The 55,345-nt window shown below is 68.5% G+C and carries 48 protein-coding genes, 1 pseudogene and 1 riboswitch (1 of these 50 cut by a window edge); of the genes and pseudogenes, 23 read left to right on the top strand and 26 right to left on the bottom strand.

Translation table 11 applies throughout. The annotated features are described in order from the left end of the window. From metW to ACXJKJ_RS04515, 3 genes are all read right to left on the bottom strand, one after another. Window positions 1–543, bottom strand: the 5' portion of a protein-coding gene (metW, locus tag ACXJKJ_RS04525; RefSeq protein ID WP_457389250.1) for a methionine biosynthesis protein MetW. 33 nt of this gene lie to the left of the window's left edge; the window shows 543 of its 576 coding nt (coding positions 1–543); it begins with the start codon at window positions 541–543; its stop codon lies off the left edge, out of view. Continuing rightward, window positions 540–1,712, bottom strand: a complete 1,173-nt coding sequence (gene metX / locus ACXJKJ_RS04520; protein ID WP_457350842.1) for a homoserine O-succinyltransferase MetX — start codon at window positions 1,710–1,712, stop codon at window positions 540–542. The genes metW and metX overlap by 4 nt, the downstream gene beginning before the upstream one ends. Before the next feature lie 42 nt (window positions 1,713–1,754). Next, window positions 1,755–1,830, bottom strand: a riboswitch (SAM riboswitch). A gap of 221 nt (window positions 1,831–2,051) precedes the next feature. Then, entirely contained in the window at window positions 2,052–3,611 is a 1,560-nt protein-coding gene (locus tag ACXJKJ_RS04515; protein ID WP_457389249.1) for a methyl-accepting chemotaxis protein, read from the bottom strand. 130 nt (window positions 3,612–3,741) lie between these two features. On the opposite strand from ACXJKJ_RS04515, the gene ACXJKJ_RS04510 reads away from it, so the two are divergent. The 4 genes and pseudogenes from ACXJKJ_RS04510 (at window position 3,742) to ACXJKJ_RS04495 (ending at window position 7,279) form a co-directional block, all read left to right on the top strand. Next, a complete protein-coding gene (locus ACXJKJ_RS04510; protein ID WP_457389248.1) occupies window positions 3,742–4,371 on the top strand; it encodes a TetR/AcrR family transcriptional regulator in 630 nt (209 codons plus the stop codon). A 9-nt stretch (window positions 4,372–4,380) separates the two neighbouring features. Beyond that, on the top strand, window positions 4,381–5,322 hold the full coding sequence (locus ACXJKJ_RS04505) for an HlyD family secretion protein (protein ID WP_457389247.1): 942 nt from the start codon (window positions 4,381–4,383) through the stop codon (window positions 5,320–5,322). Then, window positions 5,319–6,068, top strand: a pseudogene (gene ccmA, locus ACXJKJ_RS04500) (heme ABC exporter ATP-binding protein CcmA); the annotation flags it as partial. The gene ACXJKJ_RS04505 and the pseudogene ccmA, both read left to right, overlap by 4 nt. Window positions 6,069–6,151: 83 nt before the next feature. Continuing rightward, on the top strand, window positions 6,152–7,279 hold the full coding sequence (locus ACXJKJ_RS04495) for an ABC transporter permease (RefSeq protein WP_457389246.1): 1,128 nt from the start codon (window positions 6,152–6,154) through the stop codon (window positions 7,277–7,279). On the opposite strand, the gene ACXJKJ_RS04490 is transcribed toward ACXJKJ_RS04495, so the two are convergent. Then, window positions 7,280–7,906, bottom strand: coding sequence for a glutathione S-transferase family protein (locus ACXJKJ_RS04490; RefSeq protein WP_056200154.1), 627 nt, complete (start codon window positions 7,904–7,906; stop codon window positions 7,280–7,282). A gap of 120 nt (window positions 7,907–8,026) precedes the next feature. Here ACXJKJ_RS04490 and ACXJKJ_RS04485 point away from each other — a divergent pair, with 120 nt between their 5' ends. Beyond that, the gene (locus ACXJKJ_RS04485; protein WP_457389245.1) at window positions 8,027–8,659 is read left to right on the top strand and encodes a DUF6515 family protein; all 633 of its coding nucleotides are present in this window, start codon (window positions 8,027–8,029) and stop codon (window positions 8,657–8,659) included. Between the two features lie 89 nt (window positions 8,660–8,748). Here ACXJKJ_RS04485 and ACXJKJ_RS04480 read toward each other — a convergent pair whose 3' ends face one another. Then, complete coding sequence (locus ACXJKJ_RS04480) at window positions 8,749–9,747, bottom strand: XdhC family protein (RefSeq protein ID WP_457389244.1); 999 nt, start codon at window positions 9,745–9,747, stop codon at window positions 8,749–8,751. 119 nt (window positions 9,748–9,866) lie between these two features. On the opposite strand from ACXJKJ_RS04480, the gene ACXJKJ_RS04475 reads away from it, so the two are divergent. The 4 genes from ACXJKJ_RS04475 to ACXJKJ_RS04460 all read left to right on the top strand — a co-directional run bounded on the left by ACXJKJ_RS04475 (window position 9,867) and on the right by ACXJKJ_RS04460 (window position 14,095). Then, window positions 9,867–10,358, top strand: a complete 492-nt coding sequence (locus tag ACXJKJ_RS04475; protein WP_457389243.1) for a nuclear transport factor 2 family protein — start codon at window positions 9,867–9,869, stop codon at window positions 10,356–10,358. Window positions 10,359–10,474: 116 nt separating this feature from the next. Further along, window positions 10,475–10,951: a (2Fe-2S)-binding protein gene (locus tag ACXJKJ_RS04470; RefSeq protein ID WP_457389242.1), complete on the top strand. Its 477-nt coding sequence runs from the start codon at window positions 10,475–10,477 to the stop codon at window positions 10,949–10,951. Window positions 10,952–10,953: 2 nt separating this feature from the next. Continuing rightward, window positions 10,954–13,311 carry a xanthine dehydrogenase family protein molybdopterin-binding subunit gene (locus tag ACXJKJ_RS04465; RefSeq protein ID WP_457389241.1) on the top strand — a complete coding sequence of 786 codons (2,358 nt, stop codon included), beginning with the start codon at window positions 10,954–10,956 and terminating at the stop codon, window positions 13,309–13,311. A gap of 13 nt (window positions 13,312–13,324) precedes the next feature. Continuing rightward, on the top strand, window positions 13,325–14,095 hold the full coding sequence (locus ACXJKJ_RS04460) for an FAD binding domain-containing protein (RefSeq protein WP_457389240.1): 771 nt from the start codon (window positions 13,325–13,327) through the stop codon (window positions 14,093–14,095). Here the strand turns inward: ACXJKJ_RS04460 and ACXJKJ_RS04455 are convergent. Continuing rightward, window positions 14,092–14,760, bottom strand: coding sequence for an esterase (locus tag ACXJKJ_RS04455; protein ID WP_457320776.1), 669 nt, complete (start codon window positions 14,758–14,760; stop codon window positions 14,092–14,094). The two genes, ACXJKJ_RS04460 and ACXJKJ_RS04455, sit on opposite strands and share 4 nt — an antisense overlap. 72 nt (window positions 14,761–14,832) lie before the next feature. Here ACXJKJ_RS04455 and ACXJKJ_RS04450 point away from each other — a divergent pair, with 72 nt between their 5' ends. From ACXJKJ_RS04450 to ACXJKJ_RS04440, 3 genes are all read left to right on the top strand, one after another. Beyond that, a complete protein-coding gene (locus ACXJKJ_RS04450; protein WP_457389239.1) occupies window positions 14,833–15,303 on the top strand; it encodes a (2Fe-2S)-binding protein in 471 nt (156 codons plus the stop codon). A 166-nt stretch (window positions 15,304–15,469) separates the two neighbouring features. Further along, window positions 15,470–17,797 carry a molybdopterin cofactor-binding domain-containing protein gene (locus ACXJKJ_RS04445; RefSeq protein WP_457389238.1) on the top strand — a complete coding sequence of 776 codons (2,328 nt, stop codon included), beginning with the start codon at window positions 15,470–15,472 and terminating at the stop codon, window positions 17,795–17,797. Between the two features lie 148 nt (window positions 17,798–17,945). Continuing rightward, entirely contained in the window at window positions 17,946–18,647 is a 702-nt protein-coding gene (locus ACXJKJ_RS04440) for a PEP-CTERM sorting domain-containing protein (protein ID WP_056200180.1), read from the top strand. A 241-nt stretch (window positions 18,648–18,888) separates the two neighbouring features. On the opposite strand, the gene ACXJKJ_RS04435 is transcribed toward ACXJKJ_RS04440, so the two are convergent. From ACXJKJ_RS04435 to ACXJKJ_RS04420, 4 genes are read right to left on the bottom strand one after another with little or no spacing between them, the layout of a single operon-like run. Next, the gene (locus ACXJKJ_RS04435) at window positions 18,889–19,602 is read right to left on the bottom strand and encodes a queuosine precursor transporter (RefSeq protein WP_457389237.1); all 714 of its coding nucleotides are present in this window, start codon (window positions 19,600–19,602) and stop codon (window positions 18,889–18,891) included. A 13-nt stretch (window positions 19,603–19,615) separates the two neighbouring features. Beyond that, window positions 19,616–23,029: a PAS domain S-box protein gene (locus ACXJKJ_RS04430; RefSeq protein WP_457389236.1), complete on the bottom strand. Its 3,414-nt coding sequence runs from the start codon at window positions 23,027–23,029 to the stop codon at window positions 19,616–19,618. Between the two features lie 2 nt (window positions 23,030–23,031). Continuing rightward, window positions 23,032–23,835 (bottom strand): orotidine-5'-phosphate decarboxylase, encoded by an 804-nt coding sequence (pyrF, locus tag ACXJKJ_RS04425; RefSeq protein ID WP_457350857.1) that lies wholly within the window; start codon window positions 23,833–23,835, stop codon window positions 23,032–23,034. Further along, the gene (locus ACXJKJ_RS04420) at window positions 23,835–26,060 is read right to left on the bottom strand and encodes a putative bifunctional diguanylate cyclase/phosphodiesterase (RefSeq protein ID WP_056200193.1); all 2,226 of its coding nucleotides are present in this window, start codon (window positions 26,058–26,060) and stop codon (window positions 23,835–23,837) included. Before ACXJKJ_RS04420 ends, pyrF begins: the two co-directional genes overlap by 1 nt. A 73-nt stretch (window positions 26,061–26,133) precedes the next feature. Between ACXJKJ_RS04420 and ACXJKJ_RS04415 the strand changes: the two genes are divergently transcribed. Continuing rightward, a complete protein-coding gene (locus ACXJKJ_RS04415; protein ID WP_056200196.1) occupies window positions 26,134–26,643 on the top strand; it encodes a GNAT family N-acetyltransferase in 510 nt (169 codons plus the stop codon). A 55-nt stretch (window positions 26,644–26,698) separates the two neighbouring features. Here the strand turns inward: ACXJKJ_RS04415 and purB are convergent, their stop codons facing one another. From purB to ACXJKJ_RS04390, 5 genes are all read right to left on the bottom strand, one after another. Then, window positions 26,699–28,075: an adenylosuccinate lyase gene (purB, locus tag ACXJKJ_RS04410; RefSeq protein ID WP_457389235.1), complete on the bottom strand. Its 1,377-nt coding sequence runs from the start codon at window positions 28,073–28,075 to the stop codon at window positions 26,699–26,701. Window positions 28,076–28,108: 33 nt separating this feature from the next. Continuing rightward, window positions 28,109–29,152 (bottom strand): M48 family metallopeptidase, encoded by a 1,044-nt coding sequence (locus tag ACXJKJ_RS04405; protein WP_457389234.1) that lies wholly within the window; start codon window positions 29,150–29,152, stop codon window positions 28,109–28,111. Between the two features lies 1 nt (window position 29,153). Next, window positions 29,154–30,329 carry a YjgN family protein gene (locus ACXJKJ_RS04400; RefSeq protein ID WP_457350863.1) on the bottom strand — a complete coding sequence of 392 codons (1,176 nt, stop codon included), beginning with the start codon at window positions 30,327–30,329 and terminating at the stop codon, window positions 29,154–29,156. Window positions 30,330–30,431: 102 nt separating this feature from the next. Further along, entirely contained in the window at window positions 30,432–31,457 is a 1,026-nt protein-coding gene (locus tag ACXJKJ_RS04395) for a M48 family metallopeptidase (RefSeq protein ID WP_457389233.1), read from the bottom strand. Further along, the gene (locus ACXJKJ_RS04390) at window positions 31,457–32,644 is read right to left on the bottom strand and encodes a YjgN family protein (RefSeq protein WP_056200210.1); all 1,188 of its coding nucleotides are present in this window, start codon (window positions 32,642–32,644) and stop codon (window positions 31,457–31,459) included. Before ACXJKJ_RS04390 ends, ACXJKJ_RS04395 begins: the two co-directional genes overlap by 1 nt. A 426-nt stretch (window positions 32,645–33,070) precedes the next feature. On the opposite strand from ACXJKJ_RS04390, the gene ACXJKJ_RS04385 reads away from it, so the two are divergent. Then, on the top strand, window positions 33,071–33,694 hold the full coding sequence (locus tag ACXJKJ_RS04385; RefSeq protein ID WP_457324626.1) for a glutathione S-transferase family protein: 624 nt from the start codon (window positions 33,071–33,073) through the stop codon (window positions 33,692–33,694). Here ACXJKJ_RS04385 and ACXJKJ_RS04380 read toward each other — a convergent pair. Together ACXJKJ_RS04380 and ACXJKJ_RS04375 are read right to left on the bottom strand one after the other, a co-directional pair. Further along, window positions 33,691–34,338: a response regulator gene (locus ACXJKJ_RS04380; RefSeq protein ID WP_056200213.1), complete on the bottom strand. Its 648-nt coding sequence runs from the start codon at window positions 34,336–34,338 to the stop codon at window positions 33,691–33,693. The two genes, ACXJKJ_RS04385 and ACXJKJ_RS04380, sit on opposite strands and share 4 nt — an antisense overlap. Before the next feature lie 128 nt (window positions 34,339–34,466). Beyond that, a complete protein-coding gene (locus ACXJKJ_RS04375; RefSeq protein WP_457350867.1) occupies window positions 34,467–36,125 on the bottom strand; it encodes an FMN-binding glutamate synthase family protein in 1,659 nt (552 codons plus the stop codon). 344 nt (window positions 36,126–36,469) lie between these two features. Here ACXJKJ_RS04375 and sppA point away from each other — a divergent pair, with 344 nt between their 5' ends. Then, complete coding sequence (gene sppA / locus ACXJKJ_RS04370) at window positions 36,470–38,350, top strand: signal peptide peptidase SppA (RefSeq protein ID WP_457389232.1); 1,881 nt, start codon at window positions 36,470–36,472, stop codon at window positions 38,348–38,350. A gap of 42 nt (window positions 38,351–38,392) precedes the next feature. On the opposite strand, the gene ACXJKJ_RS04365 is transcribed toward sppA, so the two are convergent. Next, entirely contained in the window at window positions 38,393–39,013 is a 621-nt protein-coding gene (locus ACXJKJ_RS04365) for a glutathione S-transferase N-terminal domain-containing protein (protein WP_457389231.1), read from the bottom strand. Between the two features lie 54 nt (window positions 39,014–39,067). Here ACXJKJ_RS04365 and ACXJKJ_RS04360 point away from each other — a divergent pair, with 54 nt between their 5' ends. From ACXJKJ_RS04360 to ACXJKJ_RS04350, 3 genes are all read left to right on the top strand, one after another. After that, window positions 39,068–39,547, top strand: a complete 480-nt coding sequence (locus ACXJKJ_RS04360; RefSeq protein WP_056200222.1) for a hypothetical protein — start codon at window positions 39,068–39,070, stop codon at window positions 39,545–39,547. After that, window positions 39,544–41,016 carry a hypothetical protein gene (locus ACXJKJ_RS04355; protein WP_457389230.1) on the top strand — a complete coding sequence of 491 codons (1,473 nt, stop codon included), beginning with the start codon at window positions 39,544–39,546 and terminating at the stop codon, window positions 41,014–41,016. The genes ACXJKJ_RS04360 and ACXJKJ_RS04355 overlap by 4 nt, the downstream gene beginning before the upstream one ends. 116 nt (window positions 41,017–41,132) lie before the next feature. Further along, window positions 41,133–41,711: a hypothetical protein gene (locus ACXJKJ_RS04350; protein ID WP_457389229.1), complete on the top strand. Its 579-nt coding sequence runs from the start codon at window positions 41,133–41,135 to the stop codon at window positions 41,709–41,711. 35 nt (window positions 41,712–41,746) lie between these two features. Here the strand turns inward: ACXJKJ_RS04350 and ACXJKJ_RS04345 are convergent, their stop codons facing one another. The 3 genes from ACXJKJ_RS04345 to ACXJKJ_RS04335 form a co-directional block, all read right to left on the bottom strand. Next, complete coding sequence (locus tag ACXJKJ_RS04345) at window positions 41,747–42,013, bottom strand: putative quinol monooxygenase (RefSeq protein ID WP_457389228.1); 267 nt, start codon at window positions 42,011–42,013, stop codon at window positions 41,747–41,749. 9 nt (window positions 42,014–42,022) lie between these two features. After that, entirely contained in the window at window positions 42,023–43,417 is a 1,395-nt protein-coding gene (locus ACXJKJ_RS04340; protein WP_457389227.1) for an amidase, read from the bottom strand. A gap of 207 nt (window positions 43,418–43,624) precedes the next feature. Beyond that, window positions 43,625–44,161, bottom strand: a complete 537-nt coding sequence (locus ACXJKJ_RS04335) for a peroxiredoxin (protein ID WP_457389226.1) — start codon at window positions 44,159–44,161, stop codon at window positions 43,625–43,627. Window positions 44,162–44,256: 95 nt separating this feature from the next. Here ACXJKJ_RS04335 and ACXJKJ_RS04330 point away from each other — a divergent pair, with 95 nt between their 5' ends. After that, the gene (locus ACXJKJ_RS04330) at window positions 44,257–45,129 is read left to right on the top strand and encodes a hypothetical protein (protein ID WP_457389225.1); all 873 of its coding nucleotides are present in this window, start codon (window positions 44,257–44,259) and stop codon (window positions 45,127–45,129) included. Here the strand turns inward: ACXJKJ_RS04330 and ACXJKJ_RS04325 are convergent. The 3 genes from ACXJKJ_RS04325 to bufA2 form a co-directional block, all read right to left on the bottom strand. Continuing rightward, entirely contained in the window at window positions 45,111–45,896 is a 786-nt protein-coding gene (locus ACXJKJ_RS04325; protein ID WP_457389224.1) for an HvfC/BufC family peptide modification chaperone, read from the bottom strand. The two genes, ACXJKJ_RS04330 and ACXJKJ_RS04325, sit on opposite strands and share 19 nt — an antisense overlap. Then, entirely contained in the window at window positions 45,893–46,714 is an 822-nt protein-coding gene (bufB, locus tag ACXJKJ_RS04320) for an MNIO family bufferin maturase (protein ID WP_457389223.1), read from the bottom strand. Before bufB ends, ACXJKJ_RS04325 begins: the two co-directional genes overlap by 4 nt. Before the next feature lie 181 nt (window positions 46,715–46,895). After that, window positions 46,896–47,150, bottom strand: coding sequence for a BufA2 family periplasmic bufferin-type metallophore (bufA2, locus tag ACXJKJ_RS04315; protein WP_056200244.1), 255 nt, complete (start codon window positions 47,148–47,150; stop codon window positions 46,896–46,898). Between the two features lie 226 nt (window positions 47,151–47,376). On the opposite strand from bufA2, the gene ACXJKJ_RS04310 reads away from it, so the two are divergent. The 4 genes from ACXJKJ_RS04310 to ACXJKJ_RS04295 are packed head-to-tail and all read left to right on the top strand — an operon-like array spanning window position 47,377 to window position 51,929. Further along, a complete protein-coding gene (locus ACXJKJ_RS04310) occupies window positions 47,377–48,258 on the top strand; it encodes an N-acetylmuramic acid 6-phosphate etherase (protein WP_457389222.1) in 882 nt (293 codons plus the stop codon). Further along, a complete protein-coding gene (locus tag ACXJKJ_RS04305; protein WP_457389221.1) occupies window positions 48,255–49,535 on the top strand; it encodes an MFS transporter in 1,281 nt (426 codons plus the stop codon). Before ACXJKJ_RS04310 ends, ACXJKJ_RS04305 begins: the two co-directional genes overlap by 4 nt. Then, window positions 49,532–50,665: an acyltransferase family protein gene (locus tag ACXJKJ_RS04300; RefSeq protein WP_457389220.1), complete on the top strand. Its 1,134-nt coding sequence runs from the start codon at window positions 49,532–49,534 to the stop codon at window positions 50,663–50,665. The genes ACXJKJ_RS04305 and ACXJKJ_RS04300 overlap by 4 nt, the downstream gene beginning before the upstream one ends. A gap of 4 nt (window positions 50,666–50,669) precedes the next feature. Continuing rightward, window positions 50,670–51,929, top strand: a complete 1,260-nt coding sequence (locus tag ACXJKJ_RS04295; RefSeq protein ID WP_457389219.1) for a glycoside hydrolase family 10 protein — start codon at window positions 50,670–50,672, stop codon at window positions 51,927–51,929. 19 nt (window positions 51,930–51,948) lie between these two features. On the opposite strand, the gene ACXJKJ_RS04290 is transcribed toward ACXJKJ_RS04295, so the two are convergent. Both ACXJKJ_RS04290 and ACXJKJ_RS04285 read right to left on the bottom strand, forming a co-directional pair. Then, on the bottom strand, window positions 51,949–53,082 hold the full coding sequence (locus ACXJKJ_RS04290; RefSeq protein WP_457389218.1) for a hypothetical protein: 1,134 nt from the start codon (window positions 53,080–53,082) through the stop codon (window positions 51,949–51,951). Between the two features lie 140 nt (window positions 53,083–53,222). Continuing rightward, window positions 53,223–54,998, bottom strand: coding sequence for a S8 family peptidase (locus ACXJKJ_RS04285; RefSeq protein ID WP_457389217.1), 1,776 nt, complete (start codon window positions 54,996–54,998; stop codon window positions 53,223–53,225). Window positions 54,999–55,345: the final 347 nt, after the last annotated feature.

Raw genomic sequence — 55,345 nt, 5'->3', positions numbered from 1 at the left:
GGCCMKCAGGTTSGGCCRCGTGCGCACCACGCCGCCATCCTGCAGCCCGAAACTGTCCAGGATCTTGAGCCGGTTCTTGCGCGCCAGCACGCCGAAGTCGGCAAAGGTGCCGACGCGGATATTGGGCGTGTCGTACCACTCGTAGGGCAGGGCTCGGGTGACCGGCATGCGCCCGAACAGCACCTGCAGCCGGTTCGGCCAGTGTGCGAAGTTGGGGAAGCTGACGATGCCCATCTTGCCCACTCGCGCTGTCTCCTTGAGCATGGCCTCGGCGTTGCGCAGGTTCTGCAGCGTCTCCAGCTGCAGTACGACGTCGAAGCTCTGTTCCTCGAAGATGGCCAGGCCCTCTTCCAGGTTGCGCTGGATGACGTTGACACCGCGCTTCACGCAGGCCAGCAGGTTGGCGTCGTCCAGCTCCACGCCGTAGCCGCTGCAGCCCTTGTGCTTGATGAGGTGCTCGAGCAGCTCGCCTGTGCCGCAACCGAGGTCGAGCACACGTGAGCCGGGCGGCACCAGCGCCGCGATGGCCGGGTCGAAGCTCATATGGCCACCCCCTTCAGCTGCAAGCCGGCGGGCCGCTCCAGGCTCGTGGCGATGCGCTCGAAATAGGCCCCCAGCACACCGTGATAGCGCGGATCGTCGAGCAGGAAAGCGTCGTGGCCATGCGGCGCGTCGATCTCCGCATAGGACACGTCCAGCCGGTTGTCGAGCAGGGCCTTGACGATCTCGCGTGAACGGTCGGGCGAGAAGCGCCAGTCGGTCGTGAAGCTGACGATGAGGAACTTGGCGCGAGCGGTCGCGAAGGCGCGCGTCAGGTCGCCGCCATGCTCGGAGGCGGGGTCGAAGTAGTCGAGGGCGCGAGTGATGAGCAGATAGGTGTTGGCGTCAAAGTAGTCGCTGAACTTGTCACCCTGGTAGCGCAGATAGCTCTCGATCTGGAACTCGATGTCCTGGGTCGAATAGCCCAGTGCGCCACCCTTGAGCTCGCGGCCGAACTTCTCGGCCATGACGTCGTCGCTCAGGTAGGTGATGTGGCCGATCATGCGCGCCACGCGCAGGCCGCGCTTGGGCACCACGCCGTGGGCGTAGAAGTGGCCGCCGTGAAAATCGGGGTCGGTGACGATGGCGCGGCGCGCGACCTCGTTGAAAGCGATGTTCTGCGCCGACAGATTCGGCGCGGTCGCCACGGCAATGCAGTGGCTCACGCGCTCGGGATAGCGCAGCGCCCAATCCAGCGCCTGCATGCCGCCCAGGGACCCGCCCAGCACGGCCGCCAGCTTCAGGATGCCGAAGCGCTCGACCAGGCGGGCCTGGGCATCCACCCAGTCCTGCACGGTGACGACGGGGAAGTCGGCGCCCCAGGCCCGGCCCGTGGCGGGGTTGACATGCATGGGGCCGGTCGAGCCGAAGCAGGAACCGAGGTTGTTGACACCGATGACGAAGAACTTGTCGGTGTCCAGCGGCTTGCCCGGGCCGATGAGGTTGTCCCACCAGCCCTCGCTCTTGGCTTGGCCGGCCAGGGTTCCGGCGACATGGTGGCTGGCATTCAGCGCATGGCAGACCAGCACGGCATTGCTGCGCTCGGCATTGAGCTGGCCATAGGTCTCGACCATCAGGTCGTAGGCCGGCAGGCTGGCCCCGCTGCGCAGCGGCAGTGGTTCGTCGAAATGAAAACTCTGCGGCGACACGTCGCCGACGCTACGGCCCGTCATGGCCTCACTCCAATAAAAAAACCGGCGCCACTGTTGCGGGACGCCGGTTGATCGGAGCCCTGTTTAGCGGCATTTATTGAGCGCCCGCAATCCGGAACAAATCGGCGCTGATGAATTGTAGGCCCCTCGGCCAAGGAGTACCTTGGCCGGTCTTGCAGACCGCGCTGCGGCAGGCGCCGCAGCCCTTCGGCAGGCACATCGCGCCCACTGGGCGCAATGTGTCCGGCCTCAGCCCCCGCGGGGACGGCGATGCTTGCGGCATTGAACCGCAAGCACATCGCCAGCGGGGCCGGCTTGGGACGGCCCGGCGCTCGCCCCCAAGAACGCACTACGGCCGCATCAGAACCTGAACTGCGAGACCGCGCCGGTCAGCAACTGCAGCTGCTGGCGCAGGCTGTCGGCGGCGGCGGCGGACTCCTCCACCAGCGCAGCGTTCTGCTGCGTCATGTGATCGAGCTGGCTGACGGCGCCGTTGATCTGGCCGATGCGCGAGCTCTGGTCGGCCGCACCGGCCGCCACCTCGCCGATCATGTCGCTGACCTTTTGCACGTTGTCGACGATCTCCTGCATGGTGGTGCCAGCATGCTGCACGAGCCGGGAGCCCGTCTCGGTGCGCTCCAGGCTGGCCGAGATCAGCGACTTGATCTCGCGCGCCGCATCGGCCGAGCGCTGCGCGAGCAGGCGCACCTCGCTGGCGACGACCGCGAAGCCGCGCCCCTGTTCGCCGGCGCGCGCCGCCTCGACGGCCGCGTTCAGCGCCAGGATGTTGGTCTGGAAGGCGATGCTGTCGATCAGCCCGAGGATGTCGCCGATGCGGCGCGAGCTGGTGTTGATCTCTTCCATCGTCGCGACGACGTCGGCCACCTCCTGGCCGCCGCGGCGCGCGACTTCGGCTGCGCCTTCGGCCAGCTGGCGGGCCTTGCCGGCAGCGTCGGCGCCATGGCGCACGCCGCTGGTCAGGTCCTCCATCGAACTGGTCGTCTGCTGCAGGCTGGACGCCGCCTGCTCGGTGCGCTGGCTCAGGTCCTGGTTGCCCGAGGCGACCTCGGTGCTGGCCGTCTCGATGCTCATCGCCGAGGTCTTCACCTGCCGCACCAGGTCGCGCAGGCTGGATTGCATCGCATCCAGGGCGCGCAACAGCTCGGAGGCTTCGTCGCGACCGACGATACGGATGGCGTTGTTCAGGTCGCCGCTGGCGATGGACTGGGCCACGCTGCCGGCATAGCGCATCGGGCTGGTGATGGTGGACGAGTTGATCAGCGTGAGCGGCACGACGAGCACCATGACGAGGACCAGCACGGCCAGCGATCGCCAGGCGATGCGGCCCATCTCGGCGCCGAACTCGGCCTCGGTGGCCTTGGCCTGGGCATCGATGAGGGCGGCGATGCTCTCAACGCGCTTCTCGGTCTCGCGCATCGCTGCCTTGGGCCGGTTCAACATGCGGTCGGCCACCTTGGCGGTGTCAAAGCCGCCGGCCTCGATCTGGTTGAGCACCGGCTGGGCCGCCGTGCGGTAGTCCTGCAGGAACTTCAGCGCCTCGGCCGCCACGGCCTTGTTCTCCTCCCGCGTGCCCTCCTGCAGGCCCTGCAGCGCCGCTACCAGACGCTGGGCTGCGGCGTCCCAGCGCTGGCGGAACTGCTTGACCTGCTCGGGCGTCTCGTAGGCGATGACCATCTCCTTTTCCTCCAGCCGCACGTCGGCCAGCCCCTGGCGGATGGCGGCCAGGTGCTGCAGGTCGCGCATCGCATGCGTGGTGACGTCGACATTGAGCGCCATCAGCTGGCGGCCGCCAAGCAAGCCGGTCACGCCCAAAGCGGCAAACATCAGCAGCACCAGCAAGATGGCCCCGTGCATGCGGGTGCGGATGGTGAAGCTGCGCATCCAGGTGGCGAGGTCCATGTTCGTGTCTCCTAGTTAGGCCGCTTGGGCAGCGGCCTCGTTGCCTGCATGCTAGTGAAGCGGCTACTGATGGCAAGCGACCTTTTGCCGCAACTTGTGGTTACTGAACACTTGACCAATAATCGCCGACATGCCCCGCCCCAGCCAGGATCAGGATCAAGCCCTGCTCGCCGCCGGCGCCGCCCTCTACCCGGGGCTCGGCTGCGCGGGTCTGTCGGTGCGCCGCGTGGCCGAGGCGGCCGGCGTCAACCCGGCCATGGTCCACTACCACTTCGGCAGCAAGGACGCCTTCCTGCGCGCCTTGCTGCAGCGGCATTACGAGGAGATGTTCAGCGCGCTGTCGCTGAGCAGCCAAGGTGAAGCCGATGTCATGGAGCGACTGGCCACGGCCCTGCTGGGCGTGGCGCGCTTTGTGCGCGAGCACCGGCCGCTGATCGCGCGGGTCTGGGCCGATGCTCAGGCCGGTCAGGGCGTGGCCCAGGATTTCTTGCGCGCCAACGCGCCGCGCCACCTGGGCGTGCTGCTTGCCCTGCTGCAGGAGGCCGAGGCGCGCGATTGCCTGCCGCGGCAACCGCTGCTGACACGCTTTTCCTTCCTGATGGGCGCAGTCGTTGCGCCGCTGATCCTGGTCGGCGGCATGAAATCCATCGATGTTGTCCCCCCCGCGCTGCTGGCCGCAGTGGACGACGAGGTGCTGTCGGATACGGCCTTGCAACGGCGCATCGAATGGGCGCTGCTCGGCCTGGCCAGCGGCGTCTGAGGAGTCGACATGAAACGAATCCTTCCCTTGCTCGCCGTGCTGCTGGTCGGCTGCGGCGACAAGCCGCCCGAGGGCTGGACGGGTTATGCCGAGGCCGAATTGGTCTATATCGCGCCGCCGGTGGCCGGTCGGCTGGCCACGCTGGCCGTTCGCTCCGGCGAGGCCGTCACCGCCGGCCAGGCGCTGTTCGAGCTGGATGCGACACCCGAGCTCGCCGCCGACGCCGAGGCCAGCGCACGCGCGCGAAGCGCGCAGGCCCAGGCACAGGATGCCGACAAGGGCCGGCGCGGCCCTGAGCTGGCCGTCACGAAGGCTCAACTCGACCAGGCCCGCGCTGCTGAACGCCTGGCCAGCATCGACCTGACGCGTCAGCAGGAGTTGCTTGGCCGGGGCTTCGTCGCTCAGGCTCGCGTCGACGACGCCGCGACGGTGCTGGCCCAGGCCCGTGCTCGCGTGATGGAGCTGGACGCCGCGTTGCAAGTGGGCCGGCTGCCGGCGCGGGATGACGAGCGCAATGCCGCCCGCGCTCTGGCCGACGCAGCCCAGAGCAGCCGCGCGCAGACGGCCTGGCGCGTCGAGCAGAAGCGCCAGAGCGCACCCATGCCGGCGCGCGTGCAGGACGTCTTCCTGCGTCCCGGCGAGTGGGTGGCCGCCGGCCAACCCGTGCTGGCCCTGCTGCCACCGGCCAATCGCAAGGCGCGCTTCTACGTGCCGCAGTCGGCGCTCGGCGGCCTCAAGCTGGATGCGCCGGTGAACCTGCGCTGCGACGGCTGCGGCGCGGCCATTCCCGCGCGCATCAGCTTCATCGCCGCCGGCCCGGAATACACGCCGCCAGTCATCTACTCCAACCAGCAGCGCGACAAACTCGTCTTCCTTGTCGAGGCGCGGCCGGTGAAGGCCGAGGACGCGGAGCGCTTGCATCCGGGGCAGCCGTTGGATGTCACGCCATGACGGCGCCGAGCGCAGGGCCGCCCCAAGCCGGCGCGCATCCCCTCGGGGGATCGGACGCGGTACACCGCGACCGAGGGGCCAGCGACCTCGAGCTGGCCATTGATGTCCGGGGGCTGAGCAAGTCCTATGGCAAACGCAAGGTGGTCGACAACGTCGACATGCAGGTCGCCACCGGCCACATCGTCGGTTTCCTCGGCCCGAATGGCAGCGGCAAGACGACGTCCTTGCGCATGCTGTGCGGGCTGCTGACGCCCGATGCTGGCGAAGGGAAAGTGCTGGGCCTGGACTTCCGCCGCCAGGCCGCCGAGGTCAAGCGCCAGGTCGGCTACATGACGCAGAAGTTCGGCCTCTACGAAGACCTGTCGATCCGCGAGAACCTGGACTTCATCGCACGCCTGTTCTCGATGGAGAACCGCCACGAGGCCGTCGATGCGGCGCTGCAGCGGCTCGGGCTCAAGACCCGCGAGAAGCAACTCGCCGGCGCGCTGTCCGGCGGCTGGAAGCAGCGCCTGGCCCTGGCCGCCTGCCTGCTGCACAAACCTCGCCTGTTGCTGCTGGATGAACCCACGGCCGGCGTCGACCCCAAGGCACGGCGCGAGTTCTGGGACCAGATCCACCAGCTCGCTCAGGAAGGCATCACCGTGCTCGTGTCCACCCACTACATGGACGAAGCCGAGCGCTGCGACGAGCTGGTCTATATCGCCTATGGCCGCGTGCTGGCGCGCGGCACGGCGGCATCCGTCGTGCAGGAGGCGGGCGCCAAGGATCTCGAAGACGCCTTCGTCAAGCTCGTCGGCCAGGCCACCGACAACTATTCGGAAGCGCACTGATGCAGTCCCTGGCCCGCATCGTCGCCATCGCGCTGAAGGAAGTGCAGCAGATGCTGCGCGACAAGCTCACCTTCGCGATGGCGGTCGGCGTGCCCATCATGCAGCTGGTGCTGTTCGGCTATGCCATCAACACCGACCCCAAGGGCCTGCCCACGGCCGTCGTCTCGCAGGACACCAGCCCGATGGCACACAGCCTGGTCGCGGCGCTGCAGACGAGTGGCTACTTCCACATCGTCGAGAGCGGCATCGCGGAGTCGCGCGGGGACGCGCTGCTGCAGAGAGGCGACATCCAGTTCCTCGTCGTCGTGCCGGACGACTTCGGCGCCCGCGTTGTGCGCGGCGAAAAGCCCGCCGTGCTGATCGCCGCCGATGCCACCGATCCGTCGGCCGGCGGCAATGCCATCGCCGCCTTGAGCCAACTCGGCCAGACGGCGCTGAACCGCGACCTGCGCGGCGCCCTGGCCTCGCGGGCCCCGCAGCCCCTGCCCTTCGAGGTGCGCATCCAGCGCCGCTACAACCCCGAAGGCCTGTCGCGCTACAACATCGTGCCCGGGTTGGTCGGCACCATCCTGACGATGACCATGGTCATGCTGACGGCGCTGGCCATGACGCGAGAACGCGAGCGCGGCACGATGGAGAACCTGCTGGCCACGCCGGTGCGGCCCTTCGAGGTCATGGCCGGCAAGATCCTGCCCTATATCGTGCTGGGCTATGTGCAGCTGGGCGTCATCCTCGGCGCGGCCTTTGCGCTCTTCAACGTGCCCATGGTGGGCAGCGTGACGCTGCTGCTGGCCATGATCGGCGTCTTCATGCTGGCCAACCTGGGGGTGGGCTTCACCTTCTCGACGCTGGCGCAGAACCAGCTGCAGGCCCTGCAGCTGACCTTCTTCTTTTTCCTGCCGTCCATGCTGCTGTCGGGCTTCATGTTCCCTTTTCGCGGCATGCCGCAATGGGCGCAATACCTGGGCGAGGTGCTGCCACTGACCCACTTCCTGCGCATCGTGCGCGGCGTCATGCTCAAGGGCTCGGGCGCAGCCGAGCTGCTGCCGGAGTTGTGGCCCATGCTGGCCTTTCTGGCCGCGGCGGGTGGCATCGCATTGCTGCGCTACCGGCAGACTCTCGACTGATCAATAGACGGGATCCGGCAGCTTTTCCTTGGCCACGACGCGCTGCGTTGCCGCCCGCTCGAACACCCGCTTCAGATAGGCGCCCAAAGCCGGCCGCGTCTTGGCCGGGTTGGCCTGCATGCGCGTCCAGCGGCACAGCATGAAGGCCAGCGGGTCGATGGCCGTGAACTGGTCACCCAGGAACCAGTCGCCGCCATGGCGGGCCAGCTCGGCGTCCATCTGGTCCAGCATGGGCGCGATCTGCGCCTCGGCACGGGCCTTCACCTCGTCGGCGTTGGCGGCCATGCGGTCGGGGTAGAAATAGTGGATCAGCATGGCCTGCAGCGTGTTGGTCAGCCAGACCATCCACTTGTAGTACTGGGCCCGCTCGGCGGTGCCGGGCGCTGGCGCAAAGCCGGCGTGGCAGTCGGCCAGATGCATCAGGATGGCGGCCGTCTCGTAGAGCACGAGATCACCGTCGACCAGCACGGGGATCACGCCGTTCGGGTTGAGCTTCAGATAGGCCGGCGACTTGTGCTCGTTGTTGGCACGGTCCACCTGGCGCAGCGTGTAGGGAATGCCCATTTCCTCAAGCAGGAGATGGGGCGCGAAGCTCGCGTTGCTGGGGTAGTAAAACAGTTCGATCATGGCGGTGCGACAGGCTGGGAACAGGAAGCGGTGAACTTTACGTGGCCGCAATGCCACCGCAGTGCACCCGCGCGACGCTGACGGCGTTGGCAATCCACCCCTGACTTCGGGTTGAAGACGATGAAGACTCTGCTCCATTCCTCTGCTGCGGCCCTGCTGGCGCTGACCGCTGTTCTGGCCGCACCGGCCGCCCACGCCGACGTGCGCGTTCGCGCCAACATCGGCATGGTGTTCGACAACCGCTACCACCACGACCACTACTACCCCGCGCCCGGCTATGTGGCACCCCACGTGCCCTACGGCTCGGTCATGATCGGCGCCGGCCCGGGGCGCTACTGGTTCCATGGCGGTGTCTGGTATCAGCCCTATGGCCCGCGCTACCGCGTCGTGCTGCCACCGGTCGGCGTGGTCATTCCGCTGCTGCCACCGGCCTATGTCACGCTGACGCTGGGCGGCCTGCCCTACTACTACGCCAACGGCGTCTACTACCGGCCGGTGCCGGAAGGCTACGTCGTCACGACACCGCCGCCCGAAGCCGCCACGGCCCAGGTGATGCCGGCACCTGCGGCCCCGGCGCCGAGGCCCGAACCCATCGTCTATCCGCGCAACGRCCAGTCGCCCGAGCTACTGGAGAACGACCGCCGCGACTGCAACCGCTGGGCGACGACGCAGCCGAACGCGCAGGCCGACAGCAGCGTGTTCAACCGCGCCATCGAAGCCTGCATGGACGGCCGCGGTTACACGATGAAGTAACGCCTCTCTGGGGCCGAGCGCCGGGCCGCTCCCAAGCCGGCCCGTCAGGCGATGTGCTCGCGGCTCAACGCCGCGAGCATCGCCGTCCCCTAGGGGGACCGACCAGGCGCGTCCGCGTTCAGCGAGACGCGACTGGGCGAGGGGCGCCCGTACCTCACGGCGGTCATCTCCGCCAGGATGCTGAGCGCGATTTCCGGCGGCGTGCGCGCACCGATGTCCAGGCCGACGGGGCCGTGCAGGCGATCCAGCTCCGCATCGGTCAGCCCGAAATGCTCGCCCAGCCGCGCACGGCGCTTGGCCTGGTTGACGCGCGAGCCGATGGCGCCGACGTAGAAGGCCGCGCCCTTGAGCGCCTCCATCAGCGCGAGGTCGTCCAGCTTGGGGTCGTGCGTCAACGCCACGATGGCCGTGGCGCCATCGGGCTTGAAGGCGATGACGACGTCATCGGGCATGTCGCGCGTCAACGTGACGCCAGGGATGGCGAAACCATCGGCGTACTCGGCGCGCGGGTCGCAGACGGTGACGCCATAGGCCAGTGCCAGCGCCATCTGGGCGAGGTAGTCGGTCATCTGGCCGGCGCCGATGACGAGCAAGCGCCATTGCGGGCCATGGTGGCTGACGAGCTGGGTGTCGGTCAGCGTCAAGGTGTCGGCACCCGGCTCGGCGTCGGCCAGCGTGGCGATGCCGGTTGCCAGGTCCAGCGTGCGGCGCACGCGCTCGCCGCGCTCCAGCCGTGCCAGCAACGCGTCGACACCCGACTGCGGCCCCAGTGGCTCCAGCATCAGCTCCAGCGTGCCGCCGCAGGGCAGGCCGAAGCGGCGCGCCTCCTCGGCGCCAACGCCGTAACGCAACGGCGTCGGCCGGGCCAACTTCAAGCTGCCCGCACGCAATTGGGCGACCAGGTCGTCCTCGATGCAACCGCCGGACACCGAGCCGGCGATCAGCCCGTCGTCGCGAACGGCCACCAGCGACCCGACCGGCCGCGGCGCCGAGCCCCAGGTGCGGGTGATCGTGCCCAGCACGACGCCACGTGCCTCGGCCCGCCACGCGGCGGCCGTGCGCAAAACGCTGAGATCGAGGTTGTCCATGTCTTGTCGGTGAGGTCAGCCGCCACCATACCGCGAGCGGCGCCAGCTTGCAGCGACCATGACGTGCGGCCACACACGGGCCGCTTCCTACACTGGCCAACCCTCGTTGAAAGTCCCTCATGAAGAAAGCCTTTCTCGCCACCCTCCTCTTTGCCAGTTTGGCCAGCCTGGCCGGCTCGGCCCTCGCCCAGCTGCCGGTCCAGGCCCAGCCCGACCACGCCAAGCTGCTGGCCAGCAGCGACCCCAAGCTCGCGGCCAACAAGCGCCTGGTTTACAACTTCTGGCGCGAAGTCTTCGAGGGCGGGCACATGGAGCTGGCGGACCGCTACCTGGCCGAGTCCTATATCCAGCACAACCCGGAGGTGCCGACCGGGCGCGCCGGCTTTGTCGACGTGTTCTCCAAGGTCGCCACACCCAAGCCCATCGAGGCCCGCGTCAAGGCGCCGCTGGTTGCCATCGTGGCCGAGCGCGATCTGGTGATCCTCAGCTTCGTCAGCGAGCTGCCCGACCCCAAGGACGCCACCAAGACCTACACGACCACCTGGTTCGACATGTTCCGCATCGAGAACGGCAAGATCGCCGAGCACTGGGACCCCGACACCAAGCACTGACACCCGCCGGGCAGCTGACTGCCCATCTATAGGGGTTTGCGCAGCCCCTGTCTGCCCGACGGCAGGCGACGATAGCCTCGCGACGGCCACCCAGGCCGCACCGAGGAGACATCGAGATGGGCATTCCTATCAAGCTGGCAGTAAACGGGCGGACGGTGAGCCGCGAGGTCGCGCCCGACCAGTTGCTGGTGCAATTTCTGCGCGAAGACCTGGCACTGACCGGCACCCATGTCGGCTGCGACACCGCCCAGTGCGGCGCCTGCACGGTGCACCTCAACGGCCGTGCCGTGAAGGCCTGCAGCATGCTGGCCGTGCAGGCCGATGGCGCCAGCCTCACCACCATCGAGGGCCTGGCGGCCACCGACGGCACGCTGCACCCGATGCAGGCGGCCTTCAAGGAATGCCACGGCCTGCAGTGCGGCTTCTGTACGCCGGGCATGGTCATGAGCGCCATCGACCTCGTGCAGCACCACGACTGCTCCAGCGAGACCGCCATCCGCGAGGGGCTGGAGGGCAATCTCTGCCGCTGCACGGGCTATCAGAACATCGTGCGCGCCGTGCAGGTCGGTGCCCAAGCCATGAAGGGAGCCTGACCATGAATGCACCCAAGGAAGGCTTCATCGGCCAGAGCATCAAGCGCCGCGAGGACGCGCGCTTCCTGACCGGCCGCGGCCAGTACACCGACGACATCGTGCTGCCACGCCAGACCTATGGCGTCTTCGTGCGCAGCAGCCATGCCCATGCGCGGCTCCAGCGCGTGGACACCGCCGCGGCGAAGGCGGCCGAGGGCGTGCTGGGCGTCTACACGGGCGAGCACTTCCGCGACGTCGGCGGCCTCCCCTGCGGCTGGCTGATCAACAACATCGACGGCACGCCGATGAAGGAGCCCAGGCATCCCATCCTGGCAGACGGCAAGGTGCGCTACGTGGGCGACGCGCTGGCCCTGGTCGTGGCCGAAACCCTGGCCGAAGCCAAGGCCGCGGCGGCGCTGGTGGAGGTGGACTACGAGGAGCTGCCGGCGGTAGCCGACACGGCCACGGCGGCCGGCCACGCGGGCACGGTGCACGACGAAGCCACGGACAACCGCTGCTACACCTGGGGCTGCGGCGACAAGGCCGCGACCGACGCGGCTTTTGTCAACGCGCCGCACATCACCAAGCTCCAGTTCCGCAACAACCGCCTCATCCCCAACGCCATCGAGCCACGCGCCGCCAACGCCAGCTACGACCCCAGCAGCGACCACTACACGCTCTATGTGGCCAACCAGAACCCGCACGTCGAGCGCCTGCTGATGTGCGCCTTCGTGCTCGGCATTCCCGAGCACAAGCTGCGCGTCGTGGCGCCCGATGTGGGCGGCGGCTTCGGCTCCAAGATCTTCCTGTACGCCGAGGAGACGGCGCTGGTCTGGGCCAGCAAGCAGCTGGGCCGGCCGATCAAGTGGACGGCCGAGCGCAGCGAGAGTTTCCTCAGCGACGCCCATGGCCGCGACCACGTGACGACGGCCGAGCTGGCGACCGACAGCAACGGCCGCTTCCTGGCCATGCGCGTGCACACGACGGCCAACCTCGGCGCCTACCTGTCGACCTTCGCCTCCTGCGTGCCGACCATCCTGTACGCGACGCTGCTGGCCGGCCAGTACACGACGCCGAAGATCTACGCCGAGGTCACCGGCGTGTTCACCAACACCGCGCCGGTGGACGCCTACCGCGGTGCCGGCCGGCCCGAGGCAACCTATGTCGTCGAGCGGCTGGTGGAAACGGCCGCGCACGAGCTCGGCATCGATCCCGCCGAGATCCGCCGCCGCAACTTCATCAAGGAGTTTCCCTACGCGACGCCAGTCGGCCTGACCTATGACATCGGCGACTACGACGCCACGCTCACGCAAGTGCAGCAGCTCGCCGACGTGGCGGGCTTCGCGGCCCGCAAGGCCGTCAGCGAGGCCAAGGGGCTGAAGCGCGGCATCGGTTACTCGACCTATATCGAAGCCTGTGGTCTGGCGCCGTCCAACGTCGCCGGGGCGCTCGGCGCGCGCGCCGGCCTGTTCGAGGCCGCCGAGGTGCGCGTGCATCCAACCGGCAAGGTCACCGTCTTCACCGGCAGCCACTCGCATGGCCAGGGCCATGAGACGACCTTCGCGCAGGTCGTGGCCGACCGCCTCGGCATTCCGCTGGAAGACATCGACATCCAGCACGGCGACACCGGCAAGGTGCTGTTCGGCATGGGCACCTATGGCAGCCGCTCCCTCGCCGTGGGCGGCGCAGCCATCGTCAAGGCGGTGGACAAGGTCATCGCCAAGGGCAGGAAGATCGCCGCCCATCTGCTGGAGGCGGGCGAGGGCGACATCGAGTTCAAGGACGGCGAGTACCGCATCGCCGGCACCGACCGCGCCATCCCCTTCGCCCAGGTGTCGCTGACGGCCTACGTGCCGCACAACTACCCGCTCGACAAGCTGGAACCCGGCCTCAACGAGAACGCCTTCTACGACCCGAGCAACTTCACCTATCCGGCTGGCAGCTATGTCTGCGAGGTCGAGGTGGACCCGGCCACCGGCGTCGTGCGCATAGCCCGCTTCAGCGCGGTGGACGACTTCGGCAACATCGTCAATCCGATGATCGTCGAGGGTCAGGTCCATGGCGGCCTCGCGCAGGGCATCGGCCAGGCGCTGCTGGAGCATGGCGTCTACGACCCGGAATCGGGTCAGCTGCTCACCGGCAGCTACATGGACTACGCGATGCCGCGCGCCGACGACCTGCCGAGCTTCACCGTGCAAACAGCCAAGGGCACGCCCTGCACGCACAACCCGCTGGGCGTGAAAGGCTGCGGCGAGGCCGGCGCCATCGGCTCGCCGGCCGCCGTGATGAACGCGATCTGCGACGCCATCGGCGTCAAGGACCTGGCCATGCCGGCGACGCCGTGCACGGTCTGGACGGCGCTGCAATCGGCCAAGGCCTGAGGAGACAAAAGCGATGAACTACCAAGCTGCATCCTCCGTCGCCGCCGCCCGCCTGGGCGCGGAAGACAAATTCCTGGCCGGTGGCCAGTCCCTGCTCGGTGCCATCAAGCTGGGCCTGGCCGCGCCCGAGGGCCTGGTCGATGTGCGCCGCCTGCCCGAGTTGCAGGGCATCACGGTCGATGCCAAGACCGTGCGCATCGGCGCCGCAACGACGCACGCCATGGTCGCCGCCTCAAGCGACGTGCAGCGCGCCATTCCGGCGCTGGCCGACCTCGCCGGCCGCATCGGCGACCGCCAGGTGCGCAACGTTGGCACGCTGGGCGGCAGCCTGGCCAACAACGACCCCGCCGCCTGCTACCCCGCTGCCGTGCTGGCCTTAAGCGCCACCATCCACACCAGCAGCCGCCAGATCGCCGCCGACGACTTCTTCCAGGGCCTGTTCACGACGGCGCTGCAGGACGGCGAGCTGATCACCGCGGTCAGCTTCCCCATCCCGAAGGCGGCCGCCTGGCAGAAGTTCAAGCAGCCGGCCTCGCGCTTCTCGCTGGTGGGCGTGTTCGTGGCGCGCCTGGACGGCGGCGTGCGCGTGGCGGTCACCGGCGCTGGGCCGGGTGTGTTCCGCTGCAGCGAGCTGGAGACGGCGCTCGGCCGCGACTGGAGCGCGGCCGCGGCACGTGCGGTCAAGGTCAGCGCCGATGGGCTGAACAGCGATCTGCACGGCACGGCGGCCTATCGTGCGGCGCTGATCCCGGAGCTGGCCGCGCGGGCCATCGCAGCGGCTTAGCTCGCGGTCTTTTCGCTCTCCTGCGCCGCCACCACCGCCTCGCGCCACAGCCGCGAGGGAATGAAGGTGCGCAACTGCTCCATGGCCTTGTCGATCAGGGCCGGGTGCAGGCCATGGTCGAGATGGGGCAGCAGATCGGCTGTCACATCGGCACCGAGGTCGACCAGGGACTGGGCTGCGTCCACCAGGTGGCGGTAGGGGAAGCGCTGGTCCGCCAGCCCATGCAGCAAGTGCACGCAGACGTCCTGCGGCGCGTGCTCGGGCCGGGCGATGTAGCCGCCGGCAAAGGCCAGGACGCGGCCGACGAGTTCGGGTTCAGCCTGCACGGCCTCCAGCGCCAGCAACGCGCCGTCGCCAACACCGGCCAGCGCAACGCGCTGCCAGGGAAGATCCAGTTTGCGGGCCTCCAGGCGCAGGCGCTCGATCAGATGGGGCAGCGCAGCGCTGACGCCCTCGGCGCCGGGCGCAGCGTCCAGCCACCAGCGGCAGCGGCCCTCGGCGTCGCGCAGGGGCGGGTGCAGATTGAGCGTCAGCGCGTTGGGATATTGGGCATGCAGGGCCGCGGCCAGCGGTGCGAGGGTGTCGGGGCCATCGGGGGCGATGCCGCTGTCAGGGAGCAGGGCGAACAGCAGGCCGGGCGCTGTTGCATCTTGAGGGAGGCTCATGCCTGTATTTTCGGTCCTGCCCGCTATCCTGCGCTGCTGTTTTGATGTTTCGCCCCACCCGGGCCCGCCTTGATGGAACTGAAAGTAAACGGCCAGGCCCAGACCCTGCCGGAGGCCACCAGCGATCCGGCGATGCCGCTGCTTTGGGCGCTGCGTGACGGCCTGAACCTGACCGGCACCAAGTTCGGCTGCGGCATCGCGGCCTGCGGCGCCTGCACGGTGCATGTCGACGGCCAGGCCGTGCGCTCCTGCGTGACGCCGGTGGGCGCCGTGACCGGCAAGGCCATCACGACCATCGAAGGACTCGCCAGCAAAGACCATCCCCATGCATTGCAGCTCGCCTGGCTGGCCGAGCAGGTGCCGCAATGCGGCTACTGCCAGAGCGGCATGCTGATGGCCGCCGCGGCGCTGCTGGCCAAGAACCAGGCCCCCAGCGACGCCGACATCGACGCGGCGATGACCAACCTCTGCCGCTGCGGCACCTACCCGCGCGTGCGCGCCGCGATCAAGCAAGCGGCCAGACAGATGAAGGCCAAGCCATGAGGCGGGCCGAGCGCTGGGCCGCTCCCGAGCCGGCCCGCATCCCCTCGGGGGCTGAGGCCCGACTTCGCCAGCCCGGTGGGCTGGCGATGCCTGCCGAAGAGCTGCGGCACCGACCGCAGCGCGGCCTGCAAGGCCGACCGATGTACCCATCGGGCGAGGGGCCGACATGAAGCGACGGACGCTGCTCTTGACCGGGGCTGGCGCGTTGGGGGCGCTGATCGTCGGCTGGGGCTTCATGCCGCCACGCTCACGCCTGGGCAACGCCCACACGCTGCCGCCGGTCGAAGGCGAGGTCGGGCTGAATGGCTGGATCAAGATCGCCGCCGATGGCACGGTGCTGCTGGCCATGAACCGCAGCGAGATGGGCCAGGGCGTGCATACCGCACTGGCGCAGCTGGTGGCCGAAGAGCTCGACGTGCCGCTGCACGCGGTGCGCCTGACGCCAGCCGGCCATGACGCCATCTACGGCAATATCGCCACCTCCCTGGGCAATATCCCGTTCGGCCCACGCGACCACGAGCGCCGCGCCTTCAGGTTCTCGTCCTGGGTCACGGCCAAGGTCGCACGCGAGCTCGGGTTGAACCTGACGGGTGGCTCCTCGACCGTCGCCGACGCCTGGGATGCACTGCGCCTGGCCGCCGCCACGGCGCGCGCCCAGTTGCTGGGCGCCGCGGCGCTGAAGCACAAGCTGCCGGTGGCCGAGCTGTCGGTCAAGGCCGGCGTCATCCACCATGCCAGCGGCGCGCTCAGCCACTATGGCGAGCTCGCCACCCAGGCGGCGCTGACGCCGCCTGGTGACGTGGCGCTGAAGCCGCGCAGCCAGTGGACGCAGATCGGCCAGGCCCTGCCGCGCCTGGACCTGGCCGCCAAGGTGGACGGCAGTGCGCGCTTCGGGCTGGACGTGCGCGAGCATGGTCAGGTCTTCGCTGCCATTCGCCACTGCCCCATGCTGGGCGGCGGCCTGGGGCCAGCCAACGTCGACGCGGTGCGTGCGCGGCCCGGCGTGCTGCGCGTCGTGGCCCTCGGCCCCATCGCGGGCTCCACGGCGGCCTATGCCGTCGTCGCCCGCACGACCTGGCATGCCCTGGAGGCCGCCAAGGCGCTTGACGTTCAATGGCAGCCGCCACCGAACGGCAGGCTGGATTCCAGGGCCATCCTCGCGTCGCTGGAGAGTGAGGCGCGCCGCGCCCACGAAGCCGGCGATGGCTTCGCCTTCCTGAAGCAGGGCGACGTGAAAGCCGCGCTGGCCGGGGCCGCGACGAAGGTGGAGGCCGTCTACAGCGCGCCTCATCTCGCTCACGCCACCATGGAGCCGATGAACTGCACGGCCCAGGTGCTGGACGGTCACGTCAGCGTCTGGGCGCCGACCCAGGTGCCGGGCTTTGCGCGCGACGTCGCCGCGCGCGTGGCCGGCGTGGCGCCGGAAGCGGTGACGGTGCACGTGACCTATCTCGGCGGCGGTTTCGGCCGGCGGCTGGAGGTGGACTTCATCGGCCAGGCCGTGCGCGTCGCGCTGGAGATGGGCGGGCTGCCGGTGCAGCTGGTCTGGTCGCGCGAGGAGGACATGACGCACGACTTCTATCGCCCCGCCGAGGTGGCCGTGCTGCAGGGCGGGCTGGACGCCCAAGGCCGCCCTGTGGCGCTGGCCATCACCAATGCCGCGGACGCCCTGCTGCCGCGCTGGGCCGAGCGCGTCATGCCCGGGCTGGCGCCGACGCTGGACGTGCTGAACCGCAACGCCTTCCCCGATGGCCGCGCGCCGGCCGCCCTCTTCAAGCGCGGCGACGCGCCCGACAAGACGGCCTCCGAAGGATTCTTCGACCTGGCCTATGCCATCGCCAACACGCGCGTCGCCCACCAGGCCACGCACAGTGGCGTGCCGGTCGGCATGTGGCGCGCCGTGGGTCATTCCCACCACGCCTTCTTCAAGGAAAGCTTCATCGACGAGATGGCCCACGCCGCCAAGGCCGACCCGGTGGCCTTTCGCCTGGCGCTGCTGGAGGGCCTGCCACGCCACCAGGCCGTGCTCCGGCGCGCGGCCGAGGCGGCCGGCTGGAGCCAGCCGCTGCCGGCCGGCGTGGCACGTGGCGTGGCCGTGCACGAAAGCTTTGGCAGCGTCGTGGCCCAGGTCGTGGAAGTGACGCGGAACCAGGGGCCCAGCGTGAAGCGGGTCGTCTGCGCCATCGACTGCGGCACGGTCGTCAACCCCAGCATCGTCGTGCGCCAGATGGAGAGCTGCATCGTCTTCGGGCTTACAGCCGCGCTGTGGGGACGCATCGACATCGTGGGCGGCGAGGTGCAGCAGAAGAGCTTCCCCGACCACCCGCTGATGACGCTGGCCCAATGCCCTGTCATCGAGACCCATCTGATGCCCAGCGACGGCCTGCCCAGCGGCGTCGGCGAGCCTGGCTTGCCGCCGGTTGCGCCAGCCCTGGCCAATGCCTGGTTCGCGCTGACGGGCGAGCGCCGGCGCAGCCTGCCGCTGCGGGCCTGAGGGCAGCCGACCCCTTGTTCACGGGGTGTCGACGCAGCTGACAGTCGTGCTCTCCGTCGCGCGAAGCGGCCGCTTGCCGCCCAGGAAGAATGGGCAATGGCGCGAAGTTTGCGTGCCATGGATCATTTCTTCTTTCGAGGGCGGCGCCATGAGAACTCTTCAGCATCTGCTTGCCACCGCCCTCCTCGCAGGCACCGCGTTTGCCCAGGCCGCACCCGTCTACTGGACCGACTGGCAAAGCAGCAATCCCAACGCCGCCGGCTTCGAGGGCTATGGCGTCATCACGACGACCACCGCCACGGTCAACGTGACCTATACCAACCGCCAGGGCGTCGGTTTCTACGACACCGGCAGCGGCTTCGACTATTGGGCCTACGGCACGTCCTACACCAGCAGCGCCGTCGACAACCGGCCTACCGGCTCTGACCAGATCGCACTGGCGGCTGCCGGCTCACAGACGCTGCACTTCTCCCAGGCCATCGCCAATCCGGTGTTTGCCTTCATCAGCCTGAACGGCAACGGCTACGGCTTCGATCAGGACTTCGACATCCTCAGCGTCGGCTGCGGCTACTGGGGTTGCGGCAATGTCACCAAGAACGTCATCGACCACGGCGGCGGCGTGTTCGAGTACCAGCTTATCGGCAGCGGCGAGCCCCACGGCGCCATCCGCTTCAAGGGCAGCTTCGACACCGTCACCTGGAACAGCCTGACCAACGAGTACTGGAATGGCTTCACGGTTGGCGTGCAGGGTACGGCGGTCGAGGTCTTCGGCCTGCCCGAGCCCACGGGCCTGGCGCTGACCAGCCTGGCACTGGTCGTCGCGGTCGGCGCGCGCCGTCGCCGCAGCTGAACCCACAGTCCTCCATGAAAAACGGCGGCCCGCGGGCCGCCGTTTTGCTTTGGGCCCGCGGTATTCCGGGCCAAGCGCCGGGCCTGCCATTGGCCAGAGGCCAATGGCCTTCCGTAGGCACAAGCAGTCCGCAGGGACTGCTTGTGTCCGGCTCCAGTTCACCAAGCCGGCCCGTCTGACGATGTGCTTGCCGGTCGATCCGGCAAGCATCGCCGTCCTCCAGGGGGGCCGGGCGAGGGGCTCACACTTTTATCGAGAACGGGTTGAAGTTGGTGCCGCGGTCGTAATGGTCTTCACCTTCGGCGCGCTTCAGGAAGGCGACGACCTTGGCAGTCAGCGGGTACATGACGGCCTCCCAGATGGTCTTGAACAGGTACTGCGTGACGATGACGGCGAAAAGCTGGTCGTTGGGCCAGATGCCGTAGAAGGCGATCAGGAAGAAGACGCCCGTGTCGACCAGTTGGCCCACCACCGTGGAGCCGACGATGCGTGCCCACAGCATGCGGCCCTGCGTCGCGATCTTCATCTTGGCCAGCACGAAGCTGTTGGCAAAGCTGCCGCAGGCAAAGGCGATCATCGAACCCGCGACGATGCGCCAGGTGTTGCCGAACACGGCGTCCAGGTGCGGCTGGTAGGCGGCCATGAAGTCGTTCTGCGCCGGCGGCAGGTTGACGACGACAAAGGCCATGAAGGCCGAGAACACCAGGGCGCCAAAGCCGGCCCAGACGACGCGGCGGTCGCGGCCGTAGCCGTAGACCTCGGTCAGGATGTCGCCAAAGATATAGCTGATCGGGAAGAAGAACAGGTCGGCGCCGAAGGTGACCGTGCCGATGACCGGCAAGGTCAGCTGGGCCGCCTTGGCCGCACCGATCAGGTTGGAGCACAGCAGCACGCAGACAAAGGCCGCCATGATCAAGTCGTAGTACTTGAAGCTGCGGGGCGCTGCAGAGTTCATGGCAATGGCGCTTTCAATCGGTGTTCACAGGGCCACGTAGTGTGCCCGCCCCTCCAGGGGCTCCCGCAGAACCGGCTTCGCCGGGCTGCGTGGAGCGCCCCCTCGAGGGGGCCGGCGAAGCCGGTAGGGGGTGGGCCAGTCTCAGCAAGGTCTGATGCAGCTTGGGCGTGTCGATCGGCTTGGTCAGGAAGTCGTTCATGCCGGCGGCAAAGGCATCGTCGCGCTCCGAGATCAGGGCCGCCGCCGTCAGCGCAACGATGGGCAGCTCGGCGGCCGAGAAGTGCTTGCGCAGTTCGCGGGTGGCGTCGTGCCCGCCCATGACGGGCATCTGCACGTCCATCAGCACGATGTCGAAGGGCTTGCCGACRCTGGCCGCGGCCAGCACGGCCTCGATGGCCTGGCGGCCGTCGCTGGCCTGGGCGACCTCCATGCCCCATTGCTCCAGCTGAGCCACGGCGATCAGCATGTTGACCGGGTGGTCCTCGGCGATCAGCACGCGCCGGCCGTGCAGGGCCTCATGGGTCGCGCTCTGGGCACGCGTCTCGCGCGGCTGGTGGGCCATGGGCGCCGGCGCGGCGGGCAGGGGCAGTTCGGCCCAGAAGGCCGAGCCCTCGCCCGGGGCGCTGTTGACGCCGACTTCGCCGCCCATCAGCATGGCGAGTTCGCGGCAGATGGACAGGCCCAGGCCGGTGCCACCGAAGCGCCGCGTCGTCGACTCGTCGGCCTGGGTGAAGGGCTGGAAGAGCCGGCCCTGCTGTTCGGTCGCGATGCCGGGGCCGGTGTCGCGCACCTCGATGTGCACCCACTCGCCGGCGCTGCCGCGCGCGTTGGCGGGCAGGGCCTTGACGCTGACCGTGACGCCGCCGGTCTCGGTGAACTTCAGCGCATTGGTCAGGTAGTTGGACAGGATCTGGCGCGTGCGCAGCGGGTCGCCGAAGACCCAGCTCGGCAGGGCTGGGTCGATCTCGACGGCGAAGGTCAGGCCGCGCGCCTGGGCCAGCGTGAGGTAGGCCAGGCGGATGGAGGCGAGCAGCTCGCGCAGCGAGAAGGGCTGGCTCTCCAGCGTCAGCCGCCCGGCCTCGATCTTGGACAGGTCCAGGATGTCGGAGATCAGCCCGGACAGGCTTTCGGCGCTGTCCATCATCTGGTTGAGATAGTCGCGCCGCTGCTGGTCGGAGAGGTCGGGCTGCTGGGCCAGGCGGCCCAGGCCGAGCAGGCCGTTGAGCGGCGTGCGGATCTCATGGCTGGTGTTGGCCAGGAAGGCGCTCTTGGCGCGGCTGGCGGCCTGGGCCTCGTCCTTGGCGTGGGCGAGCTGCTGCTCGACGCGGCGGCGCTCGGTGACGTCCTCGATGATCCAGATCGTGCCGCCGCGGCTCGGGTGGGCCGGGTCGACGGCCTGGGCGAGCAGGCGGGCCAGGAAGGTGGAGCCGTCGCGGCGGCGCATGATGCGCTCGGCCTCGACCTGCTGGCCGCCCGCGAGCTGCGGCCCGAGGTCGCGGCCCACGGCCTGCCACTCCTCGACGCCGGGCCAGACGACGCTGCCATGCTGGCCGATCAACGCGCCGCGCTCCCAGCCGAACATGGCCTCCACGCGCGGGTTGGCCAGCACGAACTGCTGGTCGCGCGTGAGGGCAATGCCGATGGACGCGTTCTCCAGGATGGCGCCATGCACGAGGCGGGTGCGCTCGCTCTCGCTCACGTCGCGCGCATACAGCACGAGGTAGTTCTGCCCGTCCATCTCGAAAGGCGCGACCGACACCAGCATGGAGACGGCGCTGCCGTCCTTGCGGCGGAAGCTGATGGGCACGTTGTTGGCGAGGCCGTCGCGGTGGATGGCCTCGCGGATGGCGGTGCGGTCGGCGGCGTTGTGCCAGATGCCGATGTCCTCGGCCGTGCGGCCCAGCACCTCGGAATTGCTCCAGCCGGTCAAGCTTTCGAAGGCCTTGTTGACCATCGCATAGCGGCCGCTCTCGGCCTCGGTCAGCGTGATGACGTCGGGGCTGGTGGCCACCAGGTGCGACAGCAGGCCCTCCGAGCGGCGCAGCGCGTCCTGGGCGCGGCTCTGCTCGGTCTGGTCGGTGAAGAAGGTCAGCGTGGCCGGACCCGAGGCAGTCTCGACACGCACGCTGGTGGCCTGCACCAGGCGGCGCCGCCGCGACAGCGTGCGCAGCCGGTACTCGGCCATGGGCTGCATCGCGCCCGGGGCCATGCCCTCCAGCCGTGCGGCCTGCTGGCGGGCGGTCTCGTCGTCACCAGGCTCGTAATGGCTGAACAGGTCCTGCCCGATCATGCTGGAGCGCTGTGCGTAGCCGAACATCGCCATGGCCGCCGGATTGGCGTCGACGACGCGGCCCCAGCGGTGCAGCACCAGCGGGCTGGGCGAGCGGCGAAACAACTCGCGGTAGCGCGTCTCGGTCGCCTGCACGGTCTGCTCGGCGGCCACTTCGCCCGTCACGTCACGGCCCACGCCCCAATAGCCGCGGAAATTGCCCTGCGCGTCAAAGCGCGGCTCGCCACTGATGGAGACCCAGCGCGCGCTGCCGTCCATGCCGACGCGTCGCGCCACCATGCCATGGAAGGGTCGGTGCGATTCGAGATCGGCGCGGTGAGCGTCGAGCTCGTCATCGGACAGGCCCATGCCGTCGATTTCCCACGGGGTCTTGCCCAGGCGGGAATTGAGGTCCAGGCCCGAGGTGCCGGGCCTTTCCTCGGCGACATGGGTGAAGCGGAACTCGCGGTCCATCTCCCAGTACCAGTCCACGGCCATGCCCAGCAGGCCGCGGAAACGCGCCGTGCGCTCGTCGGCCTCGGCCAGCGAGCGCTTGACCATCCTCAACAGGCCCAGGCCGGCCACCAGGCCCGAGCCCAGCAGGCCGAACTGCACGATGACACGCAGCACGAGGCTGGACGCCCCCATGGGATGCGTGACCCAGCCCAGTGCCTCGCCGGCGCCAAGGCCCGCCAGCGCGACGGCGCCCAGCAACGTCAGCACGGCGCCGGCAAAAAGGCCCAGCAATCCCGTGGCGAAGGCGACGACCAGACTCATCAGCGGCAGGCACAGCGACCACAGGCCCAGGTCGCGCGACACGGCAGCGGCCACCGGCAGGGCCAGTACCAGCGCCATCATGCCCAGCGTGATGAGAGGCTGTTCCTTGCGGCGCGGCGCGCGCGAGAGCACGACCAGGCGCAGCAGGGCCAGCACCGAAATCAGCAGCGCCAGCGCCACCGGCGGCCAGCCGTCCAGCCATTCACCGCGCTGGCGCGTGAGCCACAGCAGCGCGGCCACCGGCACGAAGACCGGGCCGCAAGCCATCAGGAAGACCAGCGAGGCCTGCCAGCGCATGCTGGTTTGCAATCGTTCCCGCTGCTGCTCGGGCGGTTCGGCGTGCCCGACGAGGCTGCTGAGTTCTTCGCCGGTCCGCACCATGTTCAGGCGAGCGCCAATCTGGTGGCTTCGGCCACGGCACGGGCGCGCTCGGCGAAATCGGCACCGCTGCTGGCGTAGAGGATGGCGCGCGAGGAGTTCACGACCAGCGGCGCACTGCGGCCCGCGGCCTGCACGACGGCCGCCGCATCGCCACCCTGTGCGCCAACGCCCGGCACCAGCAGCGGCAGCGTCGGTGCGAGCTCGCGCACACGGGCGATCTCGCCAGGGTAGGTGGCGCCCACGACAAGGCCGAGCTGGCCATTGCGGTTCCACTGCGTCTCGGCCAGATGGGCCAGATGCTCGAACAGCCGCGGCTGGCCGGGCACGTCGGCCAGGCGCTGCATCTGCCAGTCGTCGCCACCCTTGTTGGAGGTGCGGCACAGCAGGATGGCGCCCTTGCCTTCGTAGGCGAGATAGGGTTCGACGGAATCGAAGCCCATGAAGGGCGACAGCGTGACGGCGTCGGCCTGGTAGCGCACGAAGGCCTCGCGGGCGTATTGCTCGGCGGTGGAGCCGATGTCGCCACGCTTGGCGTCGAGGATGACGGGCACGCCGGGCGCGACCTCGTGGATGTGCGAGATGAGGCGCTCGAGCTGCCCTTCGGCACCGTGGGCGGCGAAGTAGGCGATCTGCGGCTTGAAGGCACAGACGAGGTCCTTGGTCGCGTCGACGATTGCCGCGCAGAAGTCATAGAACTTCGAGGCGTCGCCGGCCCAGGCGCCCGGCAGCTTGGACGGCTCGGGATCGAGGCCGACGCAAAGGCGCGATTGGGGAGTCAGGGCTTGGAGCTGGGCGACGAAGGTCATCAGTAGGCGGAAATGGGAAGGGTTCGGGCAAGGACGAATTCTGCAAAGGCCTCGGCCGGCAGCGGCCGGCTGAACAGATAGCCCTGCACGGCATGGCAGCCCTGGCGGCGCAGGAAGGCGAGCTGGCCCTCGGTCTCGACACCCTCGGCCAGGGTCTGCAGGCCCAGGGCGCCGGCCATGCGGATGACGGCGTCGACGATGGCGCGGTCTTCGGCGTCGTCGGTCAGGTCGCGCACGAAGGACTGGTCGATCTTGAGCTTGCTGACGCGGAACTTCTTCAGATAGCTCAGCGATGAGTAGCCGGTGCCGAAGTCGTCGATGGACAGATGCACGCCGCGGGCATGCAGTTCGTTCATGACGGTGATGGCGACGGCCGGGTTGTCCATGGCGGCGCCCTCCGTCAGCTCCAGCTCCAGGCGCCCGGCCGGCATGCCGACCTCGTCCAGCACGCGGCCAACGAGCTCGGGCAGGTCGTCATGGCGGAACTGCACGGCCGACAGGTTGACGGCCATGGTCAGCCCGGGCAGGCCGGCGGCATCCCAGCGACGCAGCTGCGACAGCGCTTCACGCAGCACCCATTCGCCGATCGGCAGGATCAGGCCTGAGGTCTCGGCCACCGGGATGAACTCGGCCGGCGAGACCCAGCCCAGCTCGGGATGGTTCCAGCGCAGCAGGGCTTCGGCGCCGACGATGGTGCTGTCGCCATCGGCATCCAGCGAGAACTGCGGCTGGTAATGCAGGCTGAGCTGGTTGCGTTCCTGGGCGCGGCGCAGCGCGTTCTCCAACTGCAGGGCACGGGCCGACTGGGCCTGCATCTCGCTGGTGAAGAAGCGGTAGGCGTTGCGGCCGTCGCGCTTGGCGCGGTACATGGCCGCGTCGGCGCATTTGCACAGCGTGTCGAAGTCGTCGCCGTCGGTCGGGAACATCGCGATGCCCATGGACGGCGTGACGGTCAGCTCCTGCTGCTCGACGTGAAAGGGCGCGCTGGCCAGCGCCATCAGCTTGGTGGCCAGGTGGGCGGCGCCAGCGATGTCGGTCAGCGGCAGCACCAGCACGAACTCATCGCCACCCATGCGGGCCACGGTGTCCTGCTCGCGCACCGCGCCACGCAGCCGTGAGGCGAGCTGGGTCAGCAGGCTGTCGCCGACGCGGTGGCCGAGGGAGTCGTTGACGTTCTTGAAGTGGTCCAGGTCCAGGAAAAGCACGGCCAGCGGCTCGTCGCCGCGGCGCGCGATGTCGATGGCCTGGCTGGCGCGGTCGGCCAGCAGGTGGCGGTTGGGCAGGCCGGTCAGGCCGTCGAACAGGGCCAGGCGCTCGGCGCGTGCCTCGGCGGCCTGCTGCTCGGCAATCTTGAGCTCCAGGGCTGCGACGGTCTGGCTGAGCTGCTCGGTGCGCTGCACCACCAGGGCCTCGAGCTGGGCCTTGGCCTGCACCAGCTCCAGCTCGGCCTGCTTGCGGGCGGTGATGTCCTGGGTGATCCAGATCGAGCCGCGCGACAGGTCGCTGCGGTCAATGGCCTTGCTGCGCACCTCGCAGTAGATGGAGGTGCCGTCCTTGCGGGCGAGCAGCATCTCGGCGTGGAAGGCGTCGCCGCGCGCCAGCGGCGCGTAGCAGGCGTCGCCAGCGGCCTTCCAGTCCTCGTCGGTCAGGTACCAGGCGCGCGACAACTGGCCGTCGAGCTCGCCCGGCGCATAGCCGAACAGTTGCTCGAAGGCGCGGTTGCAGCGCGTCACGCGGCGGCCGCGCAGGAAGACGATGCCGACCATGGCGTGGTCGAAGATGAGCTGCTGCTCGGCGTGCAGGTCCTGCAGCGTGGCATCGGCCAGCTTGCGCTCGTGGATGTCGTCGACGATCCAGATCGAGCCGTCGGCCGGGTCGTCGGCATGGATGAGGCGGCCCGTCAGATGGGCCCAGAACAGCTCGCCGTTCTGGCGCCGCATCAACTGCTCGTCGCGGAAGGTTTCGCCGGCGGCCAGCACCGGGTAGGCCCGGGCGCCCAGGCTGCGGGCGTCCTGCTCGCTCTCGTACAGCTCCAGGCTGCTGGTGCCAACGGCCGCATCCGGGCTGTCAAAACCGAAGATCTCGGCGTAGCGCTGGTTGCAGCGCACCAGGGTGCGCGCCTTCACGAAGACAACGCCGACGCCCGCGTTGGCCAGGATGACATCCAGTTCGCGCAAAGCCTGGCTGAGCGCGGGGTTGTCGCTGGAGTCGGGCGCGAAGCTCATGAACGGGCTATACGGCGGCAGGGGTCCGGTGGGCGGGCAGGAATTGGAGCATGACCGGTTATTGTCTGACCTCATGCATATCCTGGATACCGAACGCCTGTCGCTGCGTGAATTCACACCGCTAGACGCCCCCTTCCTGCTCCGCCTGGTCAACGAACCGGGCTGGATCCGCAACATCAACAACCCCGGCGTGCGCACCGTCGACGACGCCCTGGCCTGGGCCGAGGGGCGGCTGTTCAAGGCCTACCGGGAGCTCGGCCACGGCTTCTGGGCCCTGGAGCGGCGCACCGACGGCGTGCTTGTGGGCATGTGCGGCCTGTTCAAGCGCCCCGCCCTGCCCGAGCCCGACCTCGGCTATGCGCTGCTGGCCGAGCATGAAGGCAATGGCTACGCGCTGGAGGCGGCGCAGGCCTGCGTGGCGCATGCGAAGGCGGCGCTGGGCTGGCCGGTGCTGATGGCCATCACGGCCGTTGACAACACGCCCAGCGTGGCCCTGCTGGGCAAGCTGGGCTTCATCGAGCAGGGCCAGGAACAGCTCGAGGGCTACAACGATCTCTCGAGGGTGTTCCGCTTGGCTCTCTAGCCAGTTGGGGACAGAGCTACTCGCTTGCGCTCGCTCGGTCTGTCCCGCAAAGCCATTAGATTCGCTTCGCCAGGTCTTGCGCCAGGCCGGTGTAGCTGCCCGGCGTCATCTTCAGCAACCGGGCCTTCTCGGCCTTGGGCAGGTCCAGGCCTTCGATGAAGGCGCGGATGGATTCCTGCGTGATGGCCTTGCCGCGGGTCAGCTCCTTGAGCTGCTCGTAGGGGTTGGGCAGGCCGAAGCGGCGCATGACAGTCTGGATGGGTTCGGCCAGCACTTCCCAGGCGGCGTCAAGGTCGTCCGCGAGCGCGGCTTCGTTCACTTCCAGCTTGCCCAGGCCCTTGGCCAGCGAGTCGTAGCCCAGCAGCGCATAGCCCAGGCCGACGCCCATGTTGCGCAGCACGGTGGAGTCGGTCAGGTCGCGCTGCCAGCGGCTSAYCGGCAGCTTTTGGCTCAGGTGCGTCAGCACCGCGCTGGCCAGGCCGAAGTTGCCTTCCGCGTTCTCGAAGTCGATGGGGTTGACCTTGTGCGGCATCGTCGAGCTGCCGATCTCGCCGGCCTTGGTGCGCTGCTTGAAGTAGCCCAGCGAGATATAGCCCCAGACGTCGCGCGACCAGTCGATCAGGATGGTGTTGGCACGCGTGAACGCGTCGAACAGCTCGGCCATGTAGTCGTGCGGCTCGATCTGGATCGTGTACGGGTTGAAGCTCAGTTTGAGCTGCTTCTCGATGACGGTCTTGGAGAAGGCCTCCCAGTCATGCTTGGGCCAGGCCGACAGATGGGCGTTGAAGTTGCCGACGGCGCCGTTCATCTTGGCCAGCGGCTTCACGGCCGCGATGCGGGCACGCGCCGTCAGCAGGCGGGCGACGACGTTGGCGATCTCCTTGCCGACCGTCGTCGGGCTGGCCGTCTGGCCGTGCGTGCGGGACAGCATCGGCACGGTGGCGAACTGGTGGGCCATCTTGCGCAGCGTGGCGACGATGCCGTCCAGCGCCGGCAGCATGACCTCATCGCGCGCCGCCTTCAGCATCAGCGCGTGGCTGGTGTTGTTGATGTCTTCGCTGGTGCAGGCGAAGTGCACGAACTCACTCGCCGCGAGCAATTCAGGCTGGCCCTCGAAGCTGCGCTTGATCCAGTACTCGACCGCCTTCACGTCGTGGTTGGTGGTGCGCTCGATGGCCTTGATCTCTTCGGCGTCGGCCTCGCTGAACTTCTTGACGAGCCGGCGCAGGCGCGAGCGGGCGGATGACGACAGCGGCTTGAACTCCTTGAAGCCTGCATCAGACAACGCGATGAACCACTCCACCTCGACCTGCACGCGGCGGTGCATCAGCCCGTACTCGGACAGCAGCGGGCGCAGGGCGGCCACCTTGGCGGCATAGCGGCCATCCAGCGGCGAGAGGGCGCTGATGGCGGAGTATTCGGACGTTGTCATGGCGGGCCGGCGGATCGTGGAAAACCCGCGATTCTAGTTTTTGGGGGCTGCGGGGCCTTCGGCCTTGAAGAAGGCGATGCGCTCACTGTCGCCAGGATGGGAGCTGAACGCAATGGCCAAAGGGCTCTCGGCACCGCCATACTTTTCGCGGATGCGTTCGAAGAAGACAGCGATGCGCGCCGGGTCGACACCGCCCCGGCTGGCCAGTTCGCGGGCAAAGGCGTCAGCTTCGCGCTCGTAGTCGCGTGAGTAGCCTTTGGTGAGCAACGCGATGGGCAGACCATTGAGCAGGCTGRAATAGTCGCCCAGCCACAACGCCGTGACGGCGGCCGTGACGCCCGCGCGCAAGCCCATGCGCAGGCCGTGGCGGTGCCTGACATGGCCGGCCTCGTGGGCGAGGATGGTCAGCACCGCGTCGGGCTCGCCCTTCAGCATTTCGAGGAGTTCGTCGGTCACGCACATTTGCTCGCCGGGCAGCGCAAAGGCATTGGGTCCCAGCGCAGGGGTGGTGCGCCGGAAATGCAGCTGCCAGTGCTCAGGCAGGTCGCGCATGCCGGCGGCGCGCGCCGTGGTCAGCATGCGCTCGAAGCGCTGGCGCCAGGCCTGCTGCTCTGCCTCGCTGAGCTGGGTGGGTCGCACCATCTGCCTGTCGATCAGCGCCATGGCCTGCTCGCCGATTGGCTGCTCGGCGCTGAGGGGCACGCGCTCGACGAGGCGGTCGCTGGCCCAGGGCAGGCCCCAGCGCCAACCAGCAGCGAGCAGCACCGTGAGCAAGGCCAGAGACATCAGCGCCAGATGCCAGCTGAGTTGCCAGCGCGCGACGAGGCCCGGCAGTTGGCCGACGCTGTCGGCCCAGGCGTCGAAGGCGGCGGCATCGGGGAAGCTGATCACACCCGCGCCGCGCAGCAGGATCTGCCTTTGGCCATGGCGCATCCGCTCGGGCCATTGCACCTGATCCAGCGGGGTGGCGCGGTCGCCGAAGCGCAGCGCGCCGTTGTGGAGGCTCACCTCGACGGGCTGGGCCATGCCGCATTGGCCGTCGAACCAACGGCCGGTGATGAAAGTCGATGCGCTCATGTCAGAGCCCCACGTCCATGCCGAAGAAATCTCCCGCCACCTCGCCGCTGGCGTCGGTGCGCTCAGTCCCGGCAGGCGCCACCCATGTGGCCGGGTCCGTGCTGCTCTCGATGCTCACCGACTCCAGCCGCAGCCGCATGGTGGCGATGACGGCGAAGGGCCGGTACAGGCCCAGCGTGGCGACGATCAGCAGCCAGTTCTTCAGCGTCAGCCCCCTCAGGCCGGAGAGTTCGCTGCGAAAGCGCAGGGACGCGCTGTGGGTATTGCCCCAGACGAGGTTCTGGATGCGCGAGGCGTAGTAGGGCAGCACGACGCTGCCGACGAACAGGTAGACCATCCCCGCCCAGGCAAACCCGGCGTAGGTGCTGCTACCCTTGGCGTCGATCTTGCCGGTGGTGGCCAGCCCCAGCAGGCTGCCCAGGGCGAAAGCGCATATCGAGACAACCACCAGCATCAGTACCGCCAGCAGGACGGACTTGAAGCCGATGAAGTAGACCGAGCGCGTGTGCAGCCGGATGCCGCTGTGCTCGCCGGCGATGCGGTAGCCGCTGTGCTGGTAGCGCTTGATCAGCGCCGTGGACCAGGGCGCCGCCAGCAGGGCGGCCAACTGCAACGCCTGCCCGAGCCAGGCCAGGACGCCACCGCCTGAGCCCTCACTCTTCAGGCTCCAGGCCAGCGCCAGCGCGGCAGGCACGAACACCGGCAGGTAGGCGAGATAGGCTGCGCCCAGCGACCCCTCAAAGCCCATCCGCAAGCCACGCCAGCTGGTGTTGCCGAGGCGGAACTGCATCGATGCCCGCCACAGCGCCGGCCAGGCGGCACCCGCCAGCACGAAGGCCAGCAGCGCCGCCATGGGCGAGAACTCTCCGGCAAACGTGTAGACGAGCATCAGCACGGCCATCAGCACGAAGCCGCGGAACATCTTCCAGACGTCACCATGGAAGGCCAGCGCCTCGCCGTCGATCAAGGTGTTGGCGTAGAGGTAGCGGATGCGCCGCATCTTGGCGAACGGCAGGTAGAGCCCGCAGCTCAGCAGGATCAGCAGCAGGTTGACGGCCCAGATGCGGAAGTACTCGCTGCCGGAGCCTGTGAAGCGGATCTCGAGAACACGCGGCGCGGGCTCGGTGTTGGGCGGGGGCAGATCGGCCGTCGTCGGGACGGCTGCGGCGGTGTGCATGGAAACTCCCTGGGTGAAGGCGCCGCCGTCTGCTGCGGCGGGCTGCACCGTGACTGTGGCATGGCCGGCGCGCGTCACGAGCTCCGCTCGCGACGTGATTGTTCACCGCTGACTGAAGAAGGCGATGCGCTCCTCGTCTGCGGGGTGGGACGAGATCGCGATGGCCAACGGGTTGTTGTCCACCGTTGCATGCTTCTTGGCCAGACGCTCGAAAAACACGGCCATGCGCGAGGTGTCCACGCCGCCGGCCCGGGCCAGCGTGCGGCCGTAGAGGTCAGCCTCGCGCTCGTTGTCGCGCGAGTAGGCGTTGCTCGCCAGCAAGGCCGGCGCCGCGGCAAGCAGCGTGGAGAAGTCGCCCACGATGACCGAGGCGACGACGCCGACCGCACCCGCCCGCAGCATCAGCCGCAGGCCGTGACGGTGACGCACGTGACCCAGCTCGTGCGCCAGCACGGTCATCACCGCGTCAGGCTCGTCGGCCAGCAGTTCCAGCAACTCGTCGGTGATGACGATGTCGCCGCCGGGCAGCGCAAACGCATTCGGTCCCAGCGCCTTGCCCCCGTTGCGGAAATGGATCTCGAAGCGCTCCGGCACCGCCGGCCCACCGTCAGCGCGGGCTCGCGCGATGGCCTTGGTCCAACGGTCTTGCCAGACCTGTTGCTGGGCCGTGCTGAGGGCGCTCGGCTTGAGCCAATCGCCGTCCAGACCGTTCAACAAATGCTCGCCCAGGGTCCGCTCAGCGGATTGGGGCAGCGCGTCGACGGCGGTGTCGACCGCCCACGGCAGTCCCCAGCGCCAACCCGCTGCCAGGCCCGCCGCCAGCAACACCAGCGCCAGCAGCGCCAGCAGCCAGCTCTGCTGCCACTGCACGATGGCGCTGTCACTGCGACCGGACGCGCTCGCCCAGGCATCAAAGGCCGCGGCATCGGCAAAGCTCAGCAGGCCGCCGCCAGGCAGCAGGATCTGGCGCTGGCCATGGCGCTGGCGTTCGGGCCAGGTCAGGCCTGACAGCGGCGCGCTCTGCTCACCGAAGTGCAGCGTCGCACCGTCCATCCAGACCTCAATGGGCCGCGCGCGGGCGCTGCGCCCATCAAACCAGTCCGCGGCGAGGCGGGGCGAAGCATCCATCACAGGCCCATGTCGATGCCGAAGAAGTCGCCGGCGATGTCGCCCGTCGCGTCGGCGTGGCCGGCATGGGCCGCGGCCACCCAGTCGGCCGGGTCTTCGTCGCAGCCGATGCTGACGGCCTCCAGGCGCAGCCGCGCCGTGGCGATCGCCGCGAAGGGCCGGTACAGGCCCAGGGTCAGTCCGGTCAGCAGCCAGTTCTTCAGCGTCAGGCCGAACAGGGACGAGAAGCTCAGCGTGCTGCGAAAGCGCAAGGCTTCGCTGCGCGTGCCGCTCCAGGCCAGGTTCTGCATGCGTGCGGCGCTGTAGGGCATGACGACCGCGAAATACAGCAGGTAGGCGAGCAGCACCCCAAAGCCCAGCGCGGCCATGCTGACGACACGACCCATGCTCTGCTGCATGGTGCTGCCCAGCGCGACGAACAACGCGATCAGCACGCCGGAACCGATCATGGGCAGCAACGAGACGCCGATGGTCTTCAGCCCGAGCAGATAGACCTTGGCCACCGACAGCTTGAGCCGGGCATGCTGTCCGGCGATGCGGTAGCCGTTGTGCTGGTAGCGCTTGAACAGGGTCAACGACCAAGGCATCAGGACCATCATGCCCAGCAGGCCGACGACGTTCAGCCACAGCGCGGGCGTCATCTCCTTGGCCGTGCCTGCGTCTGCGGAGGCCATCAGCGCGGTGCCGGCGACCATGGCGATGGCCGGCAGATAGCTGGGTGCGCAGGCCAGATAGGCTCCTTGCAGCGACCCCTCGAAGCGCAGGCGCAGGCCGCGCCAGCTGGTGTTGCCCAGGCGAAACTGCATCGAGGCCCGCCACAGGGCCGGCCAGACGGCGCACAGGATCAGGAAGGCGATGAAGGCCGCCAGCTGCGACAGCCGGCCCGCGCCGCTGTAGACACCCATCAACACGACCAGCAGCACGAAGCCGCGGAACATCTTCCACGGGTCGCCATGAAAGCTCAGCGCCTGGCCATCGACCAGGGTGTTGGCATAGAAGTAGCGGATGCGCCTGGCCTTGGCGAAGGGCAGGTACAGGCCCAGCGTGACGAGGATGAGCAGCAGGTTGACCGACCAGATGCGGAAATACTCGCTGCCCGAGCCGGTGAAGCGGATGTCGAGCACCCGCGGCGCAGCGGGCGGCGTGGCGACGGGGGCCGCATCGGCCGCGGCGTCGAGGTCTTGCATGGAATCTCCCTGTTAGCGGGCCGCTGTTCAGCGCGGCGTGCCGGCCGAGACTTTGGCGGTGGCCAGCGTGCCTGGCAACTCTGGTTTGTCAGGCCCCGTGATGTGATTTTTTACGGCTGCCTGAAGAAGGCGATGCGCTCTTCGTCGCCCGGGTGGCTTGAGAACGAAGCCGAAAAAGACCTGGACCGAGTCGTCGCGGTCGTGTCGGAATCAAGCATTCATCCTCCCTCGGATGTCCTTTGTCCCGGCTTCCGGGGACGGCGCCGGTGTCTGAGCGGCAGCACTGTGCAGGGCGCCCTCCCTGCTGGCAACCCCTGCTTGCGGTGGCTGTCGGCCCCAGCCGACAGGCCTTTTTCACGGGCAGTCCGCCAAGAAGCGCTCGCTAGAATCGTTTCGACTTGTGATCCCCTTGCCTGCCCTATGACGATGAAGTTGATCGGTTCTCTCGCCAGCCCTTACGTGCGCAAGGTTCGCATCGTGATGGCCGAGAAGAAGCTCGATTACCAGTTGGTGCTTGAAGACGTCTGGGGCAGCGACGCCATCCTGAAGATGAACCCGCTGGGCAAGGTGCCCTGCCTGGTCATGGAAGGCCAGGATTCGATCACCGGTGCCGTCTTCGACTCGCGCGTCATCGTCGAGTACGTGGACACGCTGTCACCCGTGGGCAAGCTGATCCCCGAGCGCGGCCGCGAGCGCTGCGAGGTGCGCACCTGGGAGGCCCTGGCCGATGGCGTCGTCGATGCCGGCATCCTCGTGCGCCTGGAGCGCACCTGGGCGCACCGCCCCGCGGAGCAGCGCAGCCCGGCCTGGATTGACCGTCAGCTGACCAAGGTCAACGCCGCGTTGGCCGCGATGAGCCAGGGCCTGGGCGAGAAGGCCTGGTGCTCGGGCAACCATTTCTCGCTCGCCGACATCTCCGTCGGCTGCGCCCTGGGCTGGCTGGAATTCCGCTTCCCGGAGATCAACTGGCGCGAGGACTACCCCAATCTGGCTCGCCACATGGACAAGCTGTCCCAGCGCCAGAGCTTTGCGGACACCGTGCCGGCCTAGGCGATCAGCAGTTCCCGCGAACGCACATGCAGCAGACGCACCAGGCGCCAGATGCGGCGCTCGATCTCGGCAACGTCCAGCTTCCACAGCGTCGCGATCTCGGCCAGTAGCAGGCCTTGCGCCAGCAGCGTCAGCAGATGACGGCTGGCCTGGTCGATCTGGCGGCCGGCGGGGCTGGCATCCAGCGGCGCTGCGGCCTGGCGGGCCGTGACGATGGGGCTGCGCTCGATGCCGAAGGCCGCCAGGGCCTGGCGGGCCAGCTGAGGGTTGAACATGGAGCGGCGTTCATGCAGGCGAGTCAGCGCCTGGACGAGGCCGGCACCGCTGCCGTCGTCCACGTGATAGGCATTGGCGCCGGCACTCAGCGCGGCGAACAGCTGCAGGTCATCGGCCGTCGGCGTCAGCAGCAGCAGCTGGGGCCGCACCGGCAGGCGGCCGAGTTCATGGGCGACACGCATCGCATGGCTGTCGACCAGGCGCAGGTCGCTAGCGACGATGTCGGGCGCCAGCGCGGCGAGTTCGTCCAGCGCGTCGGCCAGCAGGGTGCTGCTGCCGGCCAGCTCCACGCCGTCGGCCTGCAGCAGCAGCGAGCGCGTGCGCTGCAGCGTGGGCTCGCTGAGACGGAGGAGATAGACGGTGGGCATGATGCGCGGATGTAACCGCTGCGCATTGTGCGCGTTTTGGTCGCCATCCCCCTAACTTGTAGGCGCCATCCCCCGCGGGCGCGGGCCCCTCGTCCAAGGAGGGGATCGCCAGGCGCCCGGCCCGAGATTCACGCGGCAGCGGTACGTTCGATGGCGCCCTGGGGCGCAAAGCTGTGGGCGCTGGCCAGCGGCCAGTAGATCCTGAAGGTGTTGTGCCTCATGTCGCCGCGCAGCAGCGAACCCGGCTCCACGAAAGGCAGCAGGTTGGCCAGCAACCTGACCTCGTGCTTGTCCAGGCGGTGCACGATGTGCTGGGCCGTGATTTCCTGCGGATGGCACAGGCCGGCGGCCTCGACGAGTTCCTTCAGCGCCTTCAGCGTGCCCTGGTGAAAGTTGGCGACGCGCTGGGCCTTGTCGGGCACGACGATGGCGCGCTGGCGCACCGGGTCCTGCGTGGTCACGCCCGTCGGGCAATGGCCGGTGTGGCAGGCCTGGGCCTGGATGCAGCCCAGAGCGAACATGAAGCCGCGCCCGGCGTTGCACCAGTCGGCGCCCAGCGCCATCAGGCGCACCAGGTCGAAGGCGGTCGTGACCTTGCCGGCGCAGCCGATCTTGATCTTGTCGCGCAGGTTCAATCCGACCAGCGAGTTGTGCACGAGCAGCAGGCCCTCCTGAACCGGCGCGCCGACATGGTTGGTGAACTCCAGCGGCGCGGCGCCCGTGCCGCCTTCGGCACCGTCGACGACGATGAAGTCGGGCGTGATGCCTGTCTCCAGCATGGCCTTGCACACAGCGAACCACTCCCAGGGGTGGCCGATGCAAAGCTTGAAGCCGGTGGGCTTGCCGCCCGACAGCGTGCGCAGCCTGTCGATGAACTGCATCATCTCGATGGGTGTCGAGAAGGCGCTGTGCCGGGCCGGTGAGATGCAGGCCACGCCCTCGGGAACGCCACGTGCGGCCGCAATCTCCGCCGTCACCTTCGGGCCGGGCAGCACGCCGCCGTGGCCGGGCTTGGCGCCCTGGCTGAGCTTGAGCTCGATCATCTTGACCTGCGGGTCGCGGGCAGCGGCCTCGAAGCGCTCGGGGCTGAAGCTGCCATCGTCATTGCGGCAGCCGAAATAACCCGAACCAATCTCCCAGATCAGGTCGCCGCCATGCACGCGGTGGTGGGCGCTGATCGAGCCTTCGCCCGTGTCGTGGGCGAAGCCGCCGAGCTTCGCGCCCTTGTTCAGCGCCAGGATGGCGTTGGCGCTGAGCGCGCCGAAGCTCATCGCCGAGATGTTGAAGACGCTGGCCGAATAGGGCTGGGCCCGGCCCGCGCCAATGGTGATGCGGAAGTCGTGGCTGGTGAGATGGGTCGGCGCCAGGGAATGGTTGATCCATTCATAGCCGCGCGCGCTGACGTCCAGTTGGGTGCCGAAAGGGCGCTGGTCGGCCTCGCCCTTGGCGCGCTGGTAGACGATGGAGCGCTGGGCACGCGAGAACGGCGCGGCATCGTTGTCGCCCTCCAGGAAGTACTGGCGGATCTCCGGGCGGATGAACTCCAGCAGGAAGCGCAGATGGCCGATGACGGGATAGTTGCGCAGAATGGAATGACGCGTCTGGCGGGTATCGCGCAGGCCGAGCAACGTCAGGCCCAGGAAGACGACGACCAGCACGCCGTCGACGAGCCCGCCCATCCAACCGATGGCGAAGAACAGCGCGAACAGGCCGCACAGCATCCACGTCAGATAGCGCAGCGGGAAATACTCGTTGATGCGTCGTGTCCAGCTGGGCCAGGCAAGCATGAGGGGTCCTTAAACCGTGACCGACGGATGCTAAGGCCGGAGGAGCCTGAGCGGCAGCGGGCGTGGCCCGCGTTGTGWCTGGCAAGGGCGCAGGCTAGGCGCGAGGAGGCAGCGGGTGCGTACCCSCAACGACGAGCAACAACGCCTGCGCCCTTGCCAGTCACAACCCGGAGGGCCGAGCGATTTGCGGGGCCATGCGGCGTTACCGGCTCGTTGTGGGTCCCTACCCACGCCTCGCCGGCGCCTGGCCTGGCCCCGCAAATCGCCTCGGCGCGGGCCACGCCCGCTGCCGCTCAGGCTCCTGACCTCACAATTGCCCGCATCAACCCTCAAGGTAGCTGTCGATGAAGTCCTTTTTCTCCACGCTGGGCTGGCTGTTCTCCAAGGCCTGGTGGCTGCTTGACGGCACGCGCCGCGCACTGATGAATCTCTTCGTGCTGCTGCTCCTCGTCATCTTCGTCACCGCCGTGGCGACGCGCGGCCCCAAGCCGCTGGCCGACAAGACGACGCTGGTGCTCAAGCTCGACGGCAGCCTCGTCGAACAGTTTTCCGGCAGCCCGCGCGAGCAGCTGGCAGCCCAGGCCCGCGGCCAGAGCGTGCCGCACCAGACACGGTTGCGCGACGTGCTCGCCGTGCTCGACCAGGCCGCCAAGGATGACAAGATCAGCGCCCTGCTGCTGGACGTCGAGGAGCTGCAAGGCGCAGGTCTGGCCGGCCTGCACGAGGTCGTCAGCGCGCTGCAGCGCTTCAAGCAGAGCGGCAAGCCGGTGCTGGCCTATGCCGACAGCTACAGCCAGCGCGGCTACTTCCTCGCCGCCCAGGCCGGCGAGGTCTATCTGCATCCCATGGGCATGGTCGGCATCGAAGGCTTTGGCCGCTACCGCACCTACTACAAGGACGCGCTGGACCGCATCGGCGTGACGCCGCACGTCATCAAGGTCGGCACCTACAAGAACTTTGCCGAGACCTACACGGCCAATGGCCCCAGCCCCGCGACGCTGGAGTCCGAGGGCCTGGTCTATGGCGAGCTGTGGAGCGGCTTCACCGGCAGCATCGAGGCCGCACGCAAACTGGAGGCGGGCAGCATCGCCAAGGACATCGCCGGGCTGCCGCAACTGCTTGCCGCCACGCAGGGCGACACGGCCAAGCTGGCCCTGCAGGCCAAGCTGGTCGACGGCCTGAAGACGCGCGACGAAATGCGCGAACTGCTCATTGCCAAAGGCGCCAAGGACGAGGACAGCAAGAGCTTCCGCCAGATCTCGCTGAACCAGTACCTGGCCTATGTGAAGGACGCCGGCACGCCCAACAAGTTGCAGCCCGGCATTGGCATCGTCGTGGCCGAGGGCGAGATCGTCGATGGCGATGCCGGCCCGGGCCGCATCGGCGGCGACTCGACCGCCCGCCTGATCCGCAAGGCCCGCGAGGACGAGGCCATCAAGGCCATCGTGCTGCGCGTGAACTCGCCGGGCGGCAGCGCCTTCGCCTCCGAGATCCTGCGCCGCGAGCTGGAGCTGACCCGCAAGGCCGGCAAACCAGTCGTCGTGTCGATGGGCGACGTGGCGGCCTCGGGCGGCTACTGGATCTCCATGGCCAGCGACACCGTCATCGCCGACGCCGGCACCATCACCGGCAGCATCGGCGTGTTCGGCATGCTGCCCACGGCCGAAGGGCTGATGGACAAGCTGTCGCTGCACACCGGCGGCGTCACGACCACCTGGCTGGCCGGCGGCTACGACCCGCGCCGCCCGCTGGACCCGCGCCTGCAGGCCACCGTGCAGGCCAGCATCGACAACATCTATGGCCGCTTCACCAGCCTCGCGGCCCAGGCGCGCAAGAGCACGCCGGAGAAAATTGATGCCGTCGCGCAGGGCCGTATCTGGACGGGCTCGCAAGCCAAGGAGCGCGGCCTCGTCGACCGCCTGGGCAGCTTTGACGATGCCGTGCAGACGGCCGTCCAGTTGGCCAAGCTTGAGGTCAAGGAGGGCGAGAAGCCGCGCCTGGCTTATGTGGAGCGCGACCTCAGCCGCAGCGAGCGGCTGCTGGCGTCGCTGACCGACACACTGGCGCCGTCCATCGCCGCGGCCATCGGCAACTCGCTGGGCCTGGACGCCCTGCCCGCGCCGGTGCGCGAGGAGCTGGCGATGCTGAAGGATCTGTCGCAGTTCGCCGCCCGCGGCCAGTGGGACAAGGCCGCCGCCGTGCACTGCCTGTGCGGTGCTCCCTGACCTGCGAACCGATTAACTGGCCGGCGTCTGCCAGCCCCCGCTTCATGGCCAGTGGCGTTGGAACACTGCGGCGACCTCGGGATGCTGCTCCACGCGCAGCAACTGGGCGAAGAAGCTCGGCCGCTCGGCCTGCAGGAAGGGCCGCGACCCCGACCACTTGGACACCACCGTGGCCAGCAGCTCCAGCGCGCCGGGCACGCCGGCCTCGAAGCCGATCTCGAACTGGTCGGCAAACAGCCGCCAGTGCTCGTGCAGGCGGGCCCGCGTGCCGGCGCGGATCTGCGCCTTCATTGCGTCGTCGCAGGGCTCGCACCAGCGCTCGGGGTAGTCGATGACGCTGATGGCCGCATAGCAGTTGGCCGCCACATAGACCAGGCCTCGGATGGCGCGCGCCCGCGCGCTGGCGTCGGCGGGCAGCAGCAACCCCGGCGGCACCGTCAGGCCCAGGTGGATGAGGATGGCGGCGCTCTCCGTCAGCACCGTGCCGTCGGCCAGCACCAGCGTCGGAATCTGCCCCAGCGGATTCACGCGCAGCAGCTCATCGCGCCCGGGCCCGGGGGTCCACGAGGCTGCGTCCACGGTCGTGTAAGCCAGGCCGGCGCGCGCCAGCGCCGCCTCGATGACCGCCGAACCCGAACCCTTGGTGCCGTACAAGGTCAACATTGCCATGACTCCTTCATCGAGCGTGCTCTCGAGCATGCAAAATCGTCTCACATCATGAGCCCCGGCCCCTCGCTTCCCCCTTCCCGGCATCCGGTCGTCAAGCCCAGCTTCGGCCGCGTCAGCGTCGGCGTGCATGGCCGCGTCATGGTGTCGATCGCCGAAGGACCTTTCGACGCACCGCTGATGGCAGCCGTCAAGCGCGCCGTCGCGCTGGCCGGCAAGCGCCTGCCGGCCGACCGCCGCTTCGGTGACCTGCTCGAGATCCGCGGCAGCCTGCAGATGGACGCCGATGCGCTGCAGGAGCTGCGCGCCAGCATCGATGCCTTCGGCTCGCGCGGCATCGTCTCCCTGTCCACCGTCTTCCTGGTGCGCCCCGGCATCCCCGGCATCGAGCGCCTGCCGGCGCTGATGGACATCTGGCGCGCCAGCCGCCCGGTGCGCCGCGCCGACAACTTCGAGTCCGCCTGGGCCCTGGTCAACGCCGACCTGGCCGCAGCCGGCCTGCCGACGCAAGAGCCGCCAGTGCGCCGATGACAGACGCGCCCGGCCTGCAATGGCCCCTCGATGCCAAGGGCAAGCGTGCCACCGGCGCGCCGGGCCAGCGCATCATCGCGGCCGCCCTGCGTGGGCTGGACGCAACCGCGGCCGATGCCGTCGCCGCCGAACACGACTGGCGCCACGCCTACCCCGCCCATTGGTGCGCCCTGGTGCAAGCTCAAGCGGCCCGGCCCGTGGGTGTCGTCGCCTCGGCACGCGCCGGCCTCGCCGCGGCCTGGCGCGAACTGCCCTTCATGCGCGCCGGCCAACCCCACGCTCTGGCCGACGCAATGAACACGCCCCAGCGCCGCCTGCAAACGCTGCAACTGCACGGCAGCGGCGATGCGGCACCCGCCCGCTGGACCGTGCCCCACCAAGGCCGCGAGCTGCATGGCGATGCCCTCGCCCGCCAGATCGACCGCTGGGAGAAGGGCGGCATCTGCGAGGCCGCCCACGCGGGCGCGCTGCGCGACTGCCTGGCTCACCCCGAATGGTTCGACCTGTCCGACCAGCACCTCGTGCTGCTCGGTGCCGGCAGCGAGGCCGGGCCGCTGGCCTGGCTGGCGAAATGGCGCGCCAATCTCGTCGGCATCGACCTCGCCCGCGCCGCGCCCTGGAAGCGCATCGCCGCCATCGTCGCCGCCGGCAATGCCACGCTAATCGCGCCCGTCGCGCCGGGCCAGCCGCTGGACGTCGCCCATGCCGGCGCCGACCTGCTGGCCGACACGCCGGAGATCGCCGCCTGGCTGGCGTCTCGGCAACAGCCGCTGTCCATCGCCAACCTCGCCTACCTGGACGGCGAGCGCCATGTGCGCGTGTCCCTCGCGATGGACGCCATCAGCGCGACGCTGTGCGCCGCCGACGCCCGCACCCAGCTCGCCTACATGGCCACGCCGACCGACGTCTTCGCCGTGCCGGAGCAGCTGGCGCGCGACGTCATGCGCCGTTATGCCGAGCGTGGCCTCGTCAAGAAGCTGGCCCAGTTCGGTGCGCGTCTGGGCAGCGGCGGCCGCGGCTTCGCTCCGCATATCGAGGGGCTGATCGACGCTGGTGACTTCGGTCATTGGGGCCTCGTCGATGCCCTCGTCGTCGAACAGGGTCCGAACTACGCACTGGCCAAGCGGCTGCAGCAGTGGCGAGTCCTGGTCGCACGTGCCGATGGGCATCGTGTCGCTTTCAACGTCGCGCCCAGCACCACGACGGCCTCGGTCGTCTCCAACCCCTTGCTCGCCGCAGGCTTTCGCGGCGCCAAGGCCTTCGGTGTCGAGGTCTTTGCGCCGGCGACCACGAATGCGCTGATGGCCGCAATGTGGGTGCACCAGCTGCGCACGGCGCCGCGCGACTTCGCCCACCCACTCAAGCTGCTCGTGCACACCGCCAACCACGGCGGCCTGTGGCGCCTGCCCTACCGGCCGCGCTCGGTGCTGCCGATGGCGGCGCTGCTCGGGTTCGTCAAGCGGCGTTAGCCGCTGCCCTGGGGTTCGTACGGCCCCTCATCTTCGGGGCCGGGTCGCCCCTGTCTGCGCCTAAAGTGGCATCGCCCCGGAGGCGCACCCGCGCACCCCGGCACCAGGGAGAAAAAATGCACACCATTGCCGCGATCGCCTGCGTCGTGGCCTGTCTGCCGAGCCAGCAGGCCCAGGCCAAGACCTACCAGCTCACCTTTACTGCAACGCATTTCACGTCGGTGCTGGCACCCGCCCCTGCGCCGCAGGATCCGGTGTCGGGCTCGATCATCTTCCAGGCTGATGCGCTGGGCCAACCGGTCACCAGCATCGGCGCCATCGACCTGAGCATCGCAGGTCACAGCTACAGCTTGGCAGACCTTGCCTTCGAGAACTGGCAAGGTGCGCCGTTTCCGCCGTCCTACACCTTTGGCGGCAAGGGCAACGGCGCCGGCGGCGTGGCGCCCGGCGTGAATGACTTCTTCATCACGTTGAGCGGAGTCAGCGGCTACCACGACATCAGCTTCCTCTACTCGGTCGCAGGCACTGCCCAAAGCTCCTGGATCGCTTACAACTACTCAGACCGTTTTCCCAGCGACATCATTTCGAGCATCGTCGAGATTCCCACCGCTGTACCTGAGCCGTCACAAGCGCTGCTGCTCGTCGCCGGCATGGCGCTGTTTGCCGGCCGGCTGCGAGCCCATCGCAAGACCTGATCGATTGCGCGAAGCGCGTCAGCCGCCTGCGCTGATCACGTTCGCATCGAACAACTCCAGCTCCGGCGGCTCGGACGCCATCGTTGCCAGCGCCCTGCCGAACTCGCGCGAGGCCGACACACGGCCATGTCGCTCCACTGCTCGACGAAGACGAGGCGCAACGGGTTCTCGGTGTCTCGGTGCACTGCATGGACAAGGCAGCCTGGCTCCGCACGTGAGCGCTCGACATGCTGCCGGCTCAGCTGCAGCACCTCTTCGAAGTGTTCGGGGTGCGCGGTGATGTGGCCAAGAACGAGGATCACGGGCGACTTTCAGAAAGGCCAGGGGCGTTGCTCGGGTCGCAACCGCTCCCACGCTGCGCCCAAGGCCAGCACGCCAGCGTCGTCGAAGCGCCGGCCGATGATCTGCAACCCAATCGGCAAGCCACTCGACGTGAAGCCCGCATTGATGGACAGCGCCGGCTGCTCGCTCATGTTGTAGGGCAGCGTGAAGGCGATGTGCTCAAAGGGCCGCGCCGGGTCGTGCAGCGGGCTGGCCAGGTGGGCCGGGTAGGCCGGCATGGGCGCGACGGGCGACAGCACGAAGTCAAAAGGCTCGCAGGCCGCATTGGCCGCCTCGCGCAAGGCCTGCATCTGGCTGTAGCCGCGGAACACCGTGCCGCCGTCGTAGCCGGCCGCGGGAGTCACCCAGCCGAGGATGTAGGGCAGCACCTTGGCACGCTGCTCGGGGGCGAGGGCGGAGATGTCCAGCCAGGAGCGCATGCGCCAGAAACGGTCGATGCCGTCGGCCATCTCGCGCGTCGTGAAGGGGGCGAGCGGCTCGACGATGGCGCCGGCCTGCTCGAAGGCACGCGCCGCCGCGACCACCGCCGCCTCGACCTCCGGCTGCACGGCATCGCCCCAGCCCGCATCGAGCATCAGCCCGATGCGCAAGCCACGCAGTTCCAGCGGCCGCGGCGCGACCGAGCCCGGCGGCAGTTGCGTGGGGTCGCGCGCATCCGGTTGCGCGAGCACGGCCAGCATCAGCGCGGCGTCCTCGACGGTGCGCGTCAGCGGACCGGCGACCCGGCCGGCATAGCCCGGCTTGATGGGCACGCGGCCATGGCTGGGCTTGAGGCCGACCAGGCCGCACCATCCCGCCGGCAGCCGGATGGAGCCGCCGATGTCGGTGCCCAGGTGCAGCGGGCCATAGCCGGCCGCGCCCGCCGCCGCGGCGCCGGCGCTGGAACCACCAGGCGTCATCGCCCTGTCCCACGGGTTGCGCGCCGGCTCGGCATACAGGCTGGACAGGCCCGAACTCAGCATGCCGTAGTCGGGCATGGTGGTGCGCGCCCAGGCGATGGCACCGGCCTCGCGCAGCCGCGTGGCGGGTGGGGCCTCGAAGTCGGCCGTCGCGTCGTCTGCCGTCGCGGCAGTGCCCAGGCGGTAGCTCGCACCGGGCACGGCGATGTTTTCCTTCAGCGTGACCGGCACGCCGTCCAGCGCCAGCGCAGTGCCGGCACGCCAGCGCGCCTCGCTCGCGCGGGCAGCGGCCAAGGCACCTTCGGCATCGACGGCGCACAGTGCCTGCAGTTCGCCCTCACGCTTGCCGGCCTGGGACAGCACGGCGCCCATCACCTCGACGGGCGACAGTTCGCCACTGCGGTAGGCGGCGAGCAGCTCGGCCGCCCCCAGCCCGAAAACGGCAGTTGACCGCTCGCTACTCATCGCAGGCCTGACGCTTCGACAAGACCGCTTGCCAGCCTCGCATGCCACTTCGATCACCAGCGCTGCACGTCCGCTGGTCTGGCGCTTCGGGCTGCCGGCTGCGTTGTTCTTCCTTGCGGGCACGAGCCCGCTGCGTCGTCTCGCCTTGCGGGCAACCCGCCTCGCCAGCCCCTCGGACGCGCACAACCGCCGTTTCCGGGCCGGCAATCATTTCTTCAGTTGCTGAGCCGCCTTCAGCATCGCGTCGATGTGGCCGTCCGGGTTCATGCTGGCATGCACAGCAGCGACCTTGCCATCGGTGCCGATCAGATAGGACACGCGGTCGGCCATGGTGCCGGGCACCATCTTCAGCGTGACGTCGTAGTCCTTGATGACCTTGCCGCCGACGTCGGCCGCGACGGCGAACTTGTTGCGGCAGGCCTCGACGCTGAACTTCTTCAGCGTCTCGATGTCGTCGTTGGACATGCCGATGACCGTCGTGTGCAGCGCCTTGAACTTGTCGGTCGCCTCGGCGAACTGGTGGGCCTCGACGGTGCAGCCGCTGGTGAAGGCCTTGGGATAGAAGTACAGCACCACCGGGCCTTGCTTGAGGGCCTCGGCCAGCTTGAACTTGAAGGATTGGCCGCCGACGGCGGCGTCAGTGCTGAAGTCGGGGGCCGGAGCGCCGACGCTGAGGGCGGCGTGGCCTGGCAGGGCCAGCAGCAGGGATAGCGAGGCAAACAGGGGAGCAAGGCGCGACGACATAACGACTCCAACAGGTGAACAATCACGGGGCCGGCACCAACAACCAAAGCCGGCTTGCGCCTAGTATCCACTCGCTCGAAATTCAAGGTGTACCGATGACCTTTTCCTCCTGCTGCCGCGTGACGGCGCCCTTGCTGTTCTCCCTGCTCGCCATGGCAGGCTGTGGCGGCGTAGGCCACGACGTCGCTGACGTCGTCGGCGCCATGGCCGACGGCATCGTGTGCGGCCTGCGCAACTGCACCGAATCCTCGACGCTGAACGTCGACGAGATCAGCCCTCGCTTCAGCGCGGCCCAGGCAACGGGCGACAACCGCGTGGTGGTGGACGGCTTCCTCGGCAAGTCCGCCAACGTACTGACGACGGTGCTGATGGCGCCGGATGAGCGCCTGTCGGTCAGCGTCGACGGCGGCCCCGAGGTGACGATGAGCAATCCCGACGGCGAGCGTCTGGGCTACACCGCCAGCTTGGCCGCCGCGAGCGCCCAGCCGGTGGTGCAGCTGGTGTTCACGCGGGCCGGTGTGCGCCATGTGAGCCAGGTCACGCTGCCCGTCGGCTTCACGGTGCTGCAGCCCACTGGCAACCCTTTGCTGACACGCAGCGGCGGCGCCCTGCCGGTGCGGCTGAACCTGTCCGGCGTGAACGACGCCGTCGCCACGGGCAGCGGCAGCTGCAGCCGCAGCGATGGCAGCAGCTTCATGGTCAAGAACGAGAATCTGGGCGCACGCATCGAGGGCAGCGTGGCGGGCGGCTACCGGCTGGAGCCGGCCCTGGTGGACGACAACCTCAACATCGCCAGCCGCAATGCCAACAACAGCGATCCCAAGACCGCGGCCGTCAGCCGTTGCGAGCTCACGGTGACCTGGACCAAATCCTCTCGCGGCACCATTGCGCCGACGATGAACGGCCACGGTACTTTGCTCGGCGAACGCCAGGCCAACCACCCGCTGGTCTACGACGCGCGCTCCTGAAGCAGACTGTCAGCGAGCCAGCGCTGCAGGGCGCCGACGACGGCGGGCGCTGCGGCGCCTGGATCGCCCAGCACCTGGGCGGCGCGCTCGCAGAGCTGCGCGAACGGCAAGCCCTCGGCCACCGCGCCCAGCAAAGCGGCCTCCAGCGGCTCCAGCGAGCGCCAGCGGGTCTCGCCGGCCTGGCGCCAGGCCAGCAGCGTGTGTTCATGCGCCACCGGCTCAGGCAGCTCGGGTTGGTCGTCGCCGGACTCCGGCTCCCACTCACGCAGCACGCGCCAGGCGGGCTCGATGGCGTAGGCCAGCACCACGCGCTGCACGCTGGGCTGCAGGTGCAGCACCAGACCGGCCCAGTCGTCTGCGCCAAGTGCGGCCAGCAAGGCCGGCTCCAGCGGGGGTGCCTGGGCCGCATCGAAGGCGCCACGCAGAGCCCAGTCCATGCGCGCGAAATCGATCAGGCTGGCATGGGGCACGAGTTCATCGTCTGCTGCGGCCATGAAGTCGGCCAGCTCATGGCCGAACCAGCGGATGGACGGGTGCTGGCTGGGCCGCGCGGCGAGATAGGCCTGGCCCAGGGCGTCGAAAGCCTCGTCGCCCAATGCCCGGGCGAGCACGGTGTAGTTGTCGGTCAGCGCCGCCACGAGGCGGGCCCGATAGGCATGGCGGTAGACCTCCAGGCCCGTCGCGTGGTCGCCAGCGAGCAGGTCGGCCGCGTCGGCACCGTCGCGGATGGCAGCGGCCAGTCGCTGCTGTTGCTGGATGACGCTCATGAGGTGGTCGCCAGGCGGCGGGCCACGGCCAGTTCGGCCAGCAGGCTTTCCAGCGGCGGAATGTGGTCGTCGCGCTCGATCATCGTCGGCACCGCGCCGAAGCGCTTCACGGCATGCTGGTACAGCGCCCAGACCTCGTCACGCACCGGGTGGTCGTGGGTGTCGATGACGATGTCGCCACGGTCCTCGTGGCCGGCGAGGTGGATCTGGCGCACGGGCTCGACGGGGATGACGTCCAGGTAGGTGATCGGGTCGAAGCCGTGGTTGCGGCCCGAAACATAGACGTTGTTGACGTCCAGCAGCAACTGGGCGCCGGTGGCCTCGAGCAACTGGGCGATGAAGTCCCACTCCGTCATCTCGTCGGCCGCGAAGCGCACATAGCTGGACACGTTCTCCAGCACCAACGGCCGGCCGAGGATGTCCTGCACCTGGGCAATGCGGCCGCCCACATGGTCCAGCGCCGCTCGCGTCAGCGGCACCGGCAGGAGGTCGTGCAGCTGGCTGTGGGCATCGGCACTCCAGCAGAGGTGGTCGGACACCCAGCCGGGTTCAAGCCGGTCCGCCAGCGCTTTCAATTCGCGCAGATAGCCCAGGTCCAGCGGTGCGGGCCCCGCCACGGACAGCGACACGCCGTGCATGACCAGCGGGTAGTCCGCGCGGATGCGCTCCAGATGCGCCATCGGCGGGCCGCCGGGCACCATGTAGTTCTCGGAAATGATCTCCAGCCAGTCGGGCCGCACGGCGGCATCCACGCCCGCCTCGAAGGCCGCGTAATGCTCGACGCGCAAGCCCAGGCCGAAGCCTTCAATCTTGGTCATTCAGTCGATGAAGAGAACACAGCCACAGAGGCACAGAGGCACAGAGGCACAGAGGCACAGAGGCACAGAGAAATTACCAGCACATCGCGGCAGCCGAGCCTCTCTGTGCCTCCGTGTCTCTGTGGCTGAATTTCAGAGATGGCGGCGAGGCCGCATGCGACCTCGCCCGTTTCAGGCCGGCTTACTTTTCAACTTTTCCGCCAGCCTTGGTGCACTCGTCAGCGCTCTTCTTGCTGACCCAGCCCTGGCCCTTGCAGCCGTTGTGGCCCTTGCAATCGCTCTTGGCGGTTTTGCACTCGGAAGTGCCCTTGCAGCCGTTCACGCCGGAGCACTTGACCATGCCGTCGGCGGCCATGGCGGTCGTCGGCACGGCGGTGGCGAACAGGGCAGCAGCGGCGGCAGCGATGCCCAGGCCAGTCTTGAGGGATGCGTTCATATCGAGTCTCCAGGAGATAAAAGTGGATGAATGTGAGAGGTTTCACCACAGGCCGATTCCGGATGCATCCGACATCGACTTGCCAGCTTCTGTCGGGGGCCATGCCCAACTCCTTACAACCGACAGGCAGATTCTGATTACCTGACGTTATGACTGCAATGGCGCGTGGCATTCGTCATGGTCCGGCGCCAGCCGCTAGAGTCCGTCAGCTTCGCTTCCGATCCCCATGCTGAACACCGAAACCCCGAGCACCCGGCATCCCGACCTGGACACTTACGCCACGCCGGCACTGCTAGATGCATTCATCGCCGATCAGGTCGATGCCGTCGCAGCCGTCAAAGCCGCCGCGCCTCAGCTCGCCGCCGCCGTGGACGCCGCACTGCCGCGCATCCGCGCCGGCGGCCGGCTGCTGTATGCCGGCGCCGGCACTTCCGGGCGGCTCGGCGTGCTGGACAGCGTGGAGCTCTACCCCACCTTTTCCTGGCCACGGGAACGGGCCGTTGCCGTCATCGCCGGCGGCCAGGGCGCGATGTTTGTCGCCGTTGAGGGCGCGGAGGACGACCGCGCCCAGGGTGCCGCCGACCTGAACGCGCTGAACCCCGGCCCCAACGACGTGGCCCTGCTGCTTGCAGCGTCCGGCGGCACGCCCTATGTGCTGGGTGCCATTGAGGCCGCCCGCGCGGCCGGCGCGCTGACCATCGGCTTTGCCAACAACCCCGGCGCGCCGGTCACCCAGCAGGCAGAGATCGGCATCACGCTGGACACCGGCGCCGAGGTCATCTCCGGCAGCACGCGCCTCAAGGCCGGCACCTCGCAGAAGATCGCGCTGAACACCTTCTCGTCGGCCCTGATGGTGCGGCTCAACAAGGTCTACGGCAACCTGATGGTGGACCTGAAGGCGACCAACGTGAAGCTCGTCAAGCGGGCGGTGGCGCTGACCGTGCGCGCTTCGGGCGCGAGTGAGGCCGATGCGCAGGCTGCGCTGGCGCAATGCGACCACCATGTGAAGACGGCGCTGGTGATGCTCAAGCGCGGTGTCGATGCGCGCGAGGCGCAGGCCTTGCTGGACAAGGTCGATGGCAGCGTGAGCCGGGCACTGGCTGCGTGAACACCCAGCAACGCTCGCCCTGGGCGTGGATCCCGACGCTCTACTTCGCCCAGGGGATTCCGTACGTCGTCGTCATGACGCTGTCGGTGGTGCTCTACAAGAACCTCGGCATCTCCAACACCGACATCGCCCTCTACACCAGCTGGCTCTACCTGCCCTGGGTCATCAAACCGCTGTGGTCGCCGTTGGCCGAGTTGTTCGGCACCAAGCGGCTCTGGGTCACGGTGCTGCAGTTCTTCGTCGGCACGGCGCTGGCCGGCGTGGCGCTGACGATCCCGACCGACAAGGTCTTCCAGCTGTCGCTCGCGGTCTTCTGGCTGATGGCGTTCGCGTCCGCCTCGCACGACATCGCGGCCGACGGCTACTACATGCTGGCCCTGCCGCAGCACCAGCAGGCCGCCTTCGTGGGCGTGCGCTCGACCTTCTATCGCCTCGCCAACATCGGCGGCCAGGGCGGCCTGGTCTATCTCGCCGGTGAGCTGACCGAGCGCAGCGGCAGCGTCGTGCAAGCCTGGACCTGGGTGTTCTGGCTGCTGGGCGGGCTGTTCGTGCTGCTGGCGGCCTGGCATGCGCTCGTGTTGCCCCGGCCTGCGGCCGACGTGCAAGGCCCTGGCCGCAGCGCGGCACGCGGGCTGGCAGCCGAATTCATGGCCGTGTTCGCCAGCTTCTTCAAAAAGCCGGGCATCGCCATCACGCTGGGCTTCCTGCTGCTCTACCGCTTCCCCGAAGCGCAGCTGCTCAAGCTCGCTTCACCCTTCCTGCTCGACCCCGTCGACAAGGGTGGTCTGGGCCTGTCCACCAAGGCCGTTGGCATCGCCTATGGCACGGTCGGCCTGACGGCACTGACGCTGGGTGGCCTGGCCGGCGGCTGGATCATCTCCCGCATCGGCCTGAAGCGCGCGCTGTGGCCGCTGGTGCTGGCCATGCATGTGCCCAACGTCGCCTTCCTGCTGCTGGCCATCACGCATCCGACCAGCCTCGCCGTCATCAGCGGCGCGCTGGCCGTCGAACAGTTCGGCTACGGCCTCGGGTTCACGGCTTATCTGATGTACATGATCCACGTCGCCGATGGCGCCCAGAAGACGGCGCACTACGCCATCTGCACCGGCTTCATGGCCCTGGGCATGATGATTCCCGGCATGTGGAGCGGCTGGCTGCAGGACCACATCGGCTATGTGCCCTTCTTCGCCTGGGTGCTGGTGGCCACGCTGCCGAGCTTTGTCATGGCGGCGCTGATCAAGGTGCCGGACAACTTCGGCAAAAAGGTCGAGGCGTGAACGGCCGCCTGCTCAGCCTCGATGCCTTCCGCGGTTTCGCGATCGCGGCGATGCTGCTSGTCAACAACCCCGGCGACTGGGGCMACGTCTACGCGCCGCTGCTGCACGCGCACTGGAACGGCTGGACCTTCACGGACTGGGTCTTCCCCTTCTTCGTCTTCATCTCCGGCATGGCGATGACGCTCAGCCTCGCGCGCCGCGCGCAGGCCGGCGCCAACAAGACGGCGCTGCTGCTGAGCACGTCACGCCGGGCGCTGGTCATCATCGGCATCGGCCTGCTGCTCAACCTGGTTCCCAGCTTCAATTTCGAGACCCTGCGCATCCCCGGCGTGCTGCAGCGCCTGGGCCTGTGCACGCTGGCCGCGGCGCCCATCGTCATCTGGCACGGCCAGCGCGGCGTGGCGCTGTGGGCCGTGCTGCTGATGGCCATCTACACGCTGATGCAACTCTGCCTGCCGGTGCCCGACGCAGACGGCATCGTTCACGTTGGCCTGCTGGAGCCGGGCAAGGATGCCGGTTCCTGGCTGGACCGCCTGTTGCTGGACGGCCACCTGTGGAAGCAGGCCAAGGTCTGGGACCCCGAGGGCCTGCTGTCGACGTTGCCTGCCGTGTCGACGCAACTGCTGGGCGTGCTCGCCGGCTATGTGCTGGCCTCCAAGAGGCAGCCCGCCGACAAGGCCATGACCTGGGTGCTCTATGGCCTGGCCTCGCTGTGGCTGGGCCAGGTGCTCGACTCGCTGCTGATGCCCATCAACAAGTCGCTGTGGACGCCGTCCTTCGTCTTCGCGATGGCCGGCTGGGCCTTGCTCGTCTTCGCCGTCTTCTACTGGCTGCTGGACGCCATGCCGCAGCCGCTGGCCCGCCAGCGCTGGGCGCGCGTGTTCCACCCGCTGGTCGTCTTCGGCATGAACGCCCTCTTCCTGTTCGCGCTGTCGGGCCTCGTTGCCAAGACGCTCTACACCGTCAAGTTTGCCGACGGCGCCAGCCTCGGCCGCGCGCTGTACGCACCACTGCGCGACTCGGGCCTCGCACCGAAGAACGCCTCGCTGCTGCACGCCATCGCCTTCGTGCTCTGCATGTACGCCATCGCCTGGCTCATGTATCGCAAGCGCTGGTTTATGAAAGTCTGATGCCATGAAACGCCGCGACCTGCTCAGCCTCGCCTCCGTTCCGCTGCTTTCCGCCTGCGCCACCACACCTGTCCCAGTGCCGCCGGGCGAGGCAGCACTGGCGGCCACGCCGCCCGCGCCCGCGACATCGGCCGCCACCGCGCTGACCCCGCCGCCGCGCGAATGGCGGGCCGCCTGGATCGCCACCGTCGCCAACATCGACTGGCCCAGCAAGCCTGGCCTGAGCGCTGAAGCGCAGCAGGCCGAGATCAAGTCCTTGTGCGACACCGCCGTGCGCATCGGCCTCAACGCGCTGATCCTGCAGGTGCGCACCAGCGCCGATGCCCTCTACGAATCCAAGCTGGAACCCTGGAGCGAATACCTCACCGGCACCCAGGGCCAGCACCCCGGCTACGACCCGCTGGCCGTCTGGCTGGCCGAGGCCCGCGCCCGCGGCCTGGAGCTGCATGCCTGGATCAACCCCTACCGCGCGCGGCACAGCACGGCCAAATCCGCGCTGGCCGAGACGCACATCGGCCGCAGCCGCGATTGGGTCAAGCGCTACGGCGACCAGCTCTGGATGGACCCGGGCGAGCCCGCCGCCGCCGAGCAGACCCTGGCCGTGGCGCGCGACATCCTGAGCCGCTATGCCGTTGACGGCATCCACATCGACGACTACTTCTACCCCTATCCCATCAACGATCCGGCCACCAAGCAGGAGGTCGACTTCCCCGACGAACCGAGCTGGCAGCGCTACACGGCCAAGGGCGGKTCSCTGRGCCGCCACGACTGGCGCCGCTACAACGTCAACACGCTGGTGCAGYGYCTGTACGCGCTGGCCCATGAAGTGCGCCCCGGCACGCGCGTCGGCGTCAGCCCCTTCGGCATTCCCAAGCCCGACGCACGCCCGGCCGGCATCAGTGGCTTCAGCCAGTACGACAAGCTCTATGCCGACGTGGAGCTGTGGCTGCGCGAGGGCTGGATGGACTATCTCGCGCCCCAGCTCTACTGGCCGCGCTCGCAGACGGCCCAGTCCTTCGAGCCGCTCTTGCAGGCCTGGCGCGCGTCCAACCCCCTGGGCCGGCCCATCCATCCGGGCCTGTTCACCAGCCGCATCAACGACACCGACAAGAGCTGGCAGCCCGACGAGGTGCTGGCTCAGATCGACATCATCCGGCGCGCTTCGCCGGGCAGCGGCCACATCCACTTCAGCATGGCGGCGCTGGCGCAGAACCGCAAGGGCATTGCGGACGCGCTGCGCAGCGGGCCCTACGCGGCGCCCTGACCCGCGCCGGCAACGCAATCTATTCCGCCTCGATCTCCCATTCGCTGGCGTCCAGCTTCGCCAACGTCTCAAGAGTCACCCGCTTGAGCTGATCCAGCCTCGCGGGCGGCAGCTTGCCTTCGACCATGGCCTGTACCATCCAGCGGTCCTCGGTGAACCGCACGCGAACACCATCGACAGTCGCCGTAAGCACGTTGTGCTCGTCCCCCTCTTCGGGAGCCGCTGCATCACCGTCAATGCGGTACAGCGCTTGAAGTGCATCGAAGTCGGGCGCCTCGTCGTGTCGCCAATAGCTTTCCATGCCCGGCCAACCATGATCCCGGCGCCAGAGTTCTTGTCGCGTGTCCCACAGCCGGTTTGGCTTGCGATCGACACGGAGCATCGTCCAACGTTGCCAGTCGAGAGCAGTCAGACGTGTCCAGCGGCCCGTCCCGGTATCCAGTGACCACTGGTCGATGTTGTCCCACGTGCTGCGTTCAGCTCCCCGCCAGATCTCACCTCCGCTGAGAAGGATGGTGCGTCCGTCGTCTGCAAGGCTGGCCGAATGCCGGTGTATCCAACCCGGCCCCTCGCCGCAAGTCGCGACCGGTGCGATGTTCAACGTATCGAGATCGAGGCGAAAGACGGGCGTGAAGCCCACGACACGTTGCTCCTGGTATCCCAGGCAACCCACGATGAAGATGCCCTTGTCCACACGAGTCGCGCTATGGAAGTCCGTCGGTGGAAAGACGTCGCGGCCATAGCCATGAATGGCGATCTCTCCATCCGGATGAAGGATGACGACATCGTTGTAGATGAAGAAGTCCGGGTCGTAGTAGTCCTCATGCTCACCGCCCACATGGACCACGCGTCCGTCCGGCAAGAGGGTCTCACTCTTGCCGAACCGGTGGAAGCACCACATCGGTCCGGATTCAAATGGCGATGGACCCTTGAAGGCCTCATTGCCCATAAACCCGTTGTGGTCTGTTCTCACCATCCACTGCCACAGCTTGTTGTCCAAGCGAACCGGACCACCGGGCCCAGTGCGAGGAGACCGCCATGCGAGAAATTCTTCCCGGCTGATGTCAGGGGGCGGTTCAGCTTTCCTTTGACGGTCGGCTTCCTCCGCTGCGGCTTCGGCTGCCCAGTCATCTTCAGAGTCTTCGTCGTGCATGAAAGTGCGATGCTTCTGGTCACCTATATGCGGGCTCAATCTACATGATTGAGCTGGCAGAAGCGGCGACCACCCCGAGTCCAGAACGGCCGCCCAACGCGCAGTGCCAGGTCTCATGCACCAAGACCTTGGCCCAGGCTTCAATACGCGTAGGCAATCTTGCGCAGCTGCACCTCATAGCCGCGGTCACTGGTGCTCAGCGACGACGAGGTGCTCTTCACGCGCAGATAGACCGCCATGGTCTTGCCCGTCGCGTTGAAGTAGTTGACCTCGGTCTTGCCGTTGACGATGGCAGCGGCCTTGATCAGCTTGCCGCTGGCGTCCAGCAGCTCCATCGTCGCGTTGAAGGAGAAGATATCCAGCAGCGTCGGCGGGTCCAGCGTCAGCGTGGTCTGCAGCGTCGTCGAGGCGGCCAGGTTGATCGAGTAGATGTCGACGTTCTGCGGGTAGGCCGGCTGCAGCGTGCCGCGCACCCGTGCCGGGAACACGTTCAGGTACTGGGCCTGGGCCAGCGTGTCGTTGGGCTCCTTCTCCAGGCGCAAGCCGCGCGCCGCGATGATGGCCTGCTCGGCGTCGACGATGCCGGCACCACAGCCTGTACAGCTGCCCGGGAAGGCGCGCGCGGTGGACCGCATCAAGGAGGCCATGTCCGACGGCAACACCGTCGAGTTGACGGCCGCCATCAGCGCGGCCACGCCGGCGACATGGGGCGCCGCCATGGACGTGCCGCGCAGCCAGCTGTAGGCGTCGGCCACCGGGCCGCTCATGCCGGTGTTGGACAGCGACAGCACGTTGCCGTAGGTCGCGTCGCCGCCGGGCGCCGCGATGTCCACCATGTCGCCGTAGTTGGAATAGCTGGAGCGCGCGCCGACCTTGTTCGTCGCGGCCACGGCCATCACATGCTTGCAGTTGGCCGGCGTCTGCTTGGCGACGTCCTGGTTGTCGTTGCCGGCCGCGACAACGATCACCGCCCCCTTGTTGTAGGCGTAGTTGATGGCCGACTGCGTGATGCTGGCACAGGCCGCCTCGCCGCCCAGCGACAGGTTCATGATCAGCGCCGGGTTGGCGTTGGCCGGCACGCCGGCGACCGAGCCGCCCGCGGCCCAGACGATGCCGTCGGCGATGTCCGACGTAGCACCACCGCATTTGCCCAGCACGCGCACCGGCACGATCCTGGCCTTGGGCGCCACGCCGGTGACGCCCAGCGCGTTGTTGCCCACGGCGGCGATGGTGCCGGCGACATGGGTGCCGTGCCAGCTGCTGTTCTGGGCTGGTTTGTCGGCGCCGCACTGGTTGGCTGTGACGTTGTCGCCGGGGTCGCCGGCATTGCTGTCGCGCCCGCCACCGTCGCCGGCGCGGGTGCTGTCGGTGATGAAGTCATAGCCCGGCAGCAGGTTGGCCGCGATGTCGGCATGCGGCAGTACGCCGGTGTCCAGCACCGCCACGCGCACACCGGAGCCCATGCCGATGTCCCAGGCCTTGGGCGCGTTGATGCCACCGGTCGGGTCGCTCATGTCCCACTGGTTGGCCCAGTTCGTGTCATTGGGCGTGAAGGTGGGCTGCATGACGTGGTCGATCTCGACGGACTCGATGCTCGGGTCCGACAGCTGGATGTCGCGCGCCAGCTGGGCCAGCGCGCTGGCCGGCACGCGCTGGGCGAGGCGGATGACGCGATGGCCCAGTGCGCTCTCGCGATCGAAGGCCACGCGCTGGCCGCGCGCCTCGCTCATGGCCCGAAAGCCCTGCAGCGCCGCCTTGGCGGCCACCGGCGTGCGCGCGCCGTCGCGGAACTTGATGATGAGGCCGGCGGCCTGGGGCTCTGTGCGGGCCTGGGTCTGGCTGGAGGCGGGGTTCATCACGCTCAACAGTGCGGCGGCGATGAAGCTGAGGGCGAAGGGCTTGTAGGTCGGGTGCATGGAAGGCTCCGTGTCAAAGAACCCTCATGCTCGACAGCGCCCGTTGCAGCCCCGCTTCAGTGGCGCACGCGGTTGGTTTCGTTTGTTGCGCGCGCCCCCTAGGGAAGGTCTGCACAAAGCACCCGCATCTGCGCCGGCCTTGATCTGAGGCGGGGTTTTGAAACGGGTGGTCTCATCGACGTGGGATATCGCCGCGTTTCGCGGCGTCCTTGCCGCCACAGCGGCGGATTTCGCGCCTTGCAGGCGCACTCACGCCTGCACCCCACCCAATTGGCGGCGCACCATCCACAGGTTGGACAGCGCGAATAACGTGTGCAGCTGTGCCGTGTTCTTGGCCAGCCCCCGGT

The sequence above is a fragment of the Roseateles sp. P5_E1 genome (genome assembly GCF_054049335.1).
The sequence above is the reverse complement of the archived record's forward strand: the minus strand, read 5'-3'. Positions and strand labels throughout refer to the sequence as shown.

What these genes read in the sequence shown, in the direction of transcription:
- ACXJKJ_RS04365 (WP_457389231.1), bottom strand. Translation starts at nt 39,013, where the DNA reads ATGTTGACCTTGTACGGCACCAAGGGTTCGGGTTCGGCGGTCATCGAG.
- ACXJKJ_RS04380 (WP_056200213.1), bottom strand. Translation starts at nt 34,338, where the DNA reads ATGCCCACCGTCTATCTCCTCCGTCTCAGCGAGCCCACGCTGCAGCGC.
- ACXJKJ_RS04470 (WP_457389242.1), top strand. Translation starts at nt 10,475, where the DNA reads ATGGGCATTCCTATCAAGCTGGCAGTAAACGGGCGGACGGTGAGCCGC.
- ACXJKJ_RS04395 (WP_457389233.1), bottom strand. Translation starts at nt 31,457, where the DNA reads ATGGATGCTTCGCCCCGCCTCGCCGCGGACTGGTTTGATGGGCGCAGC.
- ACXJKJ_RS04355 (WP_457389230.1), top strand. Translation starts at nt 39,544, where the DNA reads ATGACAGACGCGCCCGGCCTGCAATGGCCCCTCGATGCCAAGGGCAAG.
- ACXJKJ_RS04455 (WP_457320776.1), bottom strand. Translation starts at nt 14,760, where the DNA reads ATGAGCCTCCCTCAAGATGCAACAGCGCCCGGCCTGCTGTTCGCCCTG.
- ACXJKJ_RS04510 (WP_457389248.1), top strand. Translation starts at nt 3,742, where the DNA reads ATGCCCCGCCCCAGCCAGGATCAGGATCAAGCCCTGCTCGCCGCCGGC.
- ACXJKJ_RS04385 (WP_457324626.1), top strand. Translation starts at nt 33,071, where the DNA reads ATGAAGTTGATCGGTTCTCTCGCCAGCCCTTACGTGCGCAAGGTTCGC.
- ACXJKJ_RS04415 (WP_056200196.1), top strand. Translation starts at nt 26,134, where the DNA reads ATGCATATCCTGGATACCGAACGCCTGTCGCTGCGTGAATTCACACCG.
- ACXJKJ_RS04480 (WP_457389244.1), bottom strand. Translation starts at nt 9,747, where the DNA reads ATGGACAACCTCGATCTCAGCGTTTTGCGCACGGCCGCCGCGTGGCGG.
- ACXJKJ_RS04445 (WP_457389238.1), top strand. Translation starts at nt 15,470, where the DNA reads ATGAAGCGACGGACGCTGCTCTTGACCGGGGCTGGCGCGTTGGGGGCG.
- ACXJKJ_RS04400 (WP_457350863.1), bottom strand. Translation starts at nt 30,329, where the DNA reads ATGCACACCGCCGCAGCCGTCCCGACGACGGCCGATCTGCCCCCGCCC.
- ACXJKJ_RS04420 (WP_056200193.1), bottom strand. Translation starts at nt 26,060, where the DNA reads ATGAGCTTCGCGCCCGACTCCAGCGACAACCCCGCGCTCAGCCAGGCT.
- ACXJKJ_RS04505 (WP_457389247.1), top strand. Translation starts at nt 4,381, where the DNA reads ATGAAACGAATCCTTCCCTTGCTCGCCGTGCTGCTGGTCGGCTGCGGC.
- ACXJKJ_RS04335 (WP_457389226.1), bottom strand. Translation starts at nt 44,161, where the DNA reads ATGTCGTCGCGCCTTGCTCCCCTGTTTGCCTCGCTATCCCTGCTGCTG.
- ACXJKJ_RS04375 (WP_457350867.1), bottom strand. Translation starts at nt 36,125, where the DNA reads ATGCTTGCCTGGCCCAGCTGGACACGACGCATCAACGAGTATTTCCCG.
- ACXJKJ_RS04390 (WP_056200210.1), bottom strand. Translation starts at nt 32,644, where the DNA reads ATGCAAGACCTCGACGCCGCGGCCGATGCGGCCCCCGTCGCCACGCCG.
- ACXJKJ_RS04490 (WP_056200154.1), bottom strand. Translation starts at nt 7,906, where the DNA reads ATGATCGAACTGTTTTACTACCCCAGCAACGCGAGCTTCGCGCCCCAT.
- ACXJKJ_RS04465 (WP_457389241.1), top strand. Translation starts at nt 10,954, where the DNA reads ATGAATGCACCCAAGGAAGGCTTCATCGGCCAGAGCATCAAGCGCCGC.
- ACXJKJ_RS04515 (WP_457389249.1), bottom strand. Translation starts at nt 3,611, where the DNA reads ATGGACCTCGCCACCTGGATGCGCAGCTTCACCATCCGCACCCGCATG.
- ACXJKJ_RS04290 (WP_457389218.1), bottom strand. Translation starts at nt 53,082, where the DNA reads ATGCACGACGAAGACTCTGAAGATGACTGGGCAGCCGAAGCCGCAGCG.
- ACXJKJ_RS04495 (WP_457389246.1), top strand. Translation starts at nt 6,152, where the DNA reads ATGCAGTCCCTGGCCCGCATCGTCGCCATCGCGCTGAAGGAAGTGCAG.
- metX (WP_457350842.1), bottom strand. Translation starts at nt 1,712, where the DNA reads ATGACGGGCCGTAGCGTCGGCGACGTGTCGCCGCAGAGTTTTCATTTC.
- ACXJKJ_RS04350 (WP_457389229.1), top strand. Translation starts at nt 41,133, where the DNA reads ATGCACACCATTGCCGCGATCGCCTGCGTCGTGGCCTGTCTGCCGAGC.
- ACXJKJ_RS04330 (WP_457389225.1), top strand. Translation starts at nt 44,257, where the DNA reads ATGACCTTTTCCTCCTGCTGCCGCGTGACGGCGCCCTTGCTGTTCTCC.
- bufA2 (WP_056200244.1), bottom strand. Translation starts at nt 47,150, where the DNA reads ATGAACGCATCCCTCAAGACTGGCCTGGGCATCGCTGCCGCCGCTGCT.
- ACXJKJ_RS04440 (WP_056200180.1), top strand. Translation starts at nt 17,946, where the DNA reads ATGAGAACTCTTCAGCATCTGCTTGCCACCGCCCTCCTCGCAGGCACC.
- bufB (WP_457389223.1), bottom strand. Translation starts at nt 46,714, where the DNA reads ATGACCAAGATTGAAGGCTTCGGCCTGGGCTTGCGCGTCGAGCATTAC.
- ACXJKJ_RS04460 (WP_457389240.1), top strand. Translation starts at nt 13,325, where the DNA reads ATGAACTACCAAGCTGCATCCTCCGTCGCCGCCGCCCGCCTGGGCGCG.
- ACXJKJ_RS04340 (WP_457389227.1), bottom strand. Translation starts at nt 43,417, where the DNA reads ATGAGTAGCGAGCGGTCAACTGCCGTTTTCGGGCTGGGGGCGGCCGAG.
- pyrF (WP_457350857.1), bottom strand. Translation starts at nt 23,835, where the DNA reads ATGACCTTCGTCGCCCAGCTCCAAGCCCTGACTCCCCAATCGCGCCTT.
- ACXJKJ_RS04285 (WP_457389217.1), bottom strand. Translation starts at nt 54,998, where the DNA reads ATGCACCCGACCTACAAGCCCTTCGCCCTCAGCTTCATCGCCGCCGCA.
- sppA (WP_457389232.1), top strand. Translation starts at nt 36,470, where the DNA reads ATGAAGTCCTTTTTCTCCACGCTGGGCTGGCTGTTCTCCAAGGCCTGG.
- ACXJKJ_RS04325 (WP_457389224.1), bottom strand. Translation starts at nt 45,896, where the DNA reads ATGAGCGTCATCCAGCAACAGCAGCGACTGGCCGCTGCCATCCGCGAC.
- ACXJKJ_RS04450 (WP_457389239.1), top strand. Translation starts at nt 14,833, where the DNA reads ATGGAACTGAAAGTAAACGGCCAGGCCCAGACCCTGCCGGAGGCCACC.
- ACXJKJ_RS04435 (WP_457389237.1), bottom strand. Translation starts at nt 19,602, where the DNA reads ATGAACTCTGCAGCGCCCCGCAGCTTCAAGTACTACGACTTGATCATG.
- ACXJKJ_RS04475 (WP_457389243.1), top strand. Translation starts at nt 9,867, where the DNA reads ATGAAGAAAGCCTTTCTCGCCACCCTCCTCTTTGCCAGTTTGGCCAGC.
- ACXJKJ_RS04360 (WP_056200222.1), top strand. Translation starts at nt 39,068, where the DNA reads ATGAGCCCCGGCCCCTCGCTTCCCCCTTCCCGGCATCCGGTCGTCAAG.
- ACXJKJ_RS04310 (WP_457389222.1), top strand. Translation starts at nt 47,377, where the DNA reads ATGCTGAACACCGAAACCCCGAGCACCCGGCATCCCGACCTGGACACT.